Annotated in this window: 55 protein-coding genes (1 of these 55 cut by a window edge); 24 read left to right on the top strand and 31 right to left on the bottom strand. The window is 67.9% G+C overall.

Features of this window, described 5'->3' with window-relative positions; translation table 11 throughout:
* The 4 genes from OEJ37_RS27800 to OEJ37_RS27785 all read left to right on the top strand — a co-directional run.
* On the top strand, nt 1-246 hold the 3' portion of the coding sequence (locus OEJ37_RS27800) for a hypothetical protein (protein ID WP_263347545.1). It extends 9 nt beyond the left edge of the window; only the last 246 of its 255 coding nucleotides appear in the window; its start codon lies off the left edge, out of view; the stop codon is at nt 244-246.
* Nucleotides 247-595: 349 nt separating this feature from the next.
* A complete protein-coding gene (locus tag OEJ37_RS27795; protein WP_175920548.1) occupies nt 596-1,069 on the top strand; it encodes a universal stress protein in 474 nt (157 codons plus the stop codon).
* Between the two features lie 49 nt (nt 1,070-1,118).
* Complete coding sequence (locus OEJ37_RS27790) at nt 1,119-1,394, top strand: DUF1488 domain-containing protein (RefSeq protein ID WP_174418917.1); 276 nt, start codon at nt 1,119-1,121, stop codon at nt 1,392-1,394.
* 187 nt (nt 1,395-1,581) lie between these two features.
* Nucleotides 1,582-2,016, top strand: a complete 435-nt coding sequence (locus OEJ37_RS27785; protein ID WP_152861376.1) for an Hsp20/alpha crystallin family protein — start codon at nt 1,582-1,584, stop codon at nt 2,014-2,016.
* Nucleotides 2,017-2,117: 101 nt separating this feature from the next.
* Here the strand turns inward: OEJ37_RS27785 and OEJ37_RS27780 are convergent, their stop codons facing one another.
* Complete coding sequence (locus OEJ37_RS27780) at nt 2,118-2,792, bottom strand: nitroreductase family protein (RefSeq protein ID WP_174418916.1); 675 nt, start codon at nt 2,790-2,792, stop codon at nt 2,118-2,120.
* A gap of 229 nt (nt 2,793-3,021) precedes the next feature.
* On the opposite strand from OEJ37_RS27780, the gene OEJ37_RS27775 reads away from it, so the two are divergent.
* Both OEJ37_RS27775 and OEJ37_RS27770 read left to right on the top strand, forming a co-directional pair.
* Complete coding sequence (locus OEJ37_RS27775; protein ID WP_174418915.1) at nt 3,022-3,672, top strand: BON domain-containing protein; 651 nt, start codon at nt 3,022-3,024, stop codon at nt 3,670-3,672.
* A gap of 55 nt (nt 3,673-3,727) precedes the next feature.
* Entirely contained in the window at nt 3,728-3,967 is a 240-nt protein-coding gene (locus tag OEJ37_RS27770; RefSeq protein ID WP_174418914.1) for a hypothetical protein, read from the top strand.
* 86 nt (nt 3,968-4,053) lie between these two features.
* Here the strand turns inward: OEJ37_RS27770 and OEJ37_RS27765 are convergent, their stop codons facing one another.
* The 5 genes from OEJ37_RS27765 to OEJ37_RS27745 all read right to left on the bottom strand — a co-directional run bounded on the left by OEJ37_RS27765 (nt 4,054) and on the right by OEJ37_RS27745 (nt 8,763).
* Nucleotides 4,054-5,820 carry a SulP family inorganic anion transporter gene (locus OEJ37_RS27765; protein ID WP_263347541.1) on the bottom strand — a complete coding sequence of 589 codons (1,767 nt, stop codon included), beginning with the start codon at nt 5,818-5,820 and terminating at the stop codon, nt 4,054-4,056.
* A 186-nt stretch (nt 5,821-6,006) separates the two neighbouring features.
* A complete protein-coding gene (locus tag OEJ37_RS27760; protein ID WP_263347680.1) occupies nt 6,007-6,276 on the bottom strand; it encodes a hypothetical protein in 270 nt (89 codons plus the stop codon).
* A gap of 144 nt (nt 6,277-6,420) precedes the next feature.
* Complete coding sequence (locus tag OEJ37_RS27755; protein WP_263347676.1) at nt 6,421-7,359, bottom strand: LOG family protein; 939 nt, start codon at nt 7,357-7,359, stop codon at nt 6,421-6,423.
* Between the two features lie 27 nt (nt 7,360-7,386).
* Nucleotides 7,387-7,722 carry a c-type cytochrome gene (locus OEJ37_RS27750; protein ID WP_175920511.1) on the bottom strand — a complete coding sequence of 112 codons (336 nt, stop codon included), beginning with the start codon at nt 7,720-7,722 and terminating at the stop codon, nt 7,387-7,389.
* A 39-nt stretch (nt 7,723-7,761) separates the two neighbouring features.
* Complete coding sequence (locus OEJ37_RS27745; RefSeq protein WP_263347539.1) at nt 7,762-8,763, bottom strand: Acg family FMN-binding oxidoreductase; 1,002 nt, start codon at nt 8,761-8,763, stop codon at nt 7,762-7,764.
* Between the two features lie 176 nt (nt 8,764-8,939).
* Between OEJ37_RS27745 and OEJ37_RS27740 the strand changes: the two genes are divergently transcribed.
* Complete coding sequence (locus OEJ37_RS27740; RefSeq protein ID WP_263347536.1) at nt 8,940-9,929, top strand: zinc-dependent alcohol dehydrogenase family protein; 990 nt, start codon at nt 8,940-8,942, stop codon at nt 9,927-9,929.
* 33 nt (nt 9,930-9,962) lie between these two features.
* Here OEJ37_RS27740 and fnr read toward each other — a convergent pair whose 3' ends face one another.
* Both fnr and OEJ37_RS27730 read right to left on the bottom strand, forming a co-directional pair.
* Entirely contained in the window at nt 9,963-10,736 is a 774-nt protein-coding gene (gene fnr / locus OEJ37_RS27735) for a fumarate/nitrate reduction transcriptional regulator Fnr (RefSeq protein WP_174418909.1), read from the bottom strand.
* Between the two features lie 300 nt (nt 10,737-11,036).
* Nucleotides 11,037-11,684, bottom strand: coding sequence for a response regulator transcription factor (locus OEJ37_RS27730; RefSeq protein WP_175920550.1), 648 nt, complete (start codon nt 11,682-11,684; stop codon nt 11,037-11,039).
* A gap of 346 nt (nt 11,685-12,030) precedes the next feature.
* Between OEJ37_RS27730 and OEJ37_RS27725 the strand changes: the two genes are divergently transcribed.
* Nucleotides 12,031-12,489 carry a universal stress protein gene (locus OEJ37_RS27725; protein WP_175920514.1) on the top strand — a complete coding sequence of 153 codons (459 nt, stop codon included), beginning with the start codon at nt 12,031-12,033 and terminating at the stop codon, nt 12,487-12,489.
* A gap of 52 nt (nt 12,490-12,541) precedes the next feature.
* Here the strand turns inward: OEJ37_RS27725 and OEJ37_RS27720 are convergent, their stop codons facing one another.
* From OEJ37_RS27720 to OEJ37_RS27705, 4 genes are all read right to left on the bottom strand, one after another.
* Nucleotides 12,542-13,375 (bottom strand): universal stress protein, encoded by an 834-nt coding sequence (locus OEJ37_RS27720; RefSeq protein WP_263347532.1) that lies wholly within the window; start codon nt 13,373-13,375, stop codon nt 12,542-12,544.
* A complete protein-coding gene (locus OEJ37_RS27715; RefSeq protein ID WP_175920516.1) occupies nt 13,372-13,875 on the bottom strand; it encodes a universal stress protein in 504 nt (167 codons plus the stop codon). Before OEJ37_RS27715 ends, OEJ37_RS27720 begins: the two co-directional genes overlap by 4 nt.
* Nucleotides 13,876-13,945: 70 nt before the next feature.
* Entirely contained in the window at nt 13,946-15,145 is a 1,200-nt protein-coding gene (locus tag OEJ37_RS27710) for an acetate/propionate family kinase (protein ID WP_263347529.1), read from the bottom strand.
* A 13-nt stretch (nt 15,146-15,158) separates the two neighbouring features.
* On the bottom strand, nt 15,159-15,998 hold the full coding sequence (locus OEJ37_RS27705) for a universal stress protein (RefSeq protein WP_174418905.1): 840 nt from the start codon (nt 15,996-15,998) through the stop codon (nt 15,159-15,161).
* A 221-nt stretch (nt 15,999-16,219) separates the two neighbouring features.
* Between OEJ37_RS27705 and OEJ37_RS27700 the strand changes: the two genes are divergently transcribed.
* Genes OEJ37_RS27700 through OEJ37_RS27680 form a run of 5 tightly spaced genes read left to right on the top strand, consistent with a single transcriptional unit; the run spans nt 16,220 to nt 21,403 of the window.
* Nucleotides 16,220-16,717, top strand: a complete 498-nt coding sequence (locus OEJ37_RS27700) for a hypothetical protein (protein WP_174418904.1) — start codon at nt 16,220-16,222, stop codon at nt 16,715-16,717.
* Nucleotides 16,707-17,453, top strand: a complete 747-nt coding sequence (gene phbB / locus OEJ37_RS27695; protein ID WP_174418903.1) for an acetoacetyl-CoA reductase — start codon at nt 16,707-16,709, stop codon at nt 17,451-17,453. Before OEJ37_RS27700 ends, phbB begins: the two co-directional genes overlap by 11 nt.
* Nucleotides 17,450-19,264 carry a PHA/PHB synthase family protein gene (locus OEJ37_RS27690; protein ID WP_263347525.1) on the top strand — a complete coding sequence of 605 codons (1,815 nt, stop codon included), beginning with the start codon at nt 17,450-17,452 and terminating at the stop codon, nt 19,262-19,264. Before phbB ends, OEJ37_RS27690 begins: the two co-directional genes overlap by 4 nt.
* Entirely contained in the window at nt 19,261-20,325 is a 1,065-nt protein-coding gene (locus OEJ37_RS27685) for a bifunctional enoyl-CoA hydratase/phosphate acetyltransferase (RefSeq protein ID WP_263347522.1), read from the top strand. Before OEJ37_RS27690 ends, OEJ37_RS27685 begins: the two co-directional genes overlap by 4 nt.
* A 37-nt stretch (nt 20,326-20,362) precedes the next feature.
* Entirely contained in the window at nt 20,363-21,403 is a 1,041-nt protein-coding gene (locus tag OEJ37_RS27680) for a zinc-dependent alcohol dehydrogenase family protein (RefSeq protein WP_174418900.1), read from the top strand.
* A gap of 84 nt (nt 21,404-21,487) precedes the next feature.
* Here OEJ37_RS27680 and OEJ37_RS27675 read toward each other — a convergent pair whose 3' ends face one another.
* A complete protein-coding gene (locus OEJ37_RS27675) occupies nt 21,488-22,891 on the bottom strand; it encodes an MBL fold metallo-hydrolase RNA specificity domain-containing protein (protein ID WP_175920521.1) in 1,404 nt (467 codons plus the stop codon).
* A gap of 319 nt (nt 22,892-23,210) precedes the next feature.
* Here OEJ37_RS27675 and OEJ37_RS27670 point away from each other — a divergent pair, with 319 nt between their 5' ends.
* Complete coding sequence (locus OEJ37_RS27670) at nt 23,211-23,660, top strand: hypothetical protein (RefSeq protein WP_174418898.1); 450 nt, start codon at nt 23,211-23,213, stop codon at nt 23,658-23,660.
* Between the two features lie 17 nt (nt 23,661-23,677).
* On the opposite strand, the gene OEJ37_RS27665 is transcribed toward OEJ37_RS27670, so the two are convergent.
* The 10 genes from OEJ37_RS27665 to OEJ37_RS27620 form a co-directional block, all read right to left on the bottom strand.
* Entirely contained in the window at nt 23,678-25,150 is a 1,473-nt protein-coding gene (locus tag OEJ37_RS27665; protein WP_263347514.1) for an efflux transporter outer membrane subunit, read from the bottom strand.
* On the bottom strand, nt 25,128-26,213 hold the full coding sequence (locus tag OEJ37_RS27660) for an HlyD family secretion protein (RefSeq protein ID WP_263347509.1): 1,086 nt from the start codon (nt 26,211-26,213) through the stop codon (nt 25,128-25,130). Before OEJ37_RS27660 ends, OEJ37_RS27665 begins: the two co-directional genes overlap by 23 nt.
* On the bottom strand, nt 26,210-26,914 hold the full coding sequence (locus OEJ37_RS27655) for an ABC transporter ATP-binding protein (RefSeq protein WP_175920551.1): 705 nt from the start codon (nt 26,912-26,914) through the stop codon (nt 26,210-26,212). Before OEJ37_RS27655 ends, OEJ37_RS27660 begins: the two co-directional genes overlap by 4 nt.
* Entirely contained in the window at nt 26,911-28,047 is a 1,137-nt protein-coding gene (locus OEJ37_RS27650) for an ABC transporter permease (protein WP_174418895.1), read from the bottom strand. Before OEJ37_RS27650 ends, OEJ37_RS27655 begins: the two co-directional genes overlap by 4 nt.
* Nucleotides 28,048-28,075: 28 nt before the next feature.
* The gene (locus OEJ37_RS35160; protein WP_411859294.1) at nt 28,076-28,399 is read right to left on the bottom strand and encodes a DUF2964 family protein; all 324 of its coding nucleotides are present in this window, start codon (nt 28,397-28,399) and stop codon (nt 28,076-28,078) included.
* A 24-nt stretch (nt 28,400-28,423) separates the two neighbouring features.
* The gene (locus OEJ37_RS27640; RefSeq protein WP_263347506.1) at nt 28,424-28,936 is read right to left on the bottom strand and encodes a lecithin retinol acyltransferase family protein; all 513 of its coding nucleotides are present in this window, start codon (nt 28,934-28,936) and stop codon (nt 28,424-28,426) included.
* A gap of 457 nt (nt 28,937-29,393) precedes the next feature.
* Nucleotides 29,394-30,518 (bottom strand): ABC transporter permease, encoded by a 1,125-nt coding sequence (locus OEJ37_RS27635; protein ID WP_263347503.1) that lies wholly within the window; start codon nt 30,516-30,518, stop codon nt 29,394-29,396.
* Between the two features lie 2 nt (nt 30,519-30,520).
* The gene (gene rbbA, locus OEJ37_RS27630) at nt 30,521-33,325 is read right to left on the bottom strand and encodes a ribosome-associated ATPase/putative transporter RbbA (protein WP_263347501.1); all 2,805 of its coding nucleotides are present in this window, start codon (nt 33,323-33,325) and stop codon (nt 30,521-30,523) included.
* Nucleotides 33,322-34,395 carry an HlyD family secretion protein gene (locus tag OEJ37_RS27625; RefSeq protein WP_174418892.1) on the bottom strand — a complete coding sequence of 358 codons (1,074 nt, stop codon included), beginning with the start codon at nt 34,393-34,395 and terminating at the stop codon, nt 33,322-33,324. The genes rbbA and OEJ37_RS27625 overlap by 4 nt, the downstream gene beginning before the upstream one ends.
* Nucleotides 34,392-35,891, bottom strand: a complete 1,500-nt coding sequence (locus tag OEJ37_RS27620; RefSeq protein ID WP_263347496.1) for an efflux transporter outer membrane subunit — start codon at nt 35,889-35,891, stop codon at nt 34,392-34,394. The genes OEJ37_RS27625 and OEJ37_RS27620 overlap by 4 nt, the downstream gene beginning before the upstream one ends.
* A 678-nt stretch (nt 35,892-36,569) precedes the next feature.
* On the opposite strand from OEJ37_RS27620, the gene OEJ37_RS27615 reads away from it, so the two are divergent.
* The 5 genes from OEJ37_RS27615 (at nt 36,570) to OEJ37_RS27595 (ending at nt 42,189) form a co-directional block, all read left to right on the top strand.
* Entirely contained in the window at nt 36,570-38,063 is a 1,494-nt protein-coding gene (locus tag OEJ37_RS27615; RefSeq protein ID WP_263347493.1) for a basic amino acid/polyamine antiporter, read from the top strand.
* A gap of 137 nt (nt 38,064-38,200) precedes the next feature.
* Complete coding sequence (locus tag OEJ37_RS27610) at nt 38,201-39,424, top strand: arginine deiminase (RefSeq protein ID WP_175920528.1); 1,224 nt, start codon at nt 38,201-38,203, stop codon at nt 39,422-39,424.
* Nucleotides 39,425-39,483: 59 nt separating this feature from the next.
* Nucleotides 39,484-40,488, top strand: a complete 1,005-nt coding sequence (locus tag OEJ37_RS27605) for an ornithine carbamoyltransferase (protein ID WP_174418962.1) — start codon at nt 39,484-39,486, stop codon at nt 40,486-40,488.
* 14 nt (nt 40,489-40,502) lie between these two features.
* The gene (locus tag OEJ37_RS27600) at nt 40,503-41,435 is read left to right on the top strand and encodes a carbamate kinase (protein WP_263347489.1); all 933 of its coding nucleotides are present in this window, start codon (nt 40,503-40,505) and stop codon (nt 41,433-41,435) included.
* Nucleotides 41,436-41,877: 442 nt separating this feature from the next.
* Complete coding sequence (locus OEJ37_RS27595) at nt 41,878-42,189, top strand: hypothetical protein (RefSeq protein ID WP_263347668.1); 312 nt, start codon at nt 41,878-41,880, stop codon at nt 42,187-42,189.
* Nucleotides 42,190-42,319: 130 nt separating this feature from the next.
* On the opposite strand, the gene OEJ37_RS27590 is transcribed toward OEJ37_RS27595, so the two are convergent.
* A complete protein-coding gene (locus OEJ37_RS27590; protein ID WP_175920530.1) occupies nt 42,320-42,694 on the bottom strand; it encodes a DUF3564 family protein in 375 nt (124 codons plus the stop codon).
* A gap of 255 nt (nt 42,695-42,949) precedes the next feature.
* Here OEJ37_RS27590 and OEJ37_RS27580 point away from each other — a divergent pair, with 255 nt between their 5' ends.
* Nucleotides 42,950-43,099, top strand: a complete 150-nt coding sequence (locus OEJ37_RS27580) for a hypothetical protein (protein WP_174418887.1) — start codon at nt 42,950-42,952, stop codon at nt 43,097-43,099.
* A gap of 58 nt (nt 43,100-43,157) precedes the next feature.
* Here OEJ37_RS27580 and OEJ37_RS27575 read toward each other — a convergent pair whose 3' ends face one another.
* Together OEJ37_RS27575 and OEJ37_RS27570 are read right to left on the bottom strand one after the other, a co-directional pair.
* Nucleotides 43,158-43,805: a response regulator transcription factor gene (locus OEJ37_RS27575; RefSeq protein ID WP_174418886.1), complete on the bottom strand. Its 648-nt coding sequence runs from the start codon at nt 43,803-43,805 to the stop codon at nt 43,158-43,160.
* A 17-nt stretch (nt 43,806-43,822) separates the two neighbouring features.
* On the bottom strand, nt 43,823-44,137 hold the full coding sequence (locus OEJ37_RS27570; RefSeq protein ID WP_254624583.1) for a histidine kinase: 315 nt from the start codon (nt 44,135-44,137) through the stop codon (nt 43,823-43,825).
* 239 nt (nt 44,138-44,376) lie between these two features.
* Here OEJ37_RS27570 and OEJ37_RS27565 point away from each other — a divergent pair, with 239 nt between their 5' ends.
* Nucleotides 44,377-44,847 carry a hypothetical protein gene (locus OEJ37_RS27565; protein WP_263347486.1) on the top strand — a complete coding sequence of 157 codons (471 nt, stop codon included), beginning with the start codon at nt 44,377-44,379 and terminating at the stop codon, nt 44,845-44,847.
* Nucleotides 44,848-45,024: 177 nt separating this feature from the next.
* Here the strand turns inward: OEJ37_RS27565 and OEJ37_RS27560 are convergent, their stop codons facing one another.
* The 4 genes from OEJ37_RS27560 to OEJ37_RS27545 all read right to left on the bottom strand — a co-directional run bounded on the left by OEJ37_RS27560 (nt 45,025) and on the right by OEJ37_RS27545 (nt 52,580).
* Nucleotides 45,025-47,424, bottom strand: a complete 2,400-nt coding sequence (locus OEJ37_RS27560) for a phosphoketolase (protein WP_263347484.1) — start codon at nt 47,422-47,424, stop codon at nt 45,025-45,027.
* 203 nt (nt 47,425-47,627) lie between these two features.
* The gene (locus OEJ37_RS27555; RefSeq protein ID WP_263347665.1) at nt 47,628-49,349 is read right to left on the bottom strand and encodes a bifunctional aminoglycoside phosphotransferase/ATP-binding protein; all 1,722 of its coding nucleotides are present in this window, start codon (nt 49,347-49,349) and stop codon (nt 47,628-47,630) included.
* A 148-nt stretch (nt 49,350-49,497) separates the two neighbouring features.
* Nucleotides 49,498-50,838 carry a nitrate/sulfonate/bicarbonate ABC transporter ATP-binding protein gene (locus OEJ37_RS27550; protein ID WP_411859292.1) on the bottom strand — a complete coding sequence of 447 codons (1,341 nt, stop codon included), beginning with the start codon at nt 50,836-50,838 and terminating at the stop codon, nt 49,498-49,500.
* Nucleotides 50,839-50,846: 8 nt separating this feature from the next.
* Nucleotides 50,847-52,580, bottom strand: a complete 1,734-nt coding sequence (locus OEJ37_RS27545) for an ABC transporter permease (protein ID WP_263347481.1) — start codon at nt 52,578-52,580, stop codon at nt 50,847-50,849.
* Between the two features lie 337 nt (nt 52,581-52,917).
* Between OEJ37_RS27545 and OEJ37_RS27540 the strand changes: the two genes are divergently transcribed.
* The 3 genes from OEJ37_RS27540 (at nt 52,918) to OEJ37_RS27530 (ending at nt 55,004) form a co-directional block, all read left to right on the top strand.
* Entirely contained in the window at nt 52,918-53,838 is a 921-nt protein-coding gene (locus tag OEJ37_RS27540) for a DnaJ C-terminal domain-containing protein (protein WP_263347659.1), read from the top strand.
* Nucleotides 53,839-53,844: 6 nt separating this feature from the next.
* Complete coding sequence (locus OEJ37_RS27535; protein ID WP_263347477.1) at nt 53,845-54,195, top strand: chaperone modulator CbpM; 351 nt, start codon at nt 53,845-53,847, stop codon at nt 54,193-54,195.
* A gap of 86 nt (nt 54,196-54,281) precedes the next feature.
* Nucleotides 54,282-55,004 carry a Bax inhibitor-1/YccA family protein gene (locus tag OEJ37_RS27530; RefSeq protein ID WP_263347474.1) on the top strand — a complete coding sequence of 241 codons (723 nt, stop codon included), beginning with the start codon at nt 54,282-54,284 and terminating at the stop codon, nt 55,002-55,004.
* Between the two features lie 144 nt (nt 55,005-55,148).
* Here OEJ37_RS27530 and OEJ37_RS27525 read toward each other — a convergent pair whose 3' ends face one another.
* Nucleotides 55,149-55,625 carry a papain-like cysteine protease family protein gene (locus tag OEJ37_RS27525; protein WP_254624582.1) on the bottom strand — a complete coding sequence of 159 codons (477 nt, stop codon included), beginning with the start codon at nt 55,623-55,625 and terminating at the stop codon, nt 55,149-55,151.
* Nucleotides 55,626-55,807 lie beyond the last annotated feature (182 nt).

Raw genomic sequence — 55,807 nt, 5'->3', positions numbered from 1 at the left:
AACCGCTTCGATCCGACGTTCGAAGCGATATACGATGGCGGGCGGAAAATTCATCCACGCGATGCCGACCCGGACGGCGTGGATGCGCATGGCCTCCGGATAGCGCGCCGGGAGCGGGCAGCGCGGCACATACGTGAATCGATGGAACGCGCCACCGGCAGCCAGGTGGCGCGCGAAGGCGCAGGGAACGATCGCGGCGGCCTGTTCGGCCGGCATCGCGACGATGTGGCAATCCGCTTACGATAACACGTGCGGGCTCCCCGCCGGAGAAGTCGCCCGTCATGCCGGGTCGGGCCGCATCATCCGCATGATCCGCAACGCGGGAAACCGATGCCGAAGGGCGTTCGCGAAAGCGGGTCGGCTCCCCATGAAACTCGCGGCCGTCCTCGCCGGCTATCGCCAATCCATCGTCATCGAGGCCGCTCGCCGCAGGGTGCCGCATCTCATTCGGCAGCCCTGCATTGTTTCGCGACCGTCATTTCGTTTTGTCGATTTTCGCACCGTTGATTTCGGTCAACGTCCGATCTCGGCGCGCGCTGATGATGGAGACAAGTCCAAACGTCGCATGTACGCCTGCCCATCCCGCGAGGTCCGTATGTACACGAATATCATGGTCGCCTTAGACGGTAGCGTTTCATCCAGACAAGCCCTCGACGAAGGCCTGAAGATGGCCCGCTTGTACCAGGCCCGCCTGTTTGCCGTTTTCGTCGTCGACAAATCCATCTTGCTCAGCTATGCCGGACGAATCGACCCGAATGCATTGATCGAGGAGGTCAGGCACGACGGTGTGACGGTGCTGCGAGATGCCGAACGGGCGATCGCGCGCGCGGGGGTGAACGGCGATACGGAAATCGTCGAAACGGAGCTCGGCCAGGATGTTGCGGAACGCCTGCAGCGCCATGTCGCCGATCATGCGATCGATCTGGCCGTACTCGGTACGCATGGGCGCCGCGGCATCCGGCGCGTGATGCTCGGCAGTGTTGCGGAACGCTTCCTGCGGACGTCGAGTTGCCCGGTACTGCTCGTGCGCGGCGACGACGCGACGCGTGCAGCCGCTGCGGCCGCATAGCACGACTGCGCAAGCACCGGTCGGTGCGTCATTCCGTCAGGAGACCGTCATGGAAATCTCGTTTCCCGTCGAACCACCGGCGTATTCCGGGCAGGAGCCCGCGCTGGCCTTTCCCGCGCTGGTCGAAGGCCGGCGCGTGCAATGCGCGATCACGGCCGCGGCACTGGAAGACCATTTCCTCGCCGCATCGCCTCGGGAGCCGGATCTTCTGGCCGCGTTCTCGTGCAATCGTCCCGCCATCGAACGCGCGGCGCGCCGCATGCTCGAGGAGCTCGGCGGCCGGCCGATCCTGCTCCACAGCGGATTTTTCCGGTTCTGCACGTGACCGGCTCGCGCCGTTGACGCGTATCAAGCCGCAGCGGGCCCGTACGTCTACGCTGGATTCTTGACAGGATGGTTCGTGCCCCGCGCGACAGGCGCATGTCGCAGCGACGCGTCCCGCGTTCCGGTCCGGCACCGTCAGGACGAACGCGCCGGGCCGACTCAATTCAACCGTTCGAGGAGTGCACATCATGAGCAATCTGACTCGCTACGATCCGTTTTCGATGGACCCCGTCTCCGACCTGTTTCAGGGGCTGTTCAGGCCGTTGCGAGGCATGACGCTGACGGACGAGCCCGATCTCGCGTCGGTGAAGATCGACGTCACGGAAAGCGATGACGCCTATAAGGTCAACGCGGAACTGCCGGGCGTCGCAAAGGACGACATCGACGTCCAGGTGACGGGCCGGACCGTATCGATCAACGCAAAGATCGAACGCAACAACGAGCAGAAGGAAGGCGAGCGCGTGATCCGGCGCGAGCGCTACAGCGGCGCGATCAGCCGCTCGTTCTCGCTGCCTGGCGAGATCGACGACGCGAAAGCGACGGCAGCGTATCAGGACGGCGTCCTGACGCTGTCGCTGCCGAAGAAGACGCCGGCCGGGCAGAAGAAGCTGACGATCGGCTGATCGGGCGGCAGGCGCCGGGCGATGCATGCATCGCCCGAAGCGGGAAACCGGCGCGCGGGCAATCCGCGCACCGTTTCATCGTGAAGCGGCCGCAGGTCCGCTCACGCACCCGGCACCGTACCACTCGCACCACCGACCCGGTATCCGACGGTCTGCGCGAGGATCGGGAGTTCGTCCTCGTTCAGGCGCAGCGCGTCGGCGAGCGCGCGATGGTTGATCCAGCCGCGGACGACCGTCCCGAGGCCGGCCGCCGCGCAGTAGAGCGAAACGTTCTGCGCGATGGCCCCGGCCGCGATCGCCGAGAACACGTCGCGTTGTTGCGGCGGCATGTCGAGTATCGCGGAGGTCCGGACGACGTAGACGAGATCCAGCGGCGCGCGTCCGACGAAGTCCTGGTAACCCGTCAGGTTGCGGGCATCGACCGCGTGTTTCAGCACGAGTCGATGCGCGGGCGCGTCGTAACGATAGACGCCATGCGGCAGCGCGACATAGATGTCGATCTCATTGAATGCATGCGCGGACGGCGCCGTACGACCGCCGCTCGCCGGCCGGTTGACGCCGTTCGCGGCCCACAGCATCGTGCCGAGCGTCGTGGGCGGGAGCGGCGTGGCGGCGAATTCGCGGGAACTCATTCTTGCCGCGAGCGCCATCGTCAAGGGCATGCCGTCGTCGAGGTTGGGGCGCGGCAGATCGACGATGGCCGGCGACTCCCCTAGTGGCGCCGCCGGCAGTGCCGGGGGCGCCGGCGAATAGGTCAACAGTTGCTGTTCCGACATTTGAGTCTCCTTCGAGCAACGCTGCGCGTGCCTGGAACGTCGCGCATCGGCGATCTCACGATAAGGCGGCCCGGCCGCCCCGGCTTGACCTTCGTCAAGCGACGCATGCGCAGTCCGTGACGTGCGGCGCGAGCTATCCGTTGACCTGCATCAGCGATCGGGCGCCGCGCGTGTGCAAATCTGGCTGCATGCGGCGGACCGCACGCCGCGGCTCACAGGAGTGCACGCGATGAAAACCGACAGGCAGTTGAAGCAGGACGTTCAGGATGAACTGGAGTCAGACCCGGCGATCGACGCGACACGCATCGGCGTCGAGGTAGCCGACCGGATCGTGACGATATCGGGTCACCCGCCAAGCTACGCGGAGAAACTGGCGATCGAGCGCGCGGCGAACCGCGTGGCCGGCGTCAAGGCGCTCGTCGTCGACATGACCGTGCATCTGCCGAACGACGACGTTCGCACCGACGAGGACATCGCCAACGCAGTGCGTTCGGTGCTGCACTGGACGGTCGGGCTGAACGACGATGCGGTCAAGGTGCAGGTCGAGCACGGCTGGATCACGCTGTCCGGCAAGGTCGACTGGGCATACCAGAGCCATGCGGCCGTGCGCGCGATCTCGCAGATGCGCAGCGTGACCGGCGTGACCAACCACATCAGCGTACAGGGGGCGGTCGGATCGGCCGACATCGGCGGCAACATCAAGCGCGCGATCATGCGTCACGCGGAGCGCGAGGCGAAGCACATCGCGATCGAGGTGCGCGACGGCACCGTGCGGCTTTCCGGCAAGGTCGGCTCGTTCTCCGAGCGCAAGGCCGTGCGCGGTGCCGCGTGGTCCGCACGAGGCGTGCGTGCCGTCGTCGACGACCTGGTTGTCGAGTGAATCCGACCCGCGGCGGCCGGACATGCCGTCCGCGCGGATGAAGGAGGGAAGTGAGATGACAGTGTCAGGCGAGGTACATGACGCGGACTGGTCGGTGGCGATCGAGACGATCGCCGCCGAAACGGGCGGCTATCGTTGCAGGATCCATGTGACGCTCACGTCGCCGGATGGCGCATGCGAACATACGTTCGCGCATAACAGGACCCACGCCACCGAGCGCGAGGCCGCGGTCGAAGGGCTGCGAGCCGGGATGACGTGGGTCGAGATGCGGAAATCGAACACCTTCACGGTCTGAATCATCGGCTGTCGCGAGCGTGTCGCGTCGATGCCGAGCTCCCGGGGCATGCGATGCGACACGCGCCATCGCACGCATTCGTGTGGCTAGCCGTCCGCTCGATCTCCAGCGGGGCCCGACGACGACGGACGCACGACGGGTTCGCCGGCGCGCGCATGTTTGTCATGGCGCTGGACATGATGCGCAACGGCGTCGGCCACGGTCGGAAAGAAGCTGGCTGATCCGAATACGTCGAACAAGCCGTAAGCGCGCAGGCGATCCTTCACCGGGCCCTTCATTTCCGCGAAATCCAGCGCGATGCCTTGCTCGCCGAGCTCCTCGCGAAGCGTCACGAGCCGGTCCGCCGCGCTGACATCGATATCGGTGACGGGTTCTGCCGCGACGACGATTCGATCGACCGGGCCCGCCGCTCGCGTGAGCGCAGCGTGCAGATGCTCGCAGAAGATCTCGACATTGGCATAGAAAAGCGGGGCATCCCAGCGGAACAGCACGAGCCCCGGGGTTTGCACGGCGTCCGGATGGCGCGCAATGTCGTGATAACCGCGAACGCCCGCCAGCCGGCCGAGCACCGCATCGTACGGATGCCAGGCGCGCCAGACGAACGACAGCAGCGACAGCGCGCTCGCGAGCAGGACGCCGGGTACGACACCCATGCCGATGACACCTGCAAAGCACAGCACTGAAATCAGGCATTCGCCGCGACGCATCCGATACAGCCGGACCACGCTGCGGACGTCGGCGATGCCGAACGCGGCATAGATCACGACGGCAGCCAGCGCCGCGCGCGGGACGAGCGTCAGCAGCGCCGGCGCGGCGATCAGCAGCAACGCGATGCAGCCCGCCGCGACGAGATTCGTGACCTGGCTTTGCGCGCCCGCGGCAATCGCGACGGGCGTGCGGGACGCGCTGCTGCTGACCGCGCAGCCCTGCATCACGCCGGCCAGCAGATTCGCCGCCCCCAATGCGACCAGTTCCTGGTTGCGGTCCGGCGTGTCGCCCGCACGAGTGGAAAGGGCACGCGACAACATGCTGATGTCGGCGAACGACACCAGTGCCACGGCGACCGCGCCGGACGCGAGCGCGGTCAGGTCGGCGAGCGACACGACCGGAAGATGGGGCGTGGGCGCGCCTGCGGGCAGCGCGCCGACCGTCACGACCCCGTGCAACGGCGCCACGCGTGCGGCCAGGGTCGCCGCCAGCACGGCGATCAATACGCCGGGCCAACGCGGCATCATGCGCTTCATGGCCGCAATCGCCGCAAGAACGCCCAAGCCCAGCAAACAGGCATCGGGAGAAAACCGGTGCTCGAAGAGGGCTCGCACGATGTGCGACAGGCCGGAGAACACGTCGTTGCCGGGGACGAACATGCCGAGCAGCTCGGGCAGCCTGCCGACTGCAAGTGCGATGGCGATGCCGTTCAGGTAACCGTACTGGATCGGGCGCGACAGCAGATCGGTGACGAAACCGAGGCGGAGCGCACCGAGCAGGATGCAGATCGTTCCGGCCGACAGTGCCAGCGCGCCGGAAAGCGCGATGGCCCGTTGCGGATCATGGTCGGCGAGCGGTGCGATGGCCCCTGCAATCAACGCGGCCAGCGCGGAATCCGGGCCCAGGACGAGGATCCGGCTCGGGCCGAGCACCGCGTAGGCGAGCAACGCGGCGATCGACGCATAGAGCCCGGTGACGGCGGGCAGGCCGGCCGCCTCAGCGTAGCTCATGCCGACCGGCACCAGCACCGCCGACAGCGCCATGCCCGCATACAGGTCGCGCGAGAGCCACGCACGCCGGTAGTTCGCGAGCAGCGCGATTCCCGGGAGCATGCGCGCGACGCGTCCGGAAAGAGGCCGGTTCATCGCGGTTTCGTCACGGAACAGCCGCGGCGACGTGCATGGCTTGCTCCGGCAAGCGTGGATTCGACGGGATGCCGCCGGACCGTAACAGGCGCGCGACATGCCGGAGCGGGAAGCGCCATCGCGCCGAATGACGGGGCCGCGGCCGCCTGACCGGATACCGGCGCCGCGACACGACGGCGCTCGACATCACGCCGCGTCGAGCACCGAAAGCTGCAGCGCCTGCGCGAAGCGGGCCAGCGCGGCAAGCGATCCTGTCACGCTTTCGTAGCGTTCGCGCCCGATCTGGGCGTCGAGCATGACCATCATGCCGGCTTCGCGCGCAAGTGCGAGGAGCGCCTGCCTATCGGGTACCGCGCGTCCCTGCGCGGTGGGCGCGGCGGACGCGGCGGACCTGGAGGTGCCGGTGCGGCCGGCTGCCCGGCTTCCCGGTTCGAAACAAGACATCGCATGTGGCATGACGGCTCTCCTGAACGAACGACCGGGAATCGGTGTGCCGTACAAGCGGTCGTCATGCATTCAGTATCGGTCTCGCTCTTGCGGGATTCAATCAGGCGGCCCCGAACCGCGTGTAGGAAATGGGCAAATGAAATCGGCCGATTCCTACATCGCGCGGTTCGCCCGGGAAGTCACGCGCCGTGGCGGCTGCGATCGCCGCTGCGCATACCAGCAGCCGATTGCGTGCCAGATGTCCGGTGCGGATTCGCAATAGACGAACAAGTCGAGATCGCTGCGATCGATCATCCCGTCGTCCGCGAGAAAGGCGAAATCGACGACGCGGCGCCAGTATGCTTCGCCGACGAGTATGACCGGAAGCGGTGCGATCTTCCGGGTTTGCAGCAGCGTCAGCACCTCGAACAACTCGTCGCAAGTGCCGTACCCGCCCGGGAAGAACACGGCGGCTTTCGCGCGCTCGAGCAGATGCAGCTTGCGGATCGCGAAATAGTGAAAACGGAAGCACAGGGCCGGCGTGAGGTAGGGATTGGGCGCCTGTTCGCGCGGAAGTTCGATGTTCAAGCCGATGCTCGGTGCGCCCCTTTCGTATGCGCCTCGATTGGCGGCCTCCATGATTCCCGGGCCGCCGCCGGTGATCACGGCGAGCCTTGCCGTGCGGGCGCGCCGGTCGGCACGGCCGACGATGCGCCCGAATTCGCGCGCAACGCGATAGTAGACGCTGTATTTGACCAGACGACTCGCGACCGCGACGGCGCGGCGCCGGCGAGCGTCGTGCGGCCGCTCCGCCAGCGCGCGGCTCGCTTCGCGCAGCCGCGCATTGGCTTCGGCGGGCGCGACGATGCGCGTGCTGCCGTAGATCACGATGGCGTGACCGATGCGTTCCTGTTGCAGGCGCTCCTCGGCTTTCCAGTAGTCGAGTTGCAGCCGGATGCCTCGCATGCCGGGGCGCTTCAGGAGCGTCGTGTCTTCATCGGCCTGTATGCAGTTCGCGGTCTCGGCCCGGCGCCGCAGCGGCCGTGAAAGGGCGCGCGAGGGTCGCGCGCGACGTTGCCGGGCTCTGACGGCGGTCGGTTTGACTACGCTCATGGTGGAGAGGGTGGCTGACAAGGCCGGTTACTGACTCAGGACCCATTGCACCAGTTGACGGGCGTCGTCACGCGATAGCGGGCCGCCGCGCTCGGCGGCGGACGGCATCGGCGTATCGCCCCAATGCGCGCGGCCGCCGTGGCGCAGCTTGATTTCGAGTTGCTCCTGGGCGTGCGGCACGCCCCGGTAGCGTTCCGCGATCTGGTGGAACGATGGCGCAAGGAACGGCATGTCGGATGTATGGCAAAACATGCAGTGCTGCGCATCGACGAGCGCGGTCGGTTCGGGCACCGCCGTCTGGGCGGCCGCGATGCCGGCCGTCGCGGCGAGCATGCAGGCGGCGAGTAGGCGCGTGACGTTCATGGTCTTTTCCTCGTCAGGACGAAAGCGGGCGCGGCGCGATCAGGAAATCACTTCATCGAGCGGTCGGCGCGGCGAATGCGGCACATGCGGGCCGCGCCCGATGCGCAGCAGCAGTTGCGGATGCCCGCGCAGCGCGAGCATGTCGCACAGCTGCGCGCGCAACCCGGCCGTCTCGATCGGCTGGTTCAGGTACGACGCCGTGTAGCCCGCACGCGTCGCGACCAGCAGCATGCGCTCGAGCGCTTGCCCGGCGGCGAGCCAGGCCTCGCGATCGTCGCGGGCCGTTGCGATGCAGACGATCAGCGGCGACGCACCGACGAGCTGGTGGTGCAGCGCTGCCAGGCCGTGGCCGAGATCGAACGTGCGCACCGCGGTCGTCACGATCGGCGCCGCGAAATCCAGCAGCGCCGGCACGCCGGCCGCGAAGGCGGGCATGCCGTCGACGTGCCGGCGCGGATCGATCCAGCTCGCCAGTTCGCGCCGGAACCGCGGGTCGGCAAACTGCTGGCGATCCGCGTCGGCGATCACCTCGGCCACCCGGGCGCGCCGCGCGATCGAGTCGGCACAGGCCACGTCCGCGCCTTCCGCGGCGCCCGCCGCGATCAGCGCGTGCTGGAGCGCGTCCGGAACGGGTTCGGATTCGAACGGGGTGCGCGTCGTGACGCGCTCGGGGATCGCGGCGAACAGCGTAGCCAGTTCCGCATCGGTGTAGCCGTCGTCGCACACGCGCACGAGCGCCAGGACGTCGGGATCGATGTCGGACGGGAACGCGCTGATCGTATGCGCGATCCCGGCATGATCGAGCGCGACGCGGAGGTTGAGCAGCGCCGCGCCGCAACTGATGATCAGTTCGCGATCGTACGGATCGACCACGGGCAGCGCGCGAACCCGGTCCGCGCAGACAGCAATCGTCGTGCCGTCGACGATGAACCGCCACGGCTGGGAATTGTGGCTTGACGGCGCCAGCACCGCGTAGCCCAGCAGCGACCGCAGTCGATCGTCGAGACGGGGGCTTGCAGCAACGGGGGTAACGGATGTCATTCGGCATTCTCCAGGGAGCCGGCCAGCGGCGGAACGCCATTTCATCCTGTCAGCAACCGGCCGGCGGCCGTTGACCCACGTCAAGGCCGCGTTACCGAGTCGTACGGACGCGGTTCCATGCGTCTACGCTTGGAGCAGGCGAAGCGCGCGAGGCCGATCGCGCGGGGGAGATCCAGATGCTTGCAATGATGTTCGACGGTACGACGCCGGAGTTGCGCGAGGCACACGTGCCGGACCCGCGGCCCGCGGCGGGCCAGCTGCTGATCGACGTGCATGCATGCGGCGTATGCCGTACCGATCTCCACGTCGTCGACGGTGATCTCGCGCATCCGAAGCTGCCGCTGATTCCGGGGCATGAAATCGTCGGGACGGTGCGCTCGCTGGGCGCGGGCGTGACGGGTTTCGCGGTCGGCGACCGGGTTGGCGTGCCGTGGCTCGGCCGGACCTGCGGGCATTGCGCGTATTGCGCCGCCGGGCGGGAGAATCTGTGCGACAGCCCCGGTTTCACCGGCTATACGATCGACGGCGGTTATGCCGAGCACACCGTCGCGGACCACCGTTATTGCGTGCATCTGCCGCAGCGCTACTCCGACCAGGAGGCCGCACCGCTGCTTTGCGCCGGGCTGATCGGCTACCGTACGTTGCGCATGGCCGGCGACGCACGGCGAATCGGGATCTACGGGTTCGGCGCGGCAGCGCATCTCGTCGCGCAGATCGCACACCATGAAGGACGCCGGGTGTTCGCGCTGACGAAATCCGGCGATACCGCCGCGCAGCAGCTTGCGCTGTCGCTGGGGGCGGCATGGGCGGGCGGCAGCGACGAATCGCCGCCCGAGACGCTCGACGCCGCGCTGATTTTCGCGCCGGTCGGCGCACTGGTGCCGGCGGCGCTGCGCGCAGTCGACAAGGGCGGGATCGTCGTGTGCGGCGGCATTCACATGAGCGACATCCCGGCTTTTCCGTACGCGTGGCTGTGGGGCGAGCGCCGCATCGCATCGGTGGCCAACCTGACGCGCGCGGACGCCGTCGCGTTCATGCGGATCGCCGACACGACGCCGCTGCGGGTCGAAGCAACGCGCTATGCGCTGACCGACGCGAACCGCGCGCTCTCGGACCTGCGCACGGGGCATCTGTCGGGTGCCGCCGTGCTCGACACACGCGGCTGAACCGCGCGACGTGCGAGCGGTTCAGCCGCGGCGTCAGATGCGCGCGAGCCCTTCCGAATCGACGATGCGGATCTGCTTGCCCTGCGCCGCGACGAGCCCTTTCTGCTGGAACTTCGACAGCATGCGGCTGACCGTCTCGAGTTTCATGCCGAGATACTCGCCGATCTCGTCGCGGGTCATCCGCAGCACGAACTCCGCGGCCGAGTAACCGCGCGCCTTGAAACGCGTGGAGAGATTCAGCAGGAACGCGGCCACGCGCTGTTCCGCGCTCATCGTACCGAGCAGCAGCATCAGCGCGGACTCGCGAACGATCTCGCCGCTCATCATCTGGTAGACGTGGTGCTGCATCGTCCGTACTTCGCGGCAGATCTGTTCGAGCTGGCCGAACGGAATGATGCAGACGGTGCTGTCTTCGAGCGCGATCGCATCGCCGTTGTGATGGCCGGTGTGCACGCCGTCCAGCCCGAGCGATTCGCCGACGATCTGGAAGCCGGTTACCTGCTCGTCGCCGTCGCGATGCATGACGACGGTCTTGAACGATCCGGTTCTCACCGCGTAGATGCTGTTGAACGTATCGCCGGCCCGATACAGGGTGTCGCCACGCTTGATGTGACGCGTCGTGCAGATCATCGCGTCGACCCGCACGAAATCGTCGGGGGTCAGCTCCTGTGGCAGGCAAACGGCGCGCAGCGCGCACGACGAACAACGGGACGACGCGCGCTTCGGCTGGTCCGACCGCTCGACGGGGTGCAACGGAATAAAGGGGCGCGACTGCGGCGGCATCGATACTTCGGCATGGCTCTGCATGATCTGCTCCGGTTTGTTGGGCGGCGGCGAATCGCGTGGGCACGGTTGCGCTGGCCGCTACGGGCGGCGTGAAATTCCGCCGCCTTCATCAAGGACGTGCCGCATCGGGGTGCGGGACGACGATGCAGTCGATGCAGGACTGCGCCGCCGGCCGCGCCGGGAGGCACGCGTGTTTGTTTTTCTTGACCGGGAGTATGGACAGCCGGACGCGCGAATGAAATCAGCGGAAATGGAAGATTAAGTAGGCGTTGAAGAAGGGCTGTAGGGCAATTCCTACAAACGTGCGGCAGCTTGTCGCGCTCAGAGTTCGTCCGTGTCGTCGAACAGCTTGTGGCGTACGGCGTAACGCACGAGCGCCGCATCGTTCGGCATCTGCATTTTCTCGAGGATGCGAGTCTTGTAGGTGCTCACGGTCTTGACGCTGACGCACAGCGCCTGCGCGATTTCGGAGATCGATTCGCCGCAGGTCATGCGCCGGAACACGTCGAACTCGCGATCGGACAAGCGCTGGTGCGGCTGCAGTTCCGCCGGCTCGTTGAGGCTTTGCGCGAACTGCTCCGCCATCGCGAGGCTGACGTAGACGCCGCCGGATGCGATCTTGGTCAGCGCGGCCACCAGCTCCGCGCTCGCGCTTTCCTTGGTTATGTAGCCGGACGCGCCGGCGCGGAACGCACGCACCGCATATTGCTGTTCGGCATGCATCGTCAGCACGAGGATATGCAGGGCCGGCTGTTCGTCCTTGATCTGCCGGATCAGTTCGATGCCGTTGCGGCCGGGCATCGACAGATCGAGCACCAGCACGTGTGCAGGGGTGCCGCGGACCAGCGCAACGGTCGAAGCGCTGTCGCACGCCTCGCCCGCGACCTCGAAACCGTTGCCGTTCTGCAGGATGTGCCGCAGGCCGTCCCGGACAAGCGCGTGGTCGTCGGCGATGAGTACCCTGATCATGCGACATGCCCCTTGCCGGATCGCGTGGAACGGCTGCGCGGCGGCGATCGTTGACCCTGCCCCGATTCGAACATCCCGATCGTCCGGCGTCTGGCCGCGGTCATGATGACCGCCTTCGATATCCGGACGCCGTTCCGGCAAATGCGCGTGCGTGCGTCGATCCGCCGTTGTGGACGTTGAATGGAATTGTGCGCGTTTTGCAGGTGTTCGCCAATCGACGCACATGCACCGGGCCGCCGTGCCTGGCGCGAGGCCCGCTTGATCGGTGTCAACGGGCCGGGCTGCGGCGGGCCCAGACTGAAGATCCCGATCCGGCCGGAACGGGATGGAGAAACCGGGAGGCGCCATGTATGAACGGATCTTCGCCGCGCTCGACGACAGTCGCGGTGCGCGGCTCGCGCTCGACGAGGCGATAACGCTCGCCCGCGCGTCGGGCGGCCTCGTGGTCGCCGTGTGCGTCGTGTCGGATACGCCGCCGCTGACGACTATCGGCAGCGCTTATGTCGATCGGATCGCCCCGGGCGGGGTAGATGCAGACCGCGCAGCGGTGGCGGTCGCCGATGCCGAAACCGCATTCCGGCTGTGCGGGGTGCGCGGCACCGCGCAAACGATCGACGCGTGCGGCGAGAGCGTGCCGTCGGTGCTGGCGCGCGCGGCCGCCGACTGCGATGCCGACCTGATCGTGATGGGCACCCACGGCCGGCGCGGTGTTCGCAGGGCGTTGCTCGGCAGCGTCGCCGAGTCGCTGCTACGCACCGCGGACCGGCCTGTGCTGCTGGTCCGCGACGATCCGGGCGCGGCGTGACCGGCCAGGAAGACGGGGCGGCCGACCGAGGCCGCCCCGTTCGCGTTCATGCTCAGTGCGACAGCAGCACCGGCACCGTCATGGTTTCGAGGATCGTGCGCGTCGCGCCGCCGAGTACCCGCTCGTGCATCCGGGTATGGCTGTACAGGCCCATCACGATCAGGTCCGCGTGAAGGTCGGTGGCCCGGTTCAGCAGCGTCGCGCCGACGCCGACCGTGCCTGGGCGTGCCGTCGTCGAGAACGATGCGCGGATGCCGTGGCGCTCCAGGTACGCGGCGACGTCCACGCCTGCCGGCGTCTTGTCCGGATCGGGTTGCCCGTGGCTGACCGTTTCGACGTTGACGAAGCGTGCACGCGCGAGCAGCGGCAGCGCGTCGGCCATCGCGCGCGCGGCTTCGCGCCCGCCGTCCCAGCCGATCAGCACGTTCTCGCCGAGCGTGCGCACGTCGCCCGCGTACGGCACGACGAGCGCCGGACGGCCGCTGCCCATCACGACGTCCTCGATGAAATGGCGCGCGACGTACGTCAGGCGGTCGTCGGGATCCTCCTGGCCGAGCACGAGCAGGTCGGCATGACGCGCATGCAGGATCGCGGCGTCGGTCGCGGCGCCGGCGGGCGCCTGCCATTCGACGCTGCGCCCCGCGCGCTCGGCGGTTTCGAGGAATTTCTCCTCCGCGTCCTTGCGCCGCTGTTCGCACAGGCGCTCGTATACCGCGAGCTTGAGCGGCTCGTCGGGCCGCCGCAACGGTTCGAAGAGATCCTGGCAGACCACGTAGAGGCCGATCAGGTGCGCGTTCCAGCGTCCCGCGAGTTCGAGTGCCAGTTCGACGCGCGTCGCGCAACGATCGCTATCGTCGAGATGGACGAGCAGGGTCTTGTAGCTCATGACGGCTCCTTTTCGGTCGATGCAGCGGCAGGCGCCGCGGCGGGTGCCGGCGCGCAACTTGCCGGAATCATCAGAACGGGGCACGCGGCGTAGCGCAGCACGCGCTCGGCGACGCTGCCCAGGACGAGGCGGCTGAAGCCGCGCCGGCCGTGGGTGCCCATCACGATCAGGTCGGCGCCGGCTTCCTTCGCGACGATCAGGATCCGCTGCGCGACGTCTTCGCCGGCCGGCTCGACATTGGCGATCCGCGGCGTGCCGGTGACGCCGCGCGCAGCCATGCGCTTCGCCGCGTCGTCGGTGACACGCAGCCCTTCCTCGCGGAACGCGTCGATCAGGATCGACGGATCGTAGCCGTACATGTCGTAGGCCGGCACCAGGAAATCGACGACGTAGACGGGCGTGAGCCGCGCGCCCGATTCCGACGCAAGCGTCAGTGCGGCGTCGAGCGCGCGGGACGACGTTTCGCTGCCGTCGAGCGCGACCAGGATGTTCGAGTACATGGCGGTTCCCTCTGAACGCGTGTCAACGATTTCATCATCGTCGCACGCGCGTCGATCGCGCTGATCTGGATCAAGCGGCGCCGTCGCTTCGCAGCAGCCGCACCGCATCGCGTGCCGCGATCCACGCTTCGTTGGTCGGCTCGACGACGACCGTCACCGCGCTTGCCGCCGACGAGATCACCCGCGCATGGGCGGCGTTGGCCGAAGCATCGATGTCGACGCCGAGCCAGCCGAGCGATGCGCAGATCCGCTGGCGCAATGCGGCCGAATGTTCGCCGATGCCGGCCGTGAACACGAGCATGTCGAGGCCGCCGAGCACGGCGGCCAGCGCCCCGGCTTCGCGCACGATGCGGTGGACGTACAGCGCCAGCGCCTCGCGCGCCGGCGTGTCGCCGTCCGCCTCGCGGGCGAGGAGCACGCGCGGATCGCCGGACGCACCCGAGACGCCCTTGAGCCCCGACTCGTGATACAGGATCCGGCCGAGCGCGTCGCGCGACAGGTGCTCGACGTCGAGCAGGTGCAGCACGACGCCGGGATCGAGCGTCCCGCACCGGGTACTCATCATCAGGCCGTCGAGCGCCGAAAAGCCCATCGTCGTCGCGACGCTGCGCAGCTCGCGCAGCGCGCACAGGCTCGCGCCGCTGCCGAGGTGCGCGGCGATCACGCGGCCCCGCGCCCGCGCGCCGAACGATTCGTCGAGCGCGACGGCCAGGTATTCGTATGACAGTCCGTGAAAACCATAGCGGCGCACGCCCTTGTCGAACCACACGTGGGGCAGCGGCAGCAACTGCTCGGTGCGCGGCAGCGTGCGATGAAACGCGGTATCGAATACGGCGACCTGCGGAATCGTCGGAAACGCAGCGCGCAGGACGTCGATCGCGTCCAGGCTGTGCGGCTGGTGCAGCGGCGCGAGCGGTGTCAGCGTCCGCAATGCATTCAGAACCGCGTCGTCGATCCGCACCGGTTCCTGGTAACGCGCGCCGCCGTGCACGACCCGGTGCGCGACGGCGCCCAGCGCGACATGCGGCAGTTGCTCGCGGATCCACAGCGCGATCTGCGACAGGACGGCGCGATAGGGGTCGCCCGGCGCCGCCGGCAATACGCGCGCCGGCTCGGCGTCGAAGCGGATCGACATGCCGTTGCCGGTATCGACCGCTTCGCCTTCGTGCAGCGGCCGGCGCGCGGGATCGTCGTGCGGCGGATACGCGAACACCGCGAACTTGACGCTCGACGAACCGGTATTGACGACGAGCAGCGCGAGCGTACGCATCGGCGCGCTCGGCTCAGTGCGACATCAGTACCGGCAGCGTCATCGACGCCAGCACGGTGCGTGTGGCGCCGCCCATCAGCAGTTCGTGCCAGCGCGGATGGCCGTACGCGCCCATCACGAGCAGATCGCTGCCCGTTTCGTACGCGCGCGACAGCAGCGTGTCGCCGACGGACCCGCCGGCGCCGCTATCGATGTCGAGCACGTTGACGTCCGGCGCGTGGCGCGCAAGCATCAGCGCGGCATCCGCGGCCGGAACGCGAGTGGTCGCCGCTTCCGAATCGCCGGCGACCACCGCGACGACCGTCGTGCGTTTCGCGTGCTCGAGAAACGGCAGCGCGTCGTGCGCGGCGCGCGTGGCCTCGCGGCTGCCGTCCCACGCCACCAGCGCGCGTTCGCCGATCGACGGGAATTCCCCGGCATACGGCACGAACAGCACCGGACGCCCCGCCGACATCACGAGCGTTTCCGGAAACTGGTCGTCGATATAGGTTTCGGGATCGTTCGGATCGCTCTGGCCCGCGATCACGAGATCCGCGAGACGCGCGAGACGCGGCACCGCGACGTTGGCGCGCTCATCGGCGCGAATCCAGGCCGCCGATACGCCGGCCCGTGCCGTTTCGGCATGAAACAGCCGCTCGAGCGCGGCGAGACGTTCGTCGCGCTGGTCGCGCTGCTCGCGAAAGTAATCGGCGGAACCGGCCATCACGTAGAACGAAGTCGGCTCCGGTGTGTAGATCGCGAACACCCCGGTCAGGTGCGCCTTGAAGCGCCGCGCGAGACGCAACGCAAGCTCGAGGCGCGAATGCGCGCGAACGCTCGTGTCGAGATGCACGACCATGCTCTTGTAGCTCATCTGGATCGCTCCATCGACGGTGTATCCGCCATTGCAATTCAGTCTACGAAGCGGGCTTCCCGCGCGCTTGACGCAGATCAACGGCCGCCGTGCCGCACAGCCGCACAGTGAGGCGGTCGCGGCCGGTACCGGGCAGGCGGCGCGAAATGGGTGCAGACCCGGGGGCACCCCGGCGGCAGCCTGGGTGCAGGCCCTTCGACCGAATCGACAGAGGGAAGACGATGACCACCGACGCTTTGACGACACCGAACGGCGCGTGCCGGGCAGCCTGCGACATCGCACTGCGCCTGTTCGCGCTGAATCGCGACTGGCAGCACGAATGGCATGCGCTGACGGGTCGGCGCATCGAGCGGGATCGCGACGCGGCGCGGCAGTTGCAGCAGGCGCTCGCGGACACGCGGGAATGGGCTGAGTTCGGCGCGGCGGCACAACGCGTGATGCGCGATTACGCGCTCGCGAGCGCCACGATCTGGCAGGACACCGTCGAATGGGGCATGCGCACGCAATACGAGGGGGCGGGTGTCTGGCGCACCTGGCTGCGCGAATACGGCGCGGACATGCTGTCGCGCGGCCAGACCGACTGGCTGCCCGACGTGAGCCGGCTGGCCGTGGTCAACGAGGCGAGCATGCCGTGGCACGAATGGATGGCGGCGTTCGGACGCGGCATGACCGACATGGCCGGCGCGAATGCGACCCGGGAGCACGATCATGTGCGCTGATCGCGTCGCATTCGTGACGGGCGGCACGGGCGGCCTGGGCGCCGCGATCAGCCGTCGCCTGCATGCCGCGGGCATGACCGTCGCCGTGTCGCACACGGAGCACAACGACCATATCGCGACCTGGCTGGCGCACGAACGCGAGGCAGGGCGCACCTTCCATGGGTTCGAGGTCGACGTCGCCGACTACGACTCGTGCCAGCACTGCGCGGCGCGCGTGCTCGCGCAGTTCGGGCATGTCGACGTGCTCGTCAACAACGCCGGCATCACGCGCGACGCCAGCTTCGTGAAGATGACCAAGAGCATGTGGGACGCGGTGCTGCGCACCAATCTCGACAGCATGTTCAACATGACGAAGCCGTTCGTGCCCGGCATGATCGAAGCCGGCTTCGGCCGCATCGTCAACGTCGGCTCGGTGAACGGCTCGAGAGGCGCGTACGGGCAGGCCAACTATGCGGCCGCCAAGGCGGGCATTCACGGTTTCACGAAGTCGCTCGCGCTCGAACTCGCGCGACACGGCGTGACGGTCAACACGGTGTCGCCCGGCTACCTCGCGACCGCGATGGTCGAGTCGGTGCCGAAGGACGTGCTCGACACGAAGATCCTGCCGCAGATTCCGCTGGGGCGCCTCGGCAATCCCGACGAGATCGCCGCGCTGGTCGCGTGGCTGTGCTCGGACGCGGGCGCATTCGCGACCGGCGCGGAATTCGATGTCAACGGCGGCATGCACATGCGATGAATGATTCCGTCATCCGCGTGCCGGTCACGCGCCGTCCGGCTGCCGACGCCGGTGAGCTCGCGCAGGCCCCGCGTCCGTGCGCGGGCGCGCGGCCCGACGTGTCGCCGGCCGAACAATGGGATCGCGCGGCGCGGGCGAGCCTGGCCGCGATGACACTCGGCCTGTCGCCCGTGTCGCTGGCGCTGGCCATGATCGACTGGGGCGCGCATCTCGCCGTGTCGCCCGGAAAGTGCTTCGAACTGGCGTGGCAGGCGTGGCTCGCGGCCGGTCCGTTGCCGGCGGCGAACCGCACGCCCGACGACACGGACGAGGACGGGCTGACGGTGCATGCCGGGCAGGCCGATCCGCGTTTCGCCGCACCGGCGTGGTCGAACTGGCCGTTTTGCGCGTATCGCGACGGCTTCCTGTCGATCCAGCGCTGGTGGCGCGATGCGACGCACGGCGTGCGAGGCGTCGGGCGGCATCACGAGGCACTCGTCGGGTTCGCCGCGCGGCAATGGCTCGACGCCTGCTCGCCGGGCAATTTCATCGCGACCAATCCGGTCGTGCTCGACGCGACGATACGCAGCGGCGGCGCCAATCTCGCGGCCGGCGCGCGGCACTGGCTCGACGATCTCGGCGCGCTGATCGATCGTGCCGGCGGCGCCCGTCCGCGCGAGGCGCGGGCCTATCTGCCCGGGCACGACGTCGCGATCACGCCGGGCCGCGTCGTATGGCGCAACGCGCTGTGCGAATTGCTGCAGTACGAACCGACGACGGCCGGCGTCGCACGCGAGCCGATCCTGATCGTGCCGTCGTGGATCATGAAGTACTACATCCTCGACCTGCAGCCGCACAATTCGCTGATCCGCTTCCTGGTCGACGCGGGCTACACCGTGTTCGCGATCTCGTGGCGCAATCCGGGCGCGGAGTCGCGCGATCTCGGCCTCGACGATTACCTGCGCGACGGCTGCCTCGCCGCGCTCGACACCGTTCGCGAGCGGTGCGGCGAAGCCGTCCACGCGGTCGGGTACTGCCTCGGCGGCACGCTGCTGGCGATCGGCGCGGCGGCGCTCGCGCGCGACGGGCGGCAGCACGACACGTTGCGTTCCGTCACGCTGCTGGCGGCCCAGACCGATTTCAGCGAACCCGGCGAACTCGGCCTGTTCGTCGACGCGAGCGAACTGTCCGCGCTCGACGCGCTGATGTGGCGGCAAGGCTACCTGGACGGCTCGCAGATGTCCGCCGCGTTCGAGCTGCTGAATGCGCGCGACCTGATCTGGTCGCGCATGATGAGCGAGTACCTGCTCGGCAAGCGCACGAAGCCGAACGACCTGATGTCGTGGAACGCGGACGGCACGCGCATGCCGTACCGCATGCACACCGAATACCTGACGCGGCTGTTCCTCCACAACGACCTCGCGGCCGGCCGCTACTGCGTCGACGGCCGGCCGGTCGCGCTGTCGGATATCGACGTGCCGATGTTCGTGGTCGGGACCGAGCGCGATCACGTGTCGCCGTGGCGCTCCGTCTACAAGCTCCACCTGCTCACGCACAACGCGCTGACTTTCGTGCTGACCTCGGGCGGCCATAACGCAGGCATCGTGTCGGAACCCGGCCATCCGGGCCGCCACTATCGCTGCGCGAGCCGCGAACCGGGCGCGCCTTACCGCAGCCGCTACGACTTCGTGAACGAAACGCGCGCCGTCGACGGGTCGTGGTGGACGTGCTGGCGCGACTGGTTGCGCGCGCACGCGTCGGTCGACGTGCCGGCCCGCACGCCGGACGCCGGCCTGGGGGCGGCGCCCGGCACTTACGTGCTCGAAACATGAAGAACGTGACCGGCGGCGCCCTCGATCGCGCGAATGACGGGGTTTGCCTGCCGGGCCTGCTGTCGCCGCCGGGCGGGGGATTGCCCGCGCTGATCGCGCGTGCGCGGGGCATGCCGCCGCTTGCCGTCGCCGTCGTCCATCCGTGCGATGCGGCAAGCCTGACCGCGCTCGCCGCGCTCCACGATTCGCCGCTGGGTGCGTCGATCGCGCCGCTCATCGTCGCGCCGCGCGCGAAGGTGCAGCGCGCGGCGGCCGAAGCGGGCATCGATCTCGCCCGCTGGCCGATCGAGGACGTGCCGCACAGCCATGCGGCGGCGAGCCGGGCCGTCGAACTCGCGGCGGCCGGCCGCGTCGGTGCGCTGATGAAGGGCAGCCTGCACACCGACGAACTGATGGGCGCGGTCGTCGCGGCGGGGTCGGGCCTGCGCACCGACAAGCGCATCTCCCATTGCTTCCTGATCGAGACGCCGGCCTATCCGCGCCCGTTCCTGCTGACCGACGCGGCAATCAACATCGCGCCGGACCTCTCGCAGAAGGCGGCGATCACGCAGAACGCGATCGACGTCGCGCACGCGCTGGGCGTTGCGTGCCCGCGAGTCGCCGTGCTGTGCGCGGTCGAGACCGTCAATCCGGCGATGCGCTCGACGCTCGATGCGGCCGCGCTGGCCAAGATGGCCGAACGCGGCCAGATCGCGGGCGCCATCGTCGACGGCCCGCTCGCGTTCGACAACGCGGTGTCGCTGCGCGCCGCGCTCGACAAGGGCATCGATTCGCCGGTCGCGGGCCGCGCGGACATCCTGGTCGTGCCCGACATCGAGGCCGGCAACATGCTCGCCAAGCAGCTCGAATACCTGGGCGGCGCCGCCAGCGCGGGCGTCGTCGTGGGCGCGCGCGTGCCGATCGTGCTGACGAGCCGCGCCGACAGCGTCGCCGTCCGGGTCGCCTCCTGCGCATTGGCCGCGCTGCTGGCGCACGCCGGCCATGCGCCGCTTGAACCGTTTGAACCGCTTGCGCCAGGCGACGCACGCGACGCCGGCCCGCAGCGCGCACGCCGGGCTTGAGCAACGCAGGAACATCCCTTTCGACGGAGATAACGCAATGAAAGCACTCGTATACCAGGGGCCTCGGCGCAAGGCGCTCGAACGGCGGCCGATGCCCGAACTGCAGGCGCCGACCGACGCGATCGTCCGCGTGACGCGCACGACGATCTGCGGTACCGACCTGCACATCCTGAAGGGCGATGTGCCGTCGTGCGAGCCCGGCCGCGTGCTCGGCCACGAGGGCGTGGGGATCATCGAGCAGGTCGGCGCGGCGGTCGACACGCTGCAGCCGGGCGATCACGTGCTGATCTCGTGCATCACGTCGTGCGGCCGGTGTGAATACTGCCGGCGTGGCCTGTACTCGCATTGCACGACGGGCGGCTGGATCCTCGGCAACCGGATCGACGGCACGCAGGCCGAGTACGTGCGCATTCCGCACGCACCGACGAGCCTGTACCGGCTTCCGCCCGGCGCGGACGAGGATGCGCTCGTGATGCTGTCCGATATCCTGCCCACCGGATTCGAATGCGGCGTGCTGAACGGCAAGGTGCAGCCGGGCTGTACGGTCGCGATCGTCGGAGCGGGCCCGATCGGGCTGGCGGCGTTGCTGACCGCGCAGTTTTACTCGCCCGCGCAGATCATCATGATCGACCCGGACCGCAACCGGCTCGACGTCGCGCGGCGCTTCGGCGCGACCGACTGCTTCGACGGCGCCAGTGGCGACCCTGTCGCGGACGTGATGAAGCTGACCGACGGCGTCGGCGTCGATTGCGCGATCGAGGCGGTCGGGATTCCGGCGACGTTCGAGATGTGCACGTCGCTCGTCGCGCCGGGCGGCGTCGTCGCGAACGTCGGCGTGCACGGCGTGAAGGCCGACCTGCATCTCGAGAAGCTGTGGGATCGCAACATCGCGATCACGACCCGGCTCGTCGATACGGTCAGCACGCCGATGCTGCTGAAGACCGTGCGCGCGGGGCGGCTCGATCCGAAGCGTCTGATCACGCACCGTTTTTCGCTCGACGACATCGAGCGCGCGTACGACACGTTCGGCCGCGCCGCGGAAACGCATGCGCTGAAGGTCATCATCGAAGTGGCGTGATGGCGGCGCGCGGCGCGGCGGGAGCGGGCGCCCGTCGCGACGGATGACGGGACACGTGCGGCGTTCGTGCGCCGCGCGTTGCCGTCAGGATGACTGCGCCGCCGGTTCGCGCGTGTCGTCGCGCTCGGCTTCGTCGAGATCGACAGTCTGCCCGTAGGTCGGCACCTCGCACGGCCAGTGCAGGGTTTCGGCGATGCGCCGCCGCAACGCATCGGCCGCCGCCGGCTCGCCGTGCGTGACGAAGGTCCGGAACGGCGCACGCTGCATCGTGCCGAGCCACCGCAGGATTTCCTCGTAGTCGGCATGCGCGGACAGCGACGAGATCGACTCGACCCGCGCACGCACGCGCACGTACTCCCCGTGAATCTTCAGCGTCGGCTCATGAGCCGCCAGCGCCGCGCCGCGCGTGCCCGCGGCCTGGTAGCCCACCAGCGCGATCGTGTTGCGCGGATCGGGCGCATAGCGGGTCAGGTGATGCAGCACGCGTCCGCCCGTCGCCATGCCGCTTCCCGCAATGATGACCATCGGCCCCTGGTGGCTGGCGATCGCCTTCGACTGATCGACCGTGCGGATCATCGTCGCCGCGTGGCCGAGCGCGTTCGCTTCCGACAAGGTCAGCCGGTGCTCGAGGACGTGGTGGCGATAGATCTCCGTCACGTCCGTCGCCATCGGGCTGTCGAGAAACACCGGCACGCGCGCCATGCGGCCGGCCGCCTTCAGGCGCGCGATGTAGTGCAGGATCTCCTGCGCGCGGCCGACGGTGAAGCACGGGATCACCACCACGCCGCCGCGCGAGAAGGTGTTTTCGAACAGCTCCGCCAGCTCGGTCTCGGGGTCCGATGCCGGATGCAGCCGGTCGCCGTACGTCGATTCGACGACCAGGTAATCCGCATGCGCCGGCGGCGTCGGCGGCTGCATGATCGGGTCGTGATAGCGGCCGAGATCGCCGGAGAACGCCAGTACCTTGTGATCCCAGTGCATGACGACGCTGGCCGCGCCGAGGATGTGACCGGCCGGCAGCAGCCGGAACGACAGGCTGCCGCCCAGTGAGACGCATTCGTCGAATGCGGCTGGTTTCATCAGGTGCAGCGCGCGTTGCGCGTCGTCGGTCGTGTAGAGCGGCTGGGCCGGGTGGTGCTTCGAATAGCCGTGCCGGTTCGCGAAATCGGCTTCTTCCTCCTGCAACCGCGCGCTGTCGCGCAGCATGATGTCGCAGAGTTCGGCCGTGGCCTGCGTGCAGTACACCGGGCCGCGAAACCCGTCGCGCGCGAGCACCGGCAGGTAGCCGGTGTGGTCGAGGTGCGCATGCGTGAGGACCACCGCATCCAGCGTGTCGGGCGCGATCGGCAGCGGGTTCCAGTTGCGCAGCCGCAGGTTCTTCGTGCCCTGGAACAGGCCGCAATCGACCAGGATGCGCCGGTCGCGATGCTCGACCAGATACTTCGATCCGGTCACGGTTTCGGTCGCACCGAGAAATGTCAGCTTCATGGCTTGCCTCGCCGGGAGTTGTGTCGTTCGGTGTTCCGATTACATCGCGTGTGCAGGCAATCGCGTTGATGGAAGTCAGGGATTGCCGTATCCGCGTGCGCGACGGTGGCGATTCGACGGACGAACGGCGGCGAGCGGCCGGCCGGCGCGCGGGGCGTTCCGTTTCGCGGGCTTGATGCCGGTCAACGTGCGTGCCCGACGTCGGTACGATAGTGGTTGCATCCGCGATGACGGCGCCGCGGCCCGGCAATCCGGGCTCCCGCCTCGCGCGAGGTGAGATGCGTGTCGGTACGACGAGATTTTCAGGACGAAACCCATCATGACGCTGATCGCGAATCTGGACGGCGCGCGGGCCGGCTACCGGCTGTGCTTCGTCCGCCGCCCGTGGGCGTGGTTCACCTGCCTGCCGCTTGACGAGCAATGCGGCGAAGGCTGGGCGGACGTACCGTATCAGGACTTTGCGAAACCGCCTTACAGCGATTCGCGCAACCAGCTGCTGCGGGTCGCGTTCGACGCACCGCGCCTGCTGGCGCCCGAGACGGGGCTGCATGCGCATGCATGCAGCGTCGAGCAGATCAACCGCGGGGCCGCGCCCTGGCTGCGCAGCGAGGATTTCGTCGACGGCACGACGCTCGTCGTGCCGGGCTGGATCACGCTCGGCGCGTTCGTCGAGCGGATCGAGGCGGCCGGTGGCACCGTATACGCGCCGCTCGGCTGGGCCGAACTGCCGCCATGGCGCCGGCCCGACGTCGCGGCGCCCGCGGGCTGAACCGCCGCCGTGCTGCGTCAGCCGGCTTCCCCCCAGCCACCGCCGAGCGCGACGTAGAACGCGACCGTATCCTGCAGCCGCTGCGCCACGGCCTGCAGCCACGCGAGGCGCGCCTGATGGTATTGCGTGTCGGCGACGAGCAGCGGGATGTAGCCGGTGATGCCGCCGTCGTAGCCGGCCTGCGTGAGCGTCAGTGCGTCGCGAGCCGCCGCCATCGCGCGCGTCTGCGCATCGAGCGCCGCCGCATCGTTCGCCAGCGCACGCAGCGTGTCGGCGACCTGCGAAAACGCCGACAGCACGACCTGCCGATACGCGGCGTCCGCTTCGTCATACGCGTCCTGTGCGGCGCGCCGCTGGTTCAACAGCGTCCCGCCATGAAACAGCGGCGCGGTGAGCCCCGCGCCGACGCTCCACACGCGTCCGGCCGGAGCGAACAAGCGGCCGGCGACGACGCTGTCGAATCCGCTCGACGCAGACAGCGTGATGCTCGGGTACTGCGCCGCCGTCGCCACGCCGACCTGCGCGCTGGCGACATGCAATTGCGCTTGCGCCTGCAGGATGTCCGGCCGCCGCCGCACCAGCGACGACGGCGCCGTGTCCGGCAGGTTCTCGGGCAGCGCGATCGCGTCGAGCGACACGTCGGGTGCCGCCCCGTCGGCAGGGTAGCGGCCCGCCAGCAGCGCGAGCAAGTCGTCGGCCTGGCCGCGCTTCTGTTCGAGCGCGGGCAGCGTCGCCTCGAGCGACGCCCGCTGCGCTTCCAGCGTCAGCACCGCGACATAGGCGGTCGTGCCCGCCGTCACCTGCGCGCGCGTGAGGCGAATCTGCTCGTCGAACAAGCCGATCATTTCGCGCGTCGCGGCAGCCTCGTCGCGATACGCGGCACGCGCGATCATCGTATTGACGACGTTCGCCGTCAGCATCAGGTACGCGCCGGCGAGCGCCTGGCGCTGCGCATCGACATCGGCGGCCAGCGCCTCGACCTGGCGCCGTTCGCCGCCCCACAGGTCGAGCGTGTAGCTGACCGTCGCGGACAGCGTGTACAGGTTGAAGATCGTCGCCGGCAGCGCCTGGCCGGTGCGCAGCGGCGCATAACGTTGGCGCGACGCGCCGGCCTGCGCGTCCGCCTGCGGGAAAAAGATCCCTTCGCCGGCCCGCAGCGCGTGCTCGCTGCGCCGCAGCGTCGCCTGCGCGCCCGCGAGCGTCGGGCTGCCGGTCAGTGCTTCGTCGACGGCCGAATCGATCGCGCGGCTGCCGAAGCGCGTCCACCAGTCGCGCGTGAGCGGTTCGCCGGCCGACAGCGCCTGCGTCTGGCCGCCGCCGGCCCAGGTGCCGGCCGCAGCGGCTGCGTCGTCGGGCGGCATGAACCGCGCCACGCGCGGGGCGGGCGGGGGCACGAAGGTCGGCCCGACCGTGCATCCGGCCAGCAGCGCCGCGACGGCGAGCGTGCCCGTCGCGCGCCGCGCCCGGTTATTTGCCGGCCACGTAGACATCGACGATCTGCCCGGGAAACAGCCGGACATCCTTGTTCGGCACGATACGGAAGATGATCGGCAGCACGCGCACGTCGACGCGTTCGGTGCGCTGGTCGGACAGTTCGATCTTCGGCGTCACGTACGGCTGGACGCGCACGAACTGGAGATCGGCCTCGACCGACGTGCCGCGCACGAACATGTGCGCCTTCAGCGCGTGCAGGTCGGGCAACTGGTGGATCAGGATCTCGTCGATATAACAACGCACCTGCAGGCGGTCGCTCGGCGTGCCGAGCACGACGACCGGCGAATTGCCCTGCGCGTAGGTGTCGTATAGCCCTTGCGACGTCAGGTAGGAGCCGACCGCCGCGTTCATCGCGAGCACCATCCCGTCGGCCGGCGCGCGCAGCGTGTAGCGCGCGAGCAGCGCGGCGGCCGCATCCGCGGCGCGCCGCAGCGCGACCACCTGCGCTTCCTGGTTGAGCACGTCGTAGCGCCAGGCACCGGCTTTCGTCAGTCGAAACTGACGCGTGACGACATCGAGGTTCGCGGCGGCGACGCGCACGCCGTTCGCAGCGGTGTCGAGCGCGTCGCGGCTGACGGCTTTCGGATCGATGTCGTATGCATGGCGCTGCTTGTCGTACTGGTCCTGCGCGAGCTTGAGGCTGGCCTGGGCGGCCGCCGCCTGCGCGCTGGCGACGTCGAGCACCTCGCGGCGCGGCTGCGCCTTCAGTTCGTCGAGCAGCGCGGCGGCCGCGGCGGCCTGCGCGGCGAGCTGCGCGGCGGTCGCACGCTGCACCGAGTCGTCGATCGTCAGCAGCGGATCGCCGGCCTTCACCGGGTCGCCGTCATGCACCATCACGCGTGTCACGGCGCCCGATACGTCCGGATACACGTTCACGTTCGCGCCCGCGGGCTGCTCGCTTTCGACGATGCCGTTCGCGTAGACGCCGCGCGCATACGGGTTCGCGGCCGGCTTGAATACCGGCGGCTGCGGCGGTTCCTGGCGGCTGTACAGCCAGGCGGCGGTGACGCTCGCGAGAAAGCCGAGCAGGGCGGCCGCGAACACGAACTTGTGCTTCATCGCGCGCCTCCGCGGTCGATGCCGTTCAGCCTGCCGTCTTCCATCCGCAGGATGCGATCCGCGTACTCGAAGATCCGCGCGTCGTGCGTGACGATCACGATGCAGCGCGTGTCGTTCAGCACCTTGTGCTTGACGAAGTCGATGATCATGCGCCCGGTGTCGCCGTCGAGCGATGCGGTCGGCTCGTCGAGAATCAGCAGGTCGGGCTGGCTGACGATCGCGCGTGCGATCGCGACGCGTTGCTGCTCGCCGCCGGACAGCTTGACGGGCGGCAGCTGCGCGCGGTTTTTCAGCCCGACCACGTCGAGGTAGACGAGCGCTTCCTTCATCGCGTCGTCCCACGGCCGACGTTTCAGGATCAGCGGGATCGCGACGTTCTCCGCCGTCGTGAGCTTCGGAAACAGGTGATAGTCCTGGAACACGAAGCCGATCCGGTTCAGCCGAAAATCGGCGATCGCGTCGTTCGGCTGCGTCCACAGGTCGACCCCGTCGATCGATACCGAGCCGCCTTCCGGCCGCAGGATCCCGGAGATCACGCTGAGCAGTGTCGTCTTGCCGCTGCCGGACGGCCCGACGATCAGCAGCATTTCGCCGAAGCGCGCCTGCATCGACACCTCGCGCAGTGCCTGCGTGCGGGCGTCGCCTTCGCCGAACCACTTGCTGACGCCGCGCGCGTCGATCGCGATGCCTGCCATCGTCAGCCCCGGAAGATGTCGAACGGCTCGATGCGCAGCACGCGCCGCACGCCGAGATAGCTCGAGATCGTCGCGATCACGACCACCATGCCGAACGCGAGCGCGAGGTTGCCGTACGTGACGAGCGCCGCATAGTCGGGGATCCGCAGCTTCGCGAGACTGATCAGCAGCACGCACAGGCCGACACCGATCCCGTAGCCGGTGAGCGCGGTGAAGGTCGCCTGGAACAGGATCATCGCGACGAGCTCGTGGCTCTTCGCGCCGATCGCCTTCAGCGCGCCGAATTTGTCCAGGTTCTCGAGGATGAACGCGTAGAAGGTCTGCCCGGAAATCGACAGCCCGATGATGAAGCTGATGATCGTCATCAGCATGATGTTGGTGCCGAGGCCCGTCTTGTATTTGTAGAAGCGGGAGATCTGCGCGATGAATTCGTCGCGGGTATACGCGAGGTAGCCGAGCGAGTGGACGACCGCCTTGATGTGTGCGATGTCCGCATCCGACTTCGGCTCGACGAGGATGTACGACGTCGTGAAGCGCGGCGATGGAATGTACTGGATCGCACGCGCGTATGTCGTGTACAGCGTGGGCGTGCCGAACAGCCCGCTCGCCGCGACCTTCGCGATGCCGACGATCACGCCGCGATGGTCGTTCAGTTCGAAATCGGTGCCGATCGACGGATTCTCGAGCTTGGGAAACTCCGGATCCTGGATCGCGATGAAGCCGTTCTCCGCGTAGATGTCCTCGATACGGCCCTTCAGCATCGTCGGGCGCCCCAGCAGGCTCGCGTCGTCGAGGCCGACGACCGTCACCGCCTGGTAGGTGCCGGAGCGCAGCCTGACGAGCGCCGCGCCGGAGTAGAGCGGCACCGCATACTTGACGCCGTCGATGCTGCGCACCGCGTCGAGCACGTAGCCGGGCATGCCGATGCTGTTCGCGATCGTCTGCACGGCCGGGTCCATCACCCACACCTTCGCGCCGATGTTGATGACGGACGCCGACGACTTGTTCAGGATGCCGGCGAACAGCGACGTCATCTCGATCATCAGCAGTACCGAAAACGTGATGCCGACGGTCAGCGCGGTGAATTTCGCGCTGTCGTTGACGAGCAGCTTGAAGGCAAGGCGGAGGATGCCGTTCATGGTGTCGGATGCCGCGAGGCCCGAAGCGTCACGGTCGGTCGTTGACGGTGGGGTTCAGCAGCGCGACGAACGCGAGGATGCTCGAGACCAGCGCGACGATCGCATAGCGAAGGATCTGCCCGTCGTCGAACAGCAGCGCGTGCACCACGCCGGCGAGCGAAGCGAGCGTGATGAACACGCAGAGCGTCGCAAGAACGATCCGGTATTGCTTGCGAATCATGACGGTCTCCCGGGAAGCGGCCCGCGGCCGCATGCGCTCGGTCTTGCGGATTCGATCCGCCCATGTCGCCAGGGCTTGCGCAAGGTCAGGCTTCATGATCGCGTCGCGGGCGCTGGCGCGATTGATCTGCATCAACGGACAAATCGGCAGGCCACGCTAAACGGCACATTGCCGCGACGAGTTCCGATGCCGGGAGCTTGCGCGGGGCATCGCCACGTGCAGCTTGCCGGCCATGACGGTGGCGACCAGCATCACGGCGACCGCTATCCCGTGCGCCGGGTTGCGCAGACAGGCTTCTACCTGTTCGCTGCGCGCCGCGCCGAACAGGCACCACCGGCAGAAGTGTTCGCAGTTGTTCGTGAGCAGCCGGTAACGGCATTCGCCGAGGCGCGACGCCGCGCGGCGGGCGACTTCCGATCCGCTGTACGCGGCGGCCGCATGCCGGATGATCGCCAGTTCGAAACCGGCCGCGAAGCGGTCGATGGAGATGATTTCGACCGGGCCGCCGCTGAGCCGGCGCGACAGCCCCGCGTAATGGATCACCTGGCCGTCGCCGATGTAGATCCCGTGATGCGCATAACCTGGGCGCCGGGTCATGAGGTGCGCGCCGACGGGCCATTCGTTGCGAGCCGCGGTGCTGCCGGATTGCGCTGAAGTCGGGTTGCTCATTGGCTTCTCCTGAATCCCGCGGCGCAGGCCGGCCCGGAGCCGGCCCCGGCATGGCGGAATGCGCCGCCCGGCCGCTGAATACGTGACGCCTTGTCACGCTTTCAGTATTGGCAGCGAGGCGGGATGCGGCAATCAGCGAGGTCTGAACTTGTTGTCCGACGTACGGCCATGATGTCGGAAATTTCCGACGCGGCAGGCGACGATGGCTGACAGGCGACACGGCTGGAAGCCGACCGGGCGGGGCGTCCGGGCACGGCAATGGCGGCAAGGGCCGGTACGACGGCGATGGTGGCCCGGGCCGGCAATCCGGCGGTTGCGCGACGAAGATCCTCTCGATATGGAAGAAGGCTTCCGCTGGCTCGACGATCCATCGTCCGCGCCGGGCACGCCCGCCCGGCCGGTGGCGCCGCCGCGACAGCGCGCAGCGCACACCGCGCCGCGCCGCGCGCCGGGCCGGTCACGTCATTTGGCCGATCGTCTTGCGGAACCGCATCAGCGACAGCAGGAACAGCGCGCATCCGATCGCGAACAGCACCGCGAACTGTATCCAGACCGCATCGAGGCCGGCACCGCGATACAGGATGCGCTGCGCGAGTTCGACGAAATGGGTGGTCGGCGCAGCCAGCATGACGTCCTGCACGGCCAGCGGCATGCTTTCGCGCGGCGTCAGCCCGCCCGACAGCAACTGCAGCGGCAGCAACACGAGCACGAGCAGCATCCCGAACTGCGGCATGCTGCGCACGAGCGTCGCGAGAAAGATCCCCATCGACGTCGTCGCGAACAGGTGCAGCGCCATCCCGACGACGAACAGCGGCACGGAGCCCGGAATCGGCACGTGCAACGCGCCGCCGACCACGAACATCAGCGATGCGACGGCCGCAACCGTGACGACGAGCCCCATCGACCAGACCTTCGCGAGCATGATTTCCGCCGCGGTCACCGGCATGACCAGCAGATGCTCGATCGTGCCGTGCTCGCGCTCTCGGATCAGTGCCGCCCCGGTCAGGATCATCGACAGCATCGTCACGTTGTTGATCAGTTCCATCAGCGCGCCGAACCATACCTCGTCGAGATTGGGGTTGAAGCGCATCCGCATCGCGAGATCGACGGGCGGCAGCGGCGTGCCGCGATAGCGCCGCACGAACGCGTCGATCTCGCCGGACACGATCTGCTGGACGTAGCCGCTGCCGGTGAATGCCTGGGTCATGCGCGTCGCATCGACGTTGAGCTGAATCGTCGCATGGCGGCCGGCCAGCACGTCGCGCTGGAAGTCCGGTGGAATGTCGAGCGAGAACGTGTAGTCGCCGTTGTCGAGACCGCGATCGGCCGCGACGGCGTCGATCATCGGCGGCGTTGCGAACTGCGGCGGGAAGAACGCCGCGGCGATGCGCGCCGACAGCGGCGACGCGTCCTCGTCGACGATCGCGATCGGCACTTTGTGCAGCGTTTCCGGGCGAGCGGTGGCGGCGACGTAGATCGACGCGCTGAACGTGTAGACGATGAGCGCGAGCAGGATCGGGTCGCGGGCGAGGCTCCAGAGTTCCTTGATGCCGAGCCGGTAAATGGCGAGCAGGCGCGACATGGTCAGCGCTCCTGTTTGCGCAGCAGGAGACCGGTCATGATCAGGATGACCGGTGCCGCCGCGAGCAGCGGCCAGAACTGCGACGACAGGTCGGCCAGCCCGAGCGCCTTGTTGTAGACGCCGCGGCTGATCGCGAGCATGTAGGTGGCCGGGTAGACCGTACCGACCCACTTGCCGCTGCCTTCGAGCGACGACAGTGGCGTGAGCAGGCCCGAGAACTGCACGACGGGGATCAGCGTGCCGATGATCGTCATGAAGATCGCGGCGATCTGGCTGCGGGTGAAGGTCGACGCGAACAGCCCGATGCCCGTGGCCACGACGTTGAATATCAGCACCGCGGCCGCCAGCGTCGCGAAACTTCCCTTGATCCGCACGCCGAACACGACGTCGGCCAGCACGACCATCAGCAGGAAATTCAGCATCGCCAGCATCACATAGGGCGCCTGCTTGCCGAGCAGGAATTCGGCCCGCGTGACCGGCGTCACGTACAGGTTGACGATCGACCCGAGCTCCCGTTCCCGCACGACCGCGAGCGCCGTGAGCATCGCGGGCAGCATCAGCAGCAGCATCGGCATGATCGCCGGGATCATCGCCGGCAGGCTCTTGACGTCCGGGTTGTAGCGATAGCGGACGGCGACGTCGACCGCGGGAACGAGCGACGCGCCGAGCCGGCGCTTCGCCTGATCGCGCAGCCAGTTCTCGTGCATGCCGGCGACATAGCCGCGGATCGTCTCCGCGCGCATCGGCATCGCGCCGTCGATCCATGCGCCGATCTCGACGCGCCGGCCGCGCGCGACATCGCGTGCGAACCCGGGCGGGATCTCGATCGCGAGCGACAGGTGGCCGTTGCGCATGCGGCGATCGATGTCGCGATCGTCCAGGAGCGCCGCGCGCGGCACGAAGTAGCGGGAGCCGGCGAGGTTCTGCGCATAGTCCTGGCTCAGGATCGACTGGTCGCGGTCGAGCACCGCGAACGTCAGGTTGTCGACGTCGAGACTGATGCCGATGCTGATCACGCACATCAGCACGAGCGAACCGAACAGCGCCAGCGTCGCGCGCAGCGGGTCGCGGCGCAGCTCCAGCACCTCGCGCCATAGATAACTGCCGGCACGCGCCGGGCTGAACCACGTGGCCCCGTGGCTTGTGCCGGCCGCCTCGGGCGGCGCGGCAAGCCAGCCGGCGTCGGACGGTGCCTCCGTCGACGCGCCGTCCGCTTGCTGCGCATCGGTCAGGTACCCGATGAACGCCTCCTCGAGCGTACTGGCGCCGCGCATGCGAACCAGTTCCGCGGGCGCGGCGCTCGCGAGCACGCGGCCCGCGTGCATCAGCGAGATGCGATCGCAGCGCTCGGCCTCGTTCATGAAGTGCGTCGAGATGAAGATCGTCACGCGATCGTGCCGCGCGAGCTCGATCATCAGTCGCCAGAAATCGTCCCGGGCGACGGGATCCACGCCCGACGTCGGCTCGTCGAGGATCAGCAGTTCGGGCTTGTGCACCATCGCCACCGCGAGGGACAGCCGCTGCCGCATGCCGAGCGGCAGCCGCTCGGGCAGCGAATCGAGCGCGTCGGCGAGCCCGAAGCGCTCGACCATTTCGGCAACCCGTCCGGATACCTCCGGTTCCGGTACGCCGAACAGGCGCGCATGCAGCACGAGGTTCTGCCGGACGGTCAGCTCGCCGTACAGCGAAAACCCTTGCGACATGTAGCCGACTCGCCGGCGGGTGTCGATGTCGTCCGCGGCGACCGGTCGGCCGAACAGCGTCGCGGTGCCTTCGGATGCCGGAAGCAGCCCCGTGAGCATCTTCATGGTCGTCGATTTGCCGCAGCCGTTGGAGCCGAGAAAACCGAAGATTTCGCCACGGCGGATCTGCAGGCTCACGTGATCGACCGCGACGAAATCGCCGAACCGCATCGTCAGCGCCTCGGCCTCGATCGCATAACCGGCGGAAGCATCGGGCTGAAAGGGCGCGATCCGGATCGGCTGGTGCCCGCGCCGGCGCGCGTCCGGGAGCAACGCGACGAACGCGGCTTCCAGCGTGTCGCAACCGGTATGCGCGAGCAATTCGCCGGGGCTGCCCGTCGCCAGCACGCGGCCGGCGTCCATCGCGATCAGCCAGTCGAAACGCCGGGCCTCGTCCATGTACGCGGTGGCGACCAGTACGCTCATCGCCGGGCGAGCGGCGCGAATGCGCCCGATCAGGTCCCAGAACTGCGCGCGCGAGAGCGGATCCACGCCGGTCGTCGGCTCGTCGAGGATCAGCAGGTCCGGATCGTGGATCAACGCGCAGCACAGGCCGAGCTTCTGCTTCATGCCGCCGGACAGTTTGCCGGCGGGACGGTCGAGGAACGGATGGAGGCCGGTGCTGCGCGTGAGCGCGTCGATGCGGCGGCGGCGCTCCGCCGCATCGTGGCCGAACAGTCTCGCGAAGAACTGCAGGTTTTCCTCGACCGACAGCGTCGCATACAGGTTCCGGCCCAGGCCTTGCGGCATGTACGCGATCCGCCGGCAGACGCGGTCGCGGTGACGCCGTGACGACAGATCCCCGTCGAGGGTCCAGACCTGACCCTGCTGGACCTCGCGCGCGCCGGAAGCGAGCGCGAGCAGGCTCGACTTGCCGACGCCGTCCGGCCCGATCAGCCCGACCATGCGGCCGGCCGGAATCTCGAGCGTCACGTCGTCGAGCGCGTACTTGCCGCCGTATCGCAACGACACGCCCGACAGCCGTACGACCGTGCCGGGTGCGCCCGCGACAGGCGCGCCTTCGGTCGATCCGGCGTCGACGCCGGCCGGCGACATCGATTTCATTGCGGCACCCTGATCGCGAGGCGCTCGGGCCATGCCATGTTCGGATCGGCCTTCAGCCACGCGACACCCGGCAGCCCGGTCTTGACGAGCTTCAGATGGCGCTGCAGCAGATCGCGGTCGATGCGCGCCTTCACGCGAAACATCAGCTTCTGCCGCTCGGTGGCCGTCTCGACCGTCTTCGGCGTGAACTGCGCGGTGCTCGACACGTACGACACACGTGCCGGAATCACGTATTCCGGCGCGGCGTCGAGCACGATCCGCACTTCGGCGCCGAGCGGCACTCGGCCGACGACCGTTTCGGGCAGGAAGAACGTCATATAGACGTCCGACAGGTCGACGACGTTGAGCACCTTGCCGCCTGCCGGCAGCACCTCGCCCGATTCGGCCACGCGATACTGGACGCGCCCGTCGCGCGGCGACGTCAGATCGCTGTCCGAGATGTCGGCCTGCACGCGCGCGACGGTCGCCTGCGCGGCCGTCACGGCGGAGCGCGCCGCGACCAGTTGCGCCTTGGTCGCATCGATCGCGGCCTGCGCGGCTTCCACCTGCGCGCGCGCGGCGCTCACGGTTGCCCGCAGGCTGCCGGCTCGTGCGCGATCGTCGTCAAGCTCCTGCAGCGACGACGCCCCGTCGCGCGACAGGGTTTCCGAACGGGCGAGCCGCCGCGTCGCCGCGTCGAGTTCGCTTTCCCGCTGCACGACCACGGCCGCCGCGGCAGCCTTGTCGCTGCGCCGCTGCGCGACCTGCGCGTCGACGCTCGCCGCGGTATTCACCGCCTGCTGCTCCCTGGCGCGCGCCTCGTCGAGCTGCGCCTGCAGCACGACGACGTCCATATGCGCGAGCGGCTGCCCGGCCTTCACGAAGTCGCCTTCGTCGACGAGCATCGCGGCGACGCGCCCCGGCAGCTTGGTCGCGACGTCGATCTCGGTCGCCTCGATACGGCCGTTGCCGCTCACCAGGCCGGCATCCGCGTGTCCGTCACGCCAGCGTGTCCACCCGTAGTACATCAGGCCGATCGCGAGCACGGCGGCGCCGGCACCGATCAGAAGAGGGCGCTTGATGGTTTTCATCGTGTGGAATCCGGATCGGTCGAAGTGTTGATCGGCGACGCGGCGGCCTCGTCGTCCTCATGCGTCGCGCCACCGAGCGCGCCGTACAGCGCGACGCGGCTCGACAGCAGCGCACGGCGCGCCATCACCCATTGCTGCTCCGCGGTCATCAGGTCCCGTTGCGCGTCGAGCACTTCGAGAAACCGTGTGGCGCCGCTGTCGTAGCGCAGCTTTGCCAGGCGCGCCCGTTCGGCCTGGGAGGCCAGCGTGGCGCGCTCGATGCGTACCTGGTCCGCCAGCCAGTAGCGGGACGCGAGCGCGTCGGACACGTCGCGGAACGCGCCTTGCAGCGTCTTTTCGTACTTCGCGAGCGCCTCGTCGCGCTGCGCGTGCGCAAGGGCGAGATTCGAACGATTTCGGCCGCCGTCGAAAAGCGGCAGCGTCACGGTCGGGACGATCGACCATACGCCGGCGCCGGACGACAGCAGATCATGCAGCGCGCTGCTGCCCGAGCCGATCGAGCTCGTCAATGCGATGCGGGGAAAGAATGCGGCGCGCGCCGCGCCGATGTTCGCGCGCGTCGCCTGCAGCTCGTGCTCGGCCGCGATCACGTCCGGACGGTTGGCGAGCAGCGACGAGGGCAGGCCGGGTGCGAGCGACGGCGTCACGGCGCCGTCGTCGAGCGCGAGCGGTGCGTCGGGCAGATCCGGTGGCCCGCCGACGAGCAGCGCAAGCGCATCGGCTGCCGACGCGCGTGCCCGCTGCAGCTGGACCCCGAGGGATTCCGCCTGCTGCAGCAGGATCTCCGATTGCGTCAGGTCGAGTCGCGAGATCGCGCCGGCCGCCTGGCGAAGCCGGAAAATCCGCAGCGATTCGCGCCGCGAGTCGATCGTCGCGCGGGTCAGCGCAATGCGTTCGTCGAGCTCGCACAGGGTCAGGTACGCGTCCGCGACCGCGGTGATCACGCTCAGCGTCGCGGCTCGCCGGGCCGCATCGCTCGCCAGGTAGCGCTGGAGCGCCGCGTCTTTCAGGTTGCGCACACGGCCCCAGAAATCGATCTCCCATTGCGTCTCGGCCAACCGAACCTCGTAGACCTGGCCGATCATCGGCGTCGGAGACAGGAAGCCGCCCGGTGTACGAAACCGTGCGTAGGCCGCGCCCGCATCGATCGACGGCCACTGGTCCGCGCGGCGGATGCCGTAGACGGCGCGTGCCTGCTCGACGCGCGCGACGGCCGCGCGCAGATCGCGATTGTCGGTCAGCGCCTGCGCGATCAGCGCGCGAAGACGCGCATCGACGAAGTACCGCTGCCACGCCGGCACCTGCGCCGCGGCGGTGGCCGGGGCGTTGGCGGAGGGATCCGGAAATGCGGCAGGAATCGGCGCGGCGGGGCGCTCGTCGGGCGGCGCAAGCGACAGGCATCCCGAAAGCAGTCCCGTGCCCGTTGTCAGCGCAACGAAACGCACGCACCGCGCAACGGCGATGTGGAAGTCAGCGGGAAGCGCGATGGCGCGCATGGAATGCCTCGGCGAATTCGGGAACACAGGATGGCGCCGCCTCATGGCGTCGCCGCTTCGGGTTCACTTATATCCGACGAGTGCGGTTCCCTCCCTTGATCTGTGTCACTTCGGCGGAGATGCGTTTCGAGCGGTGCTTCGCTTGACATCTGCGCCGGGCGTGTATCAAACCCACGGGGCGCGTCGTACGCCGGGCTCGAGCAAACCGCTGGGGGAGAAGTGCAAAGCGTCGACGCCGCCGCCAATCCACCGCCGACCGCTTGCAGGCTCCCCGTTCTTCTCCGTTGCCGCACCCTGGTTTCCCCTTGACATGAGTCAACCGACACCAGCGATTCGGTACCTACTATCGTCATTGGAATCGGTGGGCGCCACGATCCGCTCGCCGCACTCGCGAGGTCGGCGTTGCGTCCGTGCCGGCATACCCCGCTTGCCTGTCGAGCGATGCCGTCGATATCCGGTTTGCTTCGATCCTGGTCTCATCGATCGATATAAGTAGGACTCCAATTTTTCCTGATTGGACCGCGGTTTGTTACCGACGCGTTTCCCGTTCGCATTGACGAAAACGCATCGGCCGGTTGCGCTGCCCGCAGCCGGGAAGAGCGCCCGTTACGGTGCGACGTCGCAGCGATCCAGTCGCGTTCCGTGGCCAGGCCAAGTCAACGCATTCGGAGAACTGGTATGAGCCAACCTGTAGTCGAAAAACCGCCGGTCGACGGCAAGCAGCCGTCGAAGCCGGCGGCAGGCGGCCCGGAAACGCGCAAGCTCGGCCTGCTGCTGCTGAGCGGCATCGTCGTCGGCTCGATGATCGGCGGCGGTGCCTTCAACCTTCCGCAGAACATGGCCGCGGGCGCCGGCCTGGGCGCCATTGCGATCGCATGGGCCATCACGCTCGTCGGCATGTTCTTCATGGCCAACGCGTTCCGCACGCTGGCGGACCAGCGTCCCGACCTGACCGCCGGCATCTATTCCTATGCACGAGAAGGTTTCGGCAAGTTCGCCGGCTTCGAGATGGCGTGGGGGTATTGGCTCAGTTCCGCATTCGGCAACGTCGCGTTCGCGGTGCTGATCATGCAGACGCTGGGATATTTCTTTCCGGTGCTCGACGGCAAGAACTGGCAGTCGATCGTGGGCGGTTCGCTGTTGATCTGGGTATTGCACTTCATGGTGCTCTCCGGCGTGAAGCGGGTGGCGATCCTCAACACGATGGCGAGCGTCGTCAACATCGTCACGCTGTCGATCGCGATCGTCGTGATCGCGCTGTTCTTCCAGAAAGGGCACTTCTCGTTCGACGTCTGGGGGCAGCAGCAACACCTGGGCAGCACGCTCGCGCAGATCAAGAGCACGATGCTGGTCACGCTGTGGGTGTTCATCGGCATCGAGGGCGCCGTGGTCGTGTCCGATCGGGCGCGCAACCAGCACGAAGTGGGTACCGCGACGTTCATCGGGCTCGCGGTCTGCACGACGCTCTACTTCCTGCTTTCGGCGCTGCCGTTCAGCGTCATGTCCCAGCACCAGCTGGCCGGCCTGCAGAATCCGTCCTCCGCGTATGTGCTGGAGCAGCTCGTCGGGCACTGGGGCGCGATCTTCATCGTCGTCGCGTTGCTGTTTTCGGTACTGAGCTGCTGGCTCGCGTGGACGGTGCTCGTCGCCGAACTGCCTTATGCGGCTGCCAAGGACAACATTTTCCCGCGCTTTCTGTCCCGCGAGAACCGGCATCACGCGGCCGCGCCGTCGTTATGGCTGTCGAGCGCGGTGATGCAGGTCATGATGTTCGTCGTGCTGTTCGCGCATGACGCGTGGATATGGCTCATCAGCGTGGCCGGGGTCATGATCCTGCCGCCGTATCTCGCTAGCACCGGCTTTCTGTGGAAGTGCGCCACGCAAAAGAGCTTTCACGAGCGGGCGGGCGAGGGCAAGCGCGCGTCGATCTGGACCGGCGTGCTGGGCACCGTCTATGCGGCCTGGCTGCTCTATGCGGCCGGCCCGACCTATCTGCTGATGTCGACCATCTTCTTCGTGGTCGGCATCCCGGTGTTCTGGTATGCGCAGCGCGAGAAGGACCCGCAGTCGAACGTGTTTACCGCTCGCGAACGCGTGGTGGCGGTCGTGCTGCTTGCGGTCGCGGTGTGCGCGGTCGTGCTGTTCGCAACGGGCATCGTGTCGGTCGGCTGATGCGCGCGCCCGCCGGCTTCCGGGTCTCGACAGCGCGATCCGGAACCTCGACGGCGGGCATGGACGCGACGGCCACATGCGACTCCCGACCGCCGTCGCGATCGAACCACTCCTTCAGGATCAAGGACAATCAAACCATGACTTTGGGCGTTCACTCCGAAGCCGGCAAGCTGCGCACCGTGATGGTGTGCGCGCCGGGCCTCGCTCATCGGCGGCTCACGCCGGCCAACTGCGGCTCCTTGCTGTTCGACGACGTGCTGTGGGTCGACAAGGCGATCGAGGATCACCAGACCTTCGTGCGCGTGCTGCGCGAACGGGACGTGGAAGTGCTGGAATTCCAGCACCTGCTGGCCGAAGTCTGCCTCGATACCAACGCGCGGGACTGGATCCTCGATCGCCGCATCACCGAGGAGGAGGTCGGCACCGGCATGTTGCGCGAGCTGCGGTTGTGGCTCGAAACGATGCCGGCGCAGCGGCTTGCCGACGCACTGATCGGCGGCGTCGCGAAATCGGAGCTGCCGTTCGACGCGCGCGGCCTGTTCGGCGGCTATCTGGAGCGGTCCGACTTCGTGATTCCGCCGCTCGTGAACCTGATCTTTCAGCGCGATCCGAGCGCCTGGATCTATGGCGGCGTGACGTTGCATCCGATGTTCTGGCCGGCGCGACGCAAGGAAACGCTGCTGCTCGCCGCGGTCTATGCATTCCATCCGCGTTTTGCAGGCCAGGTTCGCACCTGGTGGGGCAATCCCGACGTCGACCACGGCGCCCAGACGCTCGAGGGCGGCGACGTGATGGCGATCGGTAACGGCGTGGTGCTGATCGGCATGGGCGAGCGTTCGAGCCCGCAAGCCGTGACGCAGGTGGCGCGCGCACTGTTTGCCGGCCATGGCGCGAAGCGCGTGATCGCCTGCCAGTTGCCGAAGTCGCGCGCGTCGATGCATCTGGACACGGTGTTCTCGTTCCTCGACGCGGACTTCGTCAGCATTTATCCGGACGTGGCCGACGAGATCCGCTGCACGAGCCTGTACCCCGGCGACGCGCTCGGGCAGGTGCGCTACGAGCGCCACGACGGCCGGTTCCTGGAAGTCGTGGCCAATGCGCTCGGCGTCGGCTCGCTGCGCGTGCTGACGACGGGGGGCGACCGCTACGAGAGCGAACGCGAGCAATGGGACGACGGCAATAACGTGCTCGCGCTGGATCGCCGCGTCGTGCTCGCGTACGACCGCAACACCTACACGAATCGCAAGATGCGCCAGGCCGGCGTCGAAGTCATCGAGCTGCCGGGCGGCGAACTCGGCCGCGGGCGCGGCGGCAGCCATTGCCTCAGCTGCCCGGTGGCTCGCGATCCGATCGCGCTCTGACCGCGCATTCGACCGCGCATTCGACCGCGCATTCGACCGATATCGACAGACGGAATCTCATCATGTTCAACGTACACAACCGCAGCTACCTGACGCTGATCGACTACACGCCGCGCCAGATCCGCTATCTCCTCGACCTGTCCCGCGACCTGAAGCGGGCGAAATATGCGGGAACCGAGCAGCCGCGCCTGACCGGCAAGAACATCGCGCTGATCTTCGAGAAGACCTCCACGCGCACGCGCTGCGCGTTCGAGGTTGCCGCGCACGACCAGGGCGCGCACGTCACCTATATCGACCCGACCGGCTCGCAGATCGGCCACAAGGAATCGATGAAGGATACGGCGCGCGTGCTGGGCCGCATGTACGATGCGATCGAGTATCGCGGCTTCGGCCAGGCCGTCGTCGAGGAACTCGCGCAGTATGCGGGCGTGCCCGTCTACAACGGGCTGACCGACGAATTCCATCCGACCCAGATGCTGGCCGACGTGCTGACCATGCACGAACACAGCGACAAGCCGCTGCACGAGATCGCGTATTGCTATATCGGCGACGCGCACAACAATACCGGCAATTCGCTGATGATCGTCGGCGCGAAGCTCGGCATGGACGTGCGCCTGTGCGCGCCGCGGCATCTGTGGCCGCATGACGAGCTGATCGCGCAATGCCGCGAGATCGCCGCGAAAACCGGCGCCCGGCTCACGCTGACCGAGCAGCCCGCGGAGGCCGTGAAAGGCGCGGACTTCATTTATACGGACGTGTGGGTGTCGATGGGCGAGCCCGAGGAGACCTGGGTCGAACGCATCCGCACGCTGCTGCCCTACCAGGTGAACGCCGCGCTCCTGGCGGCAGCCGGCAACCCGCGCGTGAAGTTCATGCATTGCCTGCCGGCGTTTCATGACGCTCATACGGTAGTGGGCAAGCAGCTCGCGGATCGCTTCGGCTTGACCGACGGCGTGGAGGTGACCGACGAGGTATTCGAGTCGGACGCGTCCATCGTCTTCGAGCAGGCCGAGAACCGGCTGCATACGATCAAGGCCGTGCTGGTCGCGACGCTGGCGAGCTAGGGGGAGGGGAACCGATGCGTATCGTGGTCGCCCTGGGTGGCAACGCGCTGCTGCGACGCGGCGAGGCGATGACCGCCGCCGCGCAGCAGGAAAACGTGAGACTGGCTGCCGCCCAGCTCGCGGGCATCGCGCACGGCAACGAACTCGTGATCGTGCACGGCAACGGCCCGCAGGTCGGCATGCTCGCGGCATTGTCCGGGCAGGCGTCGGTTGCCGAACGTTTCCCGCTCGACGTGCTCGACGCCGAGACCGAAGGCATGATCGGTTACCTGATCGAACTCGAATTGCGCAACCGGCTGTCTGCATCGCGCCCCTGCGCGACGCTGCTGACGATGGTCGAGGTCAGCGCGTCCGATGCCGCCTTCGACCGGCCCGACAAGCCGGTCGGCCCGGTGCTGACGCAGACGGCTGCGACCGAAGCGGCGCGTTCGAACGGGTGGACGATCGTCGCCGACGGCAGCGTTTATCGTCGTGCCGTGCCGAGCCCTCGACCGCTGCGTTTTCTGGAGATCGAACCGGTGCGCGCGCTGCTCGCGACCCGGACTATCGTGATCTGCGCGGGTGGAGGCGGCATTCCCGTCGTGAAAGCGAACGACGGTCGGCACCTGGGAATCGAGGCGGTGATCGACAAGGACCGCAGTGCGGCGCTCCTCGCGCACGAACTCGACGCAGACCTGTTCGTGATCGCAACCGACGTGGCGGGCGTTTTCCTCGACTGGGGCACGCCCGACGCACGCATGGTCCGGCGCACGTCGCCGGAAGCGCTCGCGGCGCTGCAGTTCGCGGCTGGATCCATGGGGCCCAAGGTCGAGGCAGTCTGCGACTTTGCACGGACAACCGGGCGACGCGCGGTTATCGGCGCGCTCTCGGATATCGCGCGGCTTGTCGACGACACGGCGGGCACCTCGGTCCTGGCTAGTCAGGCCAGCATGCTCGTGGAGCGATGAGGCCACGCGCGACGCCGGTTGCCAACGTGCGGAGCCGAGCATGGCCGACGACGGAGCGACGAACAGGTGCTCCGATTCCGTCTGGCGCGTATCAGTGAAGAACTGAAGAATCCGAACAGCGGTACGCGCGTTCATTCGATCACACGGATAAGTGCCTGCATCGGGTGAAGTTCGTCCATGCGTTGCGACTCGCTTGCCGGCGTGCCGCAAAACGTATTCGAGGACGGGCGCATATTTGGCGGCTGGCGCTTGCCGTAGCGACGCCGGTTGTCCGGCCGCGTGCGGTGATGTCCGTCGGTTGATGCACATCAACGAGGCAGTGCCGCCGCCATGGAAGATAGACGTACGAGTACGAAATCAAGTATTGCGAGCGCACCACACTGATGAACCGGCTCTCGCCATCAATCGGCGCAATCAACAGGAGCTGAACATGGGAATCTGGATGCAAATCGCTTACTTCGGCTTCGCCGGGTCGACTCAGTTGGAAGCGGAAGCGAGCATCCAGCTGATGCGCCTCGAGCAGTTCAGTCCGAAACTGGCGGGCTGCCATCTGGCGATCGAGGCCATGGGCGCGTCGACTCGCCAGCCGAGGTATGACGTACGACTCGATCTGATCACGCACAACGGGGAATTCCGTCCCGTTCCGCATATGACGGGCACGGACCCCATGGACGCGTTGGAGCGGGCATTCGACCTTGCCGAGCGGCAACTCGGCACGACCGCGGCCACTGGAAGCCACGAGAACCGTCACTGACACGTCCCGCGCATCGGGCGCGCTTCGCCGTGGACCGGTGCACCGGGCCGCGGCGGTTTGCAACGATTCGCCAGGCGCGAGCCGCTCCGCCGCGGCGCTGGTGCCGGCGCAGTCGGCAGCCTTGGCCCGGCTAGCTTTCCTCGTCGCCCGTGAATACCTCGTGTTCCGGCGTCTCCGCCGTATCGTCGACCCACTGCACCCGCCATGTGCCTGTCACTGGCGCCTGCATGGCGTCGCGCAGCCAGCGCGCGCAGCCGGCCTGGCCTTCGAACGGCCCGGACGGTGCATCGAGATCGAGATCGTCGAGCCAGCATAGGGTGCCGGCGTTGTCGGGCCCCGTCATCAGGGTGGCGCTGCCTTCGCGAACGAGTGTCCCCCACGCGGGCAGGTCCATTCCGGCATGACCTTCGCGCGACCAGCGTCGCGTGGCCGTGTCGATCCAGAGAATGGCATAGGCCGTCGGGTTGTCGCAGGCGAAAGTATCGAGATGCAGGGTGATCCGCACAATGGGCTCCGAATCGATGAAGGAGGGCGGTCGCCGTCACCGGCGGTCGCGGCTTTTACTGGCTCAGGACCCGGCGAATCGGCGTATGCGCGTCCTAGGAGGACAGCGGGCCGCCGTGCTCGGCGGGCGGCGGCATCGCGGCGTCGCCCCGGTGCGCACGGCCGCCCGGTCTCGGCCTGTCGTTGGAGCGGTAGTCGTCGCGCGCGTGTCCGGCAAGTAGTCCGACTCAGTCTATGCGTGGCCCCGAACCGGCGATTGATGCAGGTCAAATGCGGGAACGCGCTCGCCGACCGGTTCTTCGCGATCTGGCGCGCGGCCGGACTGGAATCGCCTGGGATGGAAAGTCGGGCAGGGTTTGAAGAACGGCCGCCGGGGAAGAATGCCGACTACGGCTACGGCCGGTGAAAAACCTCGCTGGCGGCGCTCGGGTACGCCGGCAGGCGCAAGCGCCAGCCGCCGGCTGTCAGATGTCGTCCTGGTCGTCGAACAGCTTGTGCTGAATCGCATAGCGCACGAGCGCCGCATCGTGCGGCATCTGCATCTTGTCGAGGATCCGTGCCTTGTAGGTGCTCACGGTCTTCGTGCTCACGCTTAGGGCCTGAGCGATCTCGGTAATCGTCTCGCCGGCGGCGATCCGCCGGAACACGTCGAATTCGCGGTCGGACAGGCGCTGATGCGGCAGCGAATCGGCGGGCTCGTTGAGGCTCTGCGCGAACTGCTCGGCCATCGCGAGGCTCACGTAGACGCCGCCCGACGCCACCTTGGCAACGGCGCCGACCAGCTCGGCGCTGGCGCTTTCCTTGGTCATGTACCCCGATGCGCCGGCGCGGAACGCGCGCGCCGCATATTGCTGTTCCGCGTGCATCGTCAGCACCAGCACGCGCAGCGCGGGCTTTTCATCCTTGATCTGCTTGATCAGCTCGATACCGTTGCGGCCCGGCATCGACAGATCCAGCACCAGTACATGCGCTTCGGTCGAGCGAGCGAGCGCGACGGTCGTGACGCTGTCCCACGCCTCGCCCGCGACCTCGAAGCCGCTGGCGCTCCGCAGGATGTGCCGCAGGCCGTCGCGCACGAGCGCATGATCGTCCGCGATGAGTACCTTGATCATGGCAGCGTGGCTCCTTGTTACGCCGCCTGAAGCGGCAACGCGCCCGCGTTCGTGAAACGGTCGGGCGCTTGCGCAACCGTCGACACGTCCATCGTGAGCGCCGTGAGTGGCTGGCCGAGATCGTCGTGCAACGCTCGGGCAATCCGGGGGTTTTCCGCATCGCGAACGCTCCGCAGGTTCGCGGACGGATCACGCAGCGCCTCGCGTGACTGCTTCCGTGCGTGTTCGCTGCGCACGCGCCCGGTGACGTCGTGCAGCGTCACAGTGTACAGCCTGCGCGCGCCGTCGACCGCTCGGGCAAGCGCCGCGTCGATCGCGGCCATCGCCGCCATGCCGGACACGCCGCGCCGCGCGCTGCCTGCGACGCCCTCCGGCAGCACCCCGCGGTGCGCTTGACATGTGTCAAGCGCACCGGTCGGCGGGGCAATACAGTCGAAACCAGGGGCGCGTGCTGGTGGCGCGCGCAACCGCTCGTGGCGCGACTGCCCCGGGCCGGATCATTCAATCGAGGTCGAGCGGGGCCGCGCGGCGTATCCGAGCGCGCAACCCGCGACCGGACGGGGCGTGGGCGATGAAACAGGGATGGTTGGCGATGGGCGTGCTGTTGACGTTGGGCGCATGCGCCAGCGACGAGCGAATGGCCACGTTCAGGCAAAGCGAAACGCAGCTGCTAACGTTGCGGCAGGCGGCGTCGTTACCGTGTGCGACGCAAGCGGCATGCGATAGTGCCTGGCAACTCACCCGGCGCTATATCGAGAACCGTTCGTCCACCCCCGTCACCCGGTTCGACGCGGATGCGATCGAAACGGCTCAATCTCACATGGCAGGCGATGTGTACCTCTGGGCGTCGCGCGCGGCGTCGAGCGGAGGAGGCTGGGTGATCCGCATCAAGGCGATGTGCAAGGGCATGTACAGCAGCGACGGCGGCCCCGGCTGGCGATACGACGCGTGCGCGGCGCAGATCCGCGAGATCGAGAGCGGCTTCCGGTCGTTCGCCGACCCGAAGTCCGACCCGAAAGGGGCGCGCATCCCGCCCGGATAGCACGGCCGGGCCACGACATGCGCCGGCGGCTGTCCGGCCGTCATCGCATCGATACGCGCCGATGCCGGCAGGCAGGCGATTCGTCCGTGCACGCGTCGGCCGGATAACGACGGGGCGCGCGGCCGCGGTTCGCGGTCGGCCCCGGGCCGTGGCCGCCTCCCGGCGGATACGCGCGGCTCACGGCATCGGGTTCCGGCTTCCCGGCGTCGCGGGCCAGCGCCAGTCGCGGATTTCCGGCAGGTCGTCGCCGTACCGGTCCACATGGCGTCGATGCTCGACCAGCCTGTCGCGCAGGTACTGCCTGAAATGCGCGCCCGACCGCACGTGTTCGCCCGCGTGATCGAGCACGGCCTCGCACAGATGGAACCGGTCGACCCGGTTGAGGACCGTCATGTCGAACGGCGTCGTGGTCGTTCCTTCCTCGATGAAACCGTGCACATGGAAATTCGCGTGATTCGTGCGGCGATAGGTCAGCCGGTGAATCAGGGTGGGGTAGCTGTGATGCGCGAATATCACCGGCCGGTCGGTCGTGAACATCGCGTCGAAATCCGCGTCGCTCAGCCCGTGCGGATGAACGTCGGCGGGCTCCAGCGTCATCAGGTCGACGACGTTGACGACCCGGACGCGCAACGCCGGCAGATGGGTACGCAGCAGATCGACGGCCGCGAGCGTCTCGAGCGTCGGCACGTCGCCCGCGCAGGCCATCACGACATCCGGCTCGCCGTCGCTGCTCGCCCACTCCCAGATGCCCGCGCCGGTGCTGCAATGCCGGATCGCGGCATCCAGGTCGAGCCATTGCGGCGCCGGCTGCTTGCCGGCGACGATCACGTTGATCCGGTTCCAGGTGCGCAGCGCATGATCCGTGACGACCAGCAGCGTGTTCGCGTCGGGCGGCAAATAGACGCGCACCGTGTCGGCCTTCTTGTTGACCGCGAAATCGATGAAACCCGGGTCCTGGTGGCTGAAGCCGTTGTGGTCCTGCCGCCAGACGTGCGATGTCAGCAGGTAGTTGAGCGACGGCAGCGGCCGCCGCCAGCGGATTTCCCGGCAGGCCTTCAGCCATTTCGCATGCTGGTTGAACATCGAATCGACGATATGAATGAACGCCTCGTAGCACGACATCAGCCCGTGTCGCCCAGTGAGCAGATAGCCTTCGAGCCAGCCCTGGCAGGTGTGCTCGCTGAGCATTTCCATGACCCGGCCGTCGGGCGCGAGCTGGACGTCGTCCGGATCGGTTTCGGCCATCCAGGTGCGCGCGGTGACGTCGAATAGCGCCGACAGGCGGTTGGATTCCGTTTCGTCGGGGCCGAACACGCGAAACGTCCGGTCGACCAGATTCGCGGACATCACGTCACGCAGGAAGCCGCCCATCACGCGCGTGGCCTGCGCGTCGACCTGCCCGGGCGCGGGCACCGCCACCGCGTGGCGGGTGAAATCCGGCATCCGCAACTCGCGCGCTTCGCCGCCGCCGTTCGCCACCGGATTCGCGCTCATCCTGCGCGATCCGGCCGGCGACAGCGACCGGATCGCCTCGCACGGACGCCCGTCCGCGTCGAACAGTTCGTCGGGGCGATAGCTGCTCAGCCAGGTTTCCAGCAACTGCAGGTGTCCCGGTTGTTTCAGGTCGGCGATCGGCACCTGATGCGAACGGAAGTGCCCCTCCGTTTTCAGGCCGTCGACGCGCTTCGGGCCGGTCCAGCCCTTGGGCGTGCGCAGCACGATCATCGGCCAGCGAGGGCGGTCGAGCTCGCGTCCGCCGCGCGCCCGGTTCTGGATGTCGCGAATGTCGTCCAGCGCGTCGTCGAGCGCGGCCGCCATGCGCTGGTGCATGGCCATCGGCTCGTCGCCCGAGACGAACAGCGGCCGATAGCCATAGCCGGTCAGCAGGCTCTCCAGCTCGTCCTGTCCGATGCGGCTGAGGATCGACGGACTCGCGATCTTGTAGCCGTTCAAATGCAGGATGGGCAGCACCGCGCCGTCCGAGGCCGGATTGAGGAACTTGTTCGAATGCCAGGCGGTGGCGAGCGGGCCGGTTTCCGCCTCGCCGTCGCCCACGACGCACGCGACGATCAGCCCGGGATGATCGAAAGCCGCGCCGAACGCATGCGACAGCGAGTAGCCCAGTTCGCCGCCTTCGTGAATGGAGCCCGGCGTCTGCGGCGCGACGTGGCTCGGTACGCCGCCGGGGAAGCTGAACTGGCGGAACAGCGCCGCCATGCCCTCGGCGTTTTGCGACACGTTCGGATAGGTGTCGCTGTACACCCCTTCGAGCCATGCGTTGGCAAGCACGCCGGGGCCGCCGTGGCCCGGCCCGGCGATGAACAGCATGTCCAGGTCGCGTGCGTTGATCACCCGGTTCAGATGCGCGTAGATGAAGTTCAGCCCCGGCGTCGTGCCCCAGTGGCCGAGCAGACGAGGCTTGACGTGCGCGATCTGCAGCGGCTCGCGAAGGAGCGGATTGTCGAGCAGATAGATCTGCCCGACCGACAGATAGTTGGCGGCCCGCCACCACGCGTTCATGCGATGCAGCAGTGCGTCTGAAAGCGGGGCGGGGGAGGCCAGGTCGGCTTGGGTCATGCAACGCTCCTGAAAGCGGCCGTGCCGCATGGAAGACAGCGCGATTCGCGGTGAATCGATCAGCGTCCACCGTACGGTGAGTCGCCGCGCGGCGCTTGATCGTCATCAAGCCGGTGCAACGGCGACAGGCGAATTCGTCATACGGCTTGCCGGTCTTGCTCGGTTCAACGCGTCGGCGCAACGCCGGCCGTGATCGACTCGGATCAAGCGGGGAAGGCCGGCGCCGTCCCCGGCAACGAACAGGCGCGCGGGCGCTTCGCCGCGTCTCCGGCGGCGCGCACCCGCTCCGCGTGCAACGCGGCCAGCAGCGGCCGCCAGTATCCCGCCGACTGGAACCGATCGATCGGCACCTCCGTGTCGAAGGAAAGCGAGATCGCCGCTTCGTCCGGCGTCAACGGCTCGGCGTCGCGCCACTGCGCGTCCAGCACCGCCGGCCCCGCATCGGACACGTCGTTTCCGGCCAGCCAGCGCCGCTTGACGCGTTCCGCCATGCAGGCCCGGCCGACGCGGAAATCGAGGATGAACACCGGTACGCCAAGCGCCCCGGCAAGCGCGACGAGGCGCGCCCGGCGGGCGTGGGCCAGGAAGGTGGCGTCGACGATCGTCGGGTAGCCGGCCTGCAGCGTGGTTTCCGCGATCGCGCGCAGCCGGTCGTATTGGGCGTCGATCGCGCGCGCCGCATAAGCACCGTCGGACAATGCGCCGCGCTCGACGGGAGCGAGCGGATGCGCGCGTTTGCGCTCGCTGTCGCTCGACACGCGGACCGCGCCGATCAGATCGGCCAGCGCGCGGCTTGCGACGGATTTGCCGGAGCCGGACGCGCCGTGGCACAGCAGCAGATACGGCGGCGGCCGGTTTGCGACGCGCGCGGCGAGCGCGATGTAACGTCCAGCCGCGCGCAGGTCGTCGTTGTGCGCCGGTGTGCGCCGTGCGCCGCCCGAACCGGCGCGCAGCACGGCCACCTGCGCGCGCACCAGCGCGCGATAGCCGACGTACAGCGGCAGCGCCGCGAGGCCGGCGAAATCGCCGGTCGCCTCCAGCCAGCGATTGAGCAGGCGACGGGCGAGATCGGCGCGGCCGTGCGCGCACAGATCCATCGCCAGGAATGCCAGATCGTTGACGACGTCGATCCAGCGGAGCGCGTCGCTGAATTCGATGCAGTCGAACATCAACACGTCGGTGCCCCGGCGAACCAGATTGCCGAGGTGCAGGTCGCCATGGCAGGCGCGCACGAAGCCGTCCGCGCGGCGCGCGTCGAGATGACGGGCGAGTGCCGTGCAGCTGTGTCGGTAGCTGCCCCGCAGCGCGGCCGGCAGGGCCATGGGCCCGACCGCGAGCGGCGCGAGCACGGCGTCGAGTTGCGCATGCAGCAAGGCCGCGCTGCCGAACGCGGCGGACGGCACGTCCTTGCTGGCGCGTGCATGAAAACTCGCGAGCCGGTCCGCGGCGCGGTCGATATCCGCGTTCGTGAGCGCCCCCGCCGCAAGCAGGCGGGAAAACAGCGCGGCCTGGTCGAAACGGCGCATCTTCACCAGATAGTCGATGGCCGCCACCGCACGCGTATCGCAGCCGGCAAGCCGGCAACCGCGCCGCGTGCGTTCGAGCGGCATGACGGCCAGATAGAGTTCGCGCGCCAGCGGCCGGTTCAGAACCAGCTCGGCGGCGCAACTGCGGCGCCGCGCGGCGAGGGATCTGAAGTCGGCGAACCCGAGGTCGAGCGGCTTGAGCCGCTTGTAGGCGAAACGTCCGGCCAGGTAGACCACCGAGAGATGCGTCTCGATTCGTTCGATCCGGCCGGCGGGGTGCGGGTAGGCGGACGCGCGCCGCAGCGCCATGTCGATCCGCCGCGCGTGACGGCGGGCGGCCCGCAGCTGGATCTGCTTTCGCACCGGGCCCAAACGGCGGGGGATCACGGCAAGCGACATGATTTCCCTGGGATCCGACAATGAATCGCGCATGGCGGGCGTCCGGACGCCGGATGCGGCCGCCGCCCCGGTTCGGGCGCGCCGCCGTGTCCGCGCGAGTCCGTGGGCGAGCGCGCCGGCGCCGGTGCGATTCCGGCGGGTTTCGCGCCTAGTCATCGCCGGCCCCGAACATGCGGGTCGCGTCGTCGTAGGTGTAGAGCCCCGACGCGCGGCCCCAGTCGATGACGGTTCGCAGCGTATCCGCGGCGTCCTGCCGGTTCAGGTGATCTTCCAGTTCGAGCTCGAAACGCTCGCGCGGCGCCCGGTGCCCGTCTCGCTCGTCGAGGATTGCCCGGATGTGGCTGGCAAGCGGGACGAAATGCTCGAGATGCTCGCGCAACAGCCGCTTGCGGTCAGCCGCATGTCCCTGCGCATAGACCCGGCCGGCCGCGGTCAGCCGTATCGCTCCGTCGTGCAGTTCCGCGAACGCCAGCAGATGCAGCGCGGCGGCGGCGGGCAGCAGTTCGTTCACCTTGAGCAGCGGCCCGGCGATCTTCGACAGTTCGGTGTAGCCGTTGGTCGAGCCGACGGCGAGCGTCTCGATGAAGCCGTCGATGCGGTGGCTCGACACCATCGGCAGCCGCTGCGTGAAATCGGGCAGCCCCTTGCGCTGCGCATCGAGCGATTCGACGAGCCGCGCGGTCAGGATCGCGTAGATTTCGTTGGCGAGCGCCTGGAACTGGCTGTCGAGACGCTGGCGCGGATGCGGCAGCGGAATCTCGAGTTCGGCGACGATCTGGCCGGGGTGCGCACCCAGCACGAGCACGCGGTCGCACATCTGGACCGCTTCCTCGATGTTGTGCGTGACGAGCAATACCGCCTTGGTCGGCAACTGCCGCGCGGCCCAGAGATCCAGGAAATCCAGGCGCAGCGTGTCGGCGGTCAGCACGTCGAGCGCCGAGAACGGCTCGTCCATCAACAGCAGCGCCGGTTCGCCGACCAGCGCGCGCGCAAACCCGACGCGTTGCCGCATGCCGCCCGAGAGTTCGCGTGGAAAGGCGGATTCGAAGCCGTCGAGACCGATCAGCTCGATGACCGACAACGCGCGCTGGCGAACGACGTCGCGCGGCAAGCCGCTCGCGTCCAGTCCCAGCTCGACGTTGTCCAGCACAGTCAGCCACGGGTAGAGCGCGAACGTCTGGAACACGACCCCGATCCCTTCCGCGGGGCCCGCGAGCGGCGCGCCGCGATAACGGACCTGGCCGGACGAGGGCTTGATGAGGCCGCCCGCGATGCGCAGCAGCGTGGATTTGCCGGACCCCGACCGCCCCAGCAAGCCAAGAATCTCGCCTTCGCGCAGCGTCAGGTCGACGCCGGCCAGTACCGGCAGAGGTGCGCCCGAGGGCTTGGCGAACGACATGCAGATATCGTGCAGTTCGATCACGGGCGGCGCTTCGCGAATTGCCGGCGCGGCGTCGGGCTGGATGGAAGCAGGCGTAAGCTCGGACATGGGCGGACTCAATCCAGTCGGGCGCGGCGTTCCGCATACACATAGAGCGGACGCCACAGCAGGCGGTTGGTGGCGATCACCAGGATCGACATCATCGTGATGCCGAGCGCGATACGCAGGTAGTCGCCCGCAACGGTCATGTGTGCGATATAGGCGCCGAGCCCGCCTCCGTCGAGCGTGGTCGGCCCCCAGTTGACTGCTTCCGACACGATGCTGGCGTTCCACGCGCCACCCGATGCCGTGATCGCACCCGTGACGTAATAGGGAAAAATGCCGGGGAGCACCACCTTGCGCCACCACGCATGCGGTCGCAGGCGCAAGCTCGCGGCGGCTTCCCGCAGATCGTTCGGCAGCGCGGTCGTGCCCGCGATCACGTTGAACAGGATGTACCACTGCGTGCCCAGGATCATGAGCGGGCTCAACCAGATCTTCGGCGCGAGGCCGAAGCGCACGATCAGGAACACCGCCATCGGAAACAGCAGGTTGGCGGGAAATGCCGCGAGAAACTGCGCAATCGGCTGTACGCGCTCCGTCATCCTTGGCCGCAGTCCGATCAGCACCCCGAGCGGCACCCAGACGATCGACGCGATCGCAATCAGCACGACGACCCGCGCCAAGGTCAGCAGGCCGTCGTGCGCGACGACGGCGACATCGCTCCACATCAGGCGCGGCACGGCGACGCGCAGCAAGACCGAGACCAGCCAGGCGAGGCCGGCGGCGCACGAGGCCAGCCAGATCGCGTCGCCCGCGCGCCGGGACAACGGCAGACGCGGCGCGAGCGCATGCCGCGGCAACGCGAGGCGCGCGTGCGCGGCCCGCTGCAGGATCGAGCCGAGCGGCGCGCTTGCCCGCCGAATCAGGCTGGAGCGCCGCAGCAGATCGAGCACCCAGCTGTGCGGCGCGCTTCGGCTGGCCGTCTGCTCGAAGCGGAACTTGTCGGCCCAGGCGACCATCGGCCGAAACAGCAACTGGTCGTAGAGCACGATGGCGACGGTCATCGCGAGAATCGCATAGCCGACCGCGTGGAGATCGCGCTGCTCGATCGCCCGCGCGACATACGAGCCGACGCCCGGCAGCGCGATCTGCAGGTTGCCGACCGAAATCGCTTCGGAGGCAACCACGAAGAACCAGCCGCCCGACATCGACATCATCGTGTTCCAGATCAGGCCGGGCATCGCGAACGGCACTTCGAGCCGCCAGAATCGTTGCCATGCCGACAGCCGCAGGCTGCGGCTCGCTTCGTCCAGATCGTGCGGCACCATCCGCAGCGACTGGTAGAAACTGAAAGCCATGTTCCATGCCTGGCTCGTGAAGATCGCGAAAATCGCCGCCAGTTCGGCACCGAACAGATTGCCGGGAAACAGCGACACGAAAAACACCACCGTAAACGACAGGTAACCGAGAATCGGCACCGATTGCAGGACGTCGAGCAGCGGTATCAGCACCATTTCCGCGCGGCGGCTCTTCGCGGCGAGCGTCGCGTAGGTGAAGGTGAAACACAGCGACGCGAACAGCGCGGCCAGCATGCGCATCACCGTGCGCAGCGTGTATCCCGGCAATGCGTCGGGCGCCAGCGTGACGCTCGCGTGCTGCGCGATCGCGAGAGGGCCGACCATCTGCCGCGCGCCGGCGCCGACGAGCACCACCAGGCCGAGCACCAGCAGGACGGCAAGCGGGTCGCGCCAGTCGGGCGCGCGCGGGTACCAGTGTCCGCCGTGCAGGATGTCCGCATGGTGCTCCAAAGTGGCTCCCTCCGTTCCGTGTCGTCACATCGTCGGCCACGCTGGCCGGCGGGCCGTTGACATGGGTCAAGCATGGCCTGGGCCGCTCGGGACGGCCGACGGCGCGGGGGGCCGGATCGGGTCCGTCGCGACATCGGCGGGCGCGTTGAGATGGATCAATCCCCGTTGCAGGATCGCTGAATACGCTGCGAAGGAGGGTGCGTGAACGCGCGCGGACGACGCGTTCGCACCGCCGTGCCGCGCCATGCCGGAATTCGCGGCACGGAGCGCCGCCTCGGCCAGGCTGCAGCGACGCATGCGCCGACCGGTCCATCGCTCTTACCGCCAGATCTTTCTCATGGAATACAAAGACTATTACGAAGTGCTGGGCCTGGCGCGCGACGCGACTCAGGACGACATCAAGCGGGCGTATCGCAAGCTCGCGCGCAAATATCACCCCGACGTCAGCAAGCATCAGGACGCCGAAGCGAATTTCAAGGAACTCGGGCAGGCCTACGAGGTGTTGAAGGACCCCGAGAAGCGGGCTGCCTACGACAGACTCGGCGCCGGATGGCATGGCGGCGAGGCATTTCGCCCGGAGCCGAACTGGGACGAAGGGTTCGAATTCAGCGGAACCGGTGCGCCGCCCGACTTCGACGACTATCTGGCGTCGATCTTCGCCGCCGGGCGCGCCAGGCAGGATCGGCCGCTCAACGCCGGGCGCGATCACCATGCGAAGCTCGTCATCGATCTGGAAGACGCGTATCGCGGCGCGCAGCGCGCCATTTCGCTGAGCGTGCCGGGCGTCGACCCGCAGGGTCACGTGCGGCTGCAACCGCGGACGCTGAATGTCGCCATCCCGAAAGGCATCCGGGCCGGACAGTTCATCCGGTTGGCGGGACAGGGCGGTGCAGCGCATGGCGGCGGCGCGCCCGGCGACCTGTATCTCGAGATCGTGTTTCGCAACCATCCGCGGTTTCAGGTGGACGACCGGGATGTGACGGTCGATCTCCCGGTCGCGCCGTGGGAAGCGGCACTCGGCGCAACCGTCACGACGCCGACGCCCGACGGCGAGGTCGCGGTGACCGTGCCCGGGAATTCGCCATCAGGAAGACGGCTGCGATTGAAAGGCAAGGGGATTCCGGGCGATCCGCCCGGCAACCTGTACGTGAAGCTGAATATCGTGCTGCCGCCCGCCGACAGCGAGCGGAGCAAGGCCGCCTACGACACCATGCGCCAGTCGTTCGATTTCGACCCGCGCGCGCACTATTACGGGTGATGCATCATGAAAGAATCCGAAACCGCCTGCCTGCAAGGACAGGTCATCGACGAGTGCGTCGAACTGACGTTCGTCGAGCTGTGCCGGATGAGCGGCGCGTCCGAGGAGGAAGTGACGCTGTGGGTCGCGGAGGGCGCGCTCGATCCAATCGGCGCCGGTCCACGAGAGTGGCGTTTCAGCGGCGCGGTGCTGCGCCGCGTCGCGATCGCGCAGCGCCTGTCCCGGGACCTGATGATCAACCCGCCCGGTATTGCGCTCGCGCTCGATCTGCTCGACGAGATCGATGCGCTGCGCGCTCGCACCCGGGCTGCCCCGGCGACGCATCGGGATTCGGGGCCGCCTGCGGGCCCCGCCTGATTCGACTGCACGACGGGAGAGATTGATCACGGGGGTGGCCATGACGAAGCGCGGCCGCCACAATTGCGATCCGAGGAGAATTGATCATGGGAAACGACCTTCGCAAGGGGGCACGAGCGGAAGAATCGCAGCGCGTATGGGAGGGTGGCGACGACGTCGACCTTCGGCAGTATGTGCGACGCGTCTACAACTATATGGCCGGGGGCCTGGCGCTGACGGGCGCCATTGCCTACATCGGCGCGTCGACGGGGTTTTACCGCTCGATTGTCGGAACGCCCGTTTTCTGGGTCGTGCTGCTCGCACCGCTGGCGCTGGTCATGTTCCTGAGCTTCCGCATCGAGCACATCAGTTTCGGCGCGGCGCAGATCAGTTTCTGGGCCTACGCCGCGCTGGTCGGGCTCTCCCTTTCCGGCATCTTCCTCGTGTATACGGGCGAGAGCATTGCGCGCGTATTCTTCATCAGCGCAGCCACCTTCGGCGCGACGAGCCTCTATGGCTACTCGACACGGGCCGATCTCTCGCGCTTCGGCTCCTTTCTGTTCATGGGGCTGATCGGCATCATCATCGCAGGGGTCGTGAATCTCTTCCTGGCTTCCTCGGCGCTGCAGTTCGTCGTTTCAGTGATCGGCGTGCTCGTGTTCACGGGACTCACCGCATACGACACGCAACGCATCAAGCGCCTCTACATAGCGGGCGAAGAGGGCGAGATCGTCGGCAAGAAGGCGATCCTGGGAGCGCTTGCGCTCTATCTCGACTTTCTCAACCTCTTCCTGATGCTGATGCGGCTCCTCGGCAACCGCCGCAGCTAGGCGAACGGTTGCGGATCGGGACCGGGAGCGCCGCGGCAAGCCGGCGGGATCACCGCCGGTGCGAGCAGGGGCAGATTCCTGTCCAACCCGCGCGCTTGTGACAGGAATTTACGCCAACCGTGTTCGCCCTCGACAAACGCATTCTCAATAGCGGCTCTGATCTTTCACCAGCAGCCCGTCGGGCTTCCATCTTCCGGAGTCGAGTGTCCCCAAAAGCATCGTGCGTGCGGGAGGCCCCTCCGGATCGTTGTAATGAACGACGCTATGCTGGATGCCCGTAATGACGATCACATGACCCGGTTCATCCAGAAAATGACCCGCAGCCCAGATCGGACCGGAGTCCGTCAGTACCGCGGCGAGCCACTCCGGGGTGATCTTGTCGGGCTGATCAAGCGGCACGAGTCCTTCAGCGGCGCATAACTCGAGGATCCTTGCCTCGGGGAGCCCCTGGTCCGCCTGCCACAGCTTCGGAATGCCCCGGCGCGGTCCAGGGCGAAAGTAGTACGAAACCATGCACGCCGCGGCATACCAGCACGCGTTTTTCACCTCTTTGGAACCTGACTTGGTCATCTTCACGCCGCGCTGATCGACCAGTCCCACGTTTAGTCTGACGTCTACCATTTCGGGTCTCGAAGCATGATGGATCTATAAGACTAGGAAGAGTCGGGCTCGGCGACAACCATTTCTTCAGATCAAGCACACCGACCGGACCACCGCGATATCGCGGTTTGCAACCGTGGCCGACCTCGGCCCAAATCCACTACAGCCTGGATTACCTTCAGACGATCGAGTTCTCGCATGTT

The organism is Burkholderia sp. BKH01 (assembly GCF_025685725.1).
Lineage (GTDB): Bacteria > Pseudomonadota > Gammaproteobacteria > Burkholderiales > Burkholderiaceae > Burkholderia > Burkholderia pyrrocinia_C.
Note: the sequence above shows the minus strand (reverse complement) of the source record. Positions and strands in the feature narration are given on the sequence as shown.

Coding starts and splice junctions, on each gene's coding strand:
- OEJ37_RS27635 (WP_263347503.1), bottom strand. CDS start 30,518: ATGTCGCGCCTGCTCGCCATTTACCGGCTCGGCATCAAGGAACTCTGG.
- OEJ37_RS27615 (WP_263347493.1), top strand. CDS start 36,570: ATGAGCCAACCTGTAGTCGAAAAACCGCCGGTCGACGGCAAGCAGCCG.
- OEJ37_RS27525 (WP_254624582.1), bottom strand. CDS start 55,625: ATGGTAGACGTCAGACTAAACGTGGGACTGGTCGATCAGCGCGGCGTG.
- OEJ37_RS27725 (WP_175920514.1), top strand. CDS start 12,031: ATGTATGAACGGATCTTCGCCGCGCTCGACGACAGTCGCGGTGCGCGG.
- OEJ37_RS27690 (WP_263347525.1), top strand. CDS start 17,450: ATGAATGATTCCGTCATCCGCGTGCCGGTCACGCGCCGTCCGGCTGCC.
- OEJ37_RS27730 (WP_175920550.1), bottom strand. CDS start 11,684: ATGATCAGGGTACTCATCGCCGACGACCACGCGCTTGTCCGGGACGGC.
- rbbA (WP_263347501.1), bottom strand. CDS start 33,325: ATGAAATCGATGTCGCCGGCCGGCGTCGACGCCGGATCGACCGAAGGC.
- OEJ37_RS27570 (WP_254624583.1), bottom strand. CDS start 44,137: ATGGCGGCGATGGCCGCGATCGACGCGGCGCTTGCCCGAGCGGTCGAC.
- OEJ37_RS27720 (WP_263347532.1), bottom strand. CDS start 13,375: ATGAGCTACAAGACCCTGCTCGTCCATCTCGACGATAGCGATCGTTGC.
- OEJ37_RS35160 (WP_411859294.1), bottom strand. CDS start 28,399: ATGCAGATCAATCGCGCCAGCGCCCGCGACGCGATCATGAAGCCTGAC.
- OEJ37_RS27750 (WP_175920511.1), bottom strand. CDS start 7,722: ATGAACGTCACGCGCCTACTCGCCGCCTGCATGCTCGCCGCGACGGCC.
- OEJ37_RS27740 (WP_263347536.1), top strand. CDS start 8,940: ATGCTTGCAATGATGTTCGACGGTACGACGCCGGAGTTGCGCGAGGCA.
- OEJ37_RS27555 (WP_263347665.1), bottom strand. CDS start 49,349: ATGTCGCTTGCCGTGATCCCCCGCCGTTTGGGCCCGGTGCGAAAGCAG.
- OEJ37_RS27685 (WP_263347522.1), top strand. CDS start 19,261: ATGAAGAACGTGACCGGCGGCGCCCTCGATCGCGCGAATGACGGGGTT.
- OEJ37_RS27550 (WP_411859292.1), bottom strand. CDS start 50,838: ATGTCCGAGCTTACGCCTGCTTCCATCCAGCCCGACGCCGCGCCGGCA.
- OEJ37_RS27715 (WP_175920516.1), bottom strand. CDS start 13,875: ATGTACTCGAACATCCTGGTCGCGCTCGACGGCAGCGAAACGTCGTCC.
- OEJ37_RS27530 (WP_263347474.1), top strand. CDS start 54,282: ATGGGAAACGACCTTCGCAAGGGGGCACGAGCGGAAGAATCGCAGCGC.
- OEJ37_RS27560 (WP_263347484.1), bottom strand. CDS start 47,424: ATGACCCAAGCCGACCTGGCCTCCCCCGCCCCGCTTTCAGACGCACTG.
- OEJ37_RS27640 (WP_263347506.1), bottom strand. CDS start 28,936: ATGAGCAACCCGACTTCAGCGCAATCCGGCAGCACCGCGGCTCGCAAC.
- fnr (WP_174418909.1), bottom strand. CDS start 10,736: ATGCAGAGCCATGCCGAAGTATCGATGCCGCCGCAGTCGCGCCCCTTT.
- OEJ37_RS27700 (WP_174418904.1), top strand. CDS start 16,220: ATGACCACCGACGCTTTGACGACACCGAACGGCGCGTGCCGGGCAGCC.
- OEJ37_RS27660 (WP_263347509.1), bottom strand. CDS start 26,213: ATGAAGCACAAGTTCGTGTTCGCGGCCGCCCTGCTCGGCTTTCTCGCG.
- OEJ37_RS27775 (WP_174418915.1), top strand. CDS start 3,022: ATGAAAACCGACAGGCAGTTGAAGCAGGACGTTCAGGATGAACTGGAG.
- OEJ37_RS27680 (WP_174418900.1), top strand. CDS start 20,363: ATGAAAGCACTCGTATACCAGGGGCCTCGGCGCAAGGCGCTCGAACGG.
- OEJ37_RS27650 (WP_174418895.1), bottom strand. CDS start 28,047: ATGAACGGCATCCTCCGCCTTGCCTTCAAGCTGCTCGTCAACGACAGC.
- OEJ37_RS27765 (WP_263347541.1), bottom strand. CDS start 5,820: ATGAACCGGCCTCTTTCCGGACGCGTCGCGCGCATGCTCCCGGGAATC.
- OEJ37_RS27670 (WP_174418898.1), top strand. CDS start 23,211: ATGACGCTGATCGCGAATCTGGACGGCGCGCGGGCCGGCTACCGGCTG.
- OEJ37_RS27620 (WP_263347496.1), bottom strand. CDS start 35,891: ATGCGCGCCATCGCGCTTCCCGCTGACTTCCACATCGCCGTTGCGCGG.
- OEJ37_RS27755 (WP_263347676.1), bottom strand. CDS start 7,359: ATGAGCGTAGTCAAACCGACCGCCGTCAGAGCCCGGCAACGTCGCGCG.
- OEJ37_RS27780 (WP_174418916.1), bottom strand. CDS start 2,792: ATGTCGGAACAGCAACTGTTGACCTATTCGCCGGCGCCCCCGGCACTG.
- OEJ37_RS27625 (WP_174418892.1), bottom strand. CDS start 34,395: ATGAAAACCATCAAGCGCCCTCTTCTGATCGGTGCCGGCGCCGCCGTG.
- OEJ37_RS27710 (WP_263347529.1), bottom strand. CDS start 15,145: ATGCGTACGCTCGCGCTGCTCGTCGTCAATACCGGTTCGTCGAGCGTC.
- OEJ37_RS27540 (WP_263347659.1), top strand. CDS start 52,918: ATGGAATACAAAGACTATTACGAAGTGCTGGGCCTGGCGCGCGACGCG.
- OEJ37_RS27795 (WP_175920548.1), top strand. CDS start 596: ATGTACACGAATATCATGGTCGCCTTAGACGGTAGCGTTTCATCCAGA.
- OEJ37_RS27705 (WP_174418905.1), bottom strand. CDS start 15,998: ATGAGCTACAAGAGCATGGTCGTGCATCTCGACACGAGCGTTCGCGCG.
- OEJ37_RS27600 (WP_263347489.1), top strand. CDS start 40,503: ATGCGTATCGTGGTCGCCCTGGGTGGCAACGCGCTGCTGCGACGCGGC.
- OEJ37_RS27790 (WP_174418917.1), top strand. CDS start 1,119: ATGGAAATCTCGTTTCCCGTCGAACCACCGGCGTATTCCGGGCAGGAG.
- OEJ37_RS27760 (WP_263347680.1), bottom strand. CDS start 6,276: ATGCCACATGCGATGTCTTGTTTCGAACCGGGAAGCCGGGCAGCCGGC.
- OEJ37_RS27665 (WP_263347514.1), bottom strand. CDS start 25,150: ATGTCTACGTGGCCGGCAAATAACCGGGCGCGGCGCGCGACGGGCACG.
- OEJ37_RS27675 (WP_175920521.1), bottom strand. CDS start 22,891: ATGAAGCTGACATTTCTCGGTGCGACCGAAACCGTGACCGGATCGAAG.
- OEJ37_RS27535 (WP_263347477.1), top strand. CDS start 53,845: ATGAAAGAATCCGAAACCGCCTGCCTGCAAGGACAGGTCATCGACGAG.
- OEJ37_RS27595 (WP_263347668.1), top strand. CDS start 41,878: ATGCAAATCGCTTACTTCGGCTTCGCCGGGTCGACTCAGTTGGAAGCG.
- phbB (WP_174418903.1), top strand. CDS start 16,707: ATGTGCGCTGATCGCGTCGCATTCGTGACGGGCGGCACGGGCGGCCTG.
- OEJ37_RS27575 (WP_174418886.1), bottom strand. CDS start 43,805: ATGATCAAGGTACTCATCGCGGACGATCATGCGCTCGTGCGCGACGGC.
- OEJ37_RS27785 (WP_152861376.1), top strand. CDS start 1,582: ATGAGCAATCTGACTCGCTACGATCCGTTTTCGATGGACCCCGTCTCC.
- OEJ37_RS27565 (WP_263347486.1), top strand. CDS start 44,377: ATGAAACAGGGATGGTTGGCGATGGGCGTGCTGTTGACGTTGGGCGCA.
- OEJ37_RS27745 (WP_263347539.1), bottom strand. CDS start 8,763: ATGACATCCGTTACCCCCGTTGCTGCAAGCCCCCGTCTCGACGATCGA.
- OEJ37_RS27770 (WP_174418914.1), top strand. CDS start 3,728: ATGACAGTGTCAGGCGAGGTACATGACGCGGACTGGTCGGTGGCGATC.
- OEJ37_RS27610 (WP_175920528.1), top strand. CDS start 38,201: ATGACTTTGGGCGTTCACTCCGAAGCCGGCAAGCTGCGCACCGTGATG.